The sequence below is a fragment of the Sphingopyxis sp. 22461 genome, from assembly GCF_052044915.1.
In the GTDB taxonomy this organism is placed as follows: domain Bacteria; phylum Pseudomonadota; class Alphaproteobacteria; order Sphingomonadales; family Sphingomonadaceae; genus Sphingopyxis.
On record NZ_JBQENY010000010.1, the window covers coordinates 112,395 to 169,898 of the forward strand.

Sequence of the window (57,504 nt, forward strand, 5' to 3'; positions counted from 1 at the left end):
CCGCTGGCCGTTACCGAGCACGCCAAGAGCTTCCCCTAAAATAAAAGGCTTAGCTGTTATGGATGCGATGACGTTTGAACTCGATTTAAGCGTCCGGGACCCGCGCCACGATCGTCAGGTCGGGATACTGCCTACCTAATCGGACTTAAGTCTTCCGGGAACAGGCAGCGCTGCGCTTCCGTGCGCGCCGGCACCTCTTCGCTGAGGAAATCAAAACTGCGCAGGCGCCCGACCAGGCGGCGGGGCTGTTCCCCCAGTCTTGAACGTCATGGCGCGGAATGGAGCCATCATGAAGGCGTCGTTCTCGATCCTCGGATTTGCCAGCAAACTCTTGTCCCGAACACCCACAGCGCAATAGGAGGTGAGGGCTATGAACGTATCCGCGACTCACAAGACATCCCGCGTCATCCTGGCGACGCCGCGCGCGATCTTTCGCACGTTGCTCGATCCAGAGACGATCCCGGCTTGGCGGGCACCAAAGGGCATGAGCGCACGGATCGAGCATTTCGACCCCCGTCCCGGCGGCACCTACCGCATGGCGCTCCATCCCTCTGCAGGCGGAACGGAGAGCAAGTCCGGCGATGATACCAACATCGATGTCGAGTTTGTCGAGATCCTTGCCGAAGAGAGGATCATCGAGCGTGTCCGCTTCGATACCGCGGACCCTCGCTTACAGGGAACAATGACGCTCACGACCTTGCTCGAACCCGTCAAGGACGGGACCAAGGTTACGCTGACGGCGGACGATGTCCCGCAAGGTTTCAGCGAAGCCGATCATGAGGAAGGCATGGCCCTGACGCTGAGGAACCTGGCCAACTTCGTCGAATAAGCCTTGCGGGCAAAAGGACACCCGCCGGGCCGGGGCCAGGCGGGTGTCGAGATGAAGATCTCTGTCTCCGTTGCCGGAGGAGAGCTCCTCTGGGTCGCGGCGCCCCGTTAGGTGGGCGGTGCGATGCGGTATTGTATGGAAACGCCAAAACGTATCGACGCGCAATATTCATGCCTCATTTGTGAGGCCGTTCGATCGCGAACTCGCTGAGTTCCAGCTTCTGTCCGACCTGTTCGATGATGACCGGCGCGGCGGTGAGGGCCAGCCGATCCTTAACCCGTTCTTCGAGGATGAACAGCGGCCGCCCGACCTTTTTGCCGAGCGCGATCGGGTCGGATGCAGCCTTCTCCCCGCCGGCCAGCAATATCCAGTCGATCGGCCGCGCTTTGGCGATCGCCCAACCCAGATCGCGTGGATGAACGACGATCAGTCGCTGCGGGAGCGACACATAGGTTAGCGGGTTGAACGTATAGCCCCTGGGGTAGAGCAATTTGCCGTCTGGCAGCCGAATCTCGAAGTCGAGCGTGTGGAAGGGTACAACTGTTCGGCGCCGGTCGGTCCGCGCTATCCCGAGCGTGGCTGATTGCATGGCGCTCCAGCCTTCGCGCGGTCCGAACCGCTCGGCGATATTCGCGGGCTGCCGCGCCGCGCGCGCCTCGATCTCGGCCAGGGCATCGGGCTCGGCGATCGGCCATGTTCGCCCGATCGTCGCGGTCTGACCATGAGCTGACGCAGCGATGCAGACTGACGCCAACACTAGCGCCATCGACATTCCGAACTGCCAAGCGGCGAGATATAGGCGCTCCGTGTCATGCACGGCGTTTCCTCCATCTGTCATGCGGATCGCCGCGACTTTCGCCAATGATCGCGCCGATGAGCGAGCCGAAGGCCAGCAGGCCGAGGATGAGGAGGAGCGAGCGCGGCGCGGTCGTCCCTTCAGGAGCGGCCAGCAGGATCGCCGACTGGATGCACCCGAACAATAATCCGGCAACGACGAGCCGGATGACGCGGGGCGAGGGCGTGGCAGAGAAGAGGCCGTTCATCGCCGCGGCCCGCTGCGCAATCGCGCCATCAGCCCGCTGGCGACGCTCGAAAGCCAGATCAGCAGGAGTCCGCTCGCAAAGCAGGCAATCGCGACGGTGATCGCGGCCCGGACGACTATTGCTGTGGGTTGATCGATCAGGAGGCCTGCAACCAGCACAAGGCTGGCCATCATTACCGTCTCGATCGCGACCAGCCGGAACCGCCAGTAAAAGGCCCGCCGCTCAGCCTCGACCGTGATTGCCGCCTCGAACCGTGCGCGGTCGGCGGGGAGCATGGCGTCGAGTTCGAGCTGCAGCTGATCCGGACTCACTATACGCCGCGTCACGACACGGTCTCCGTGCGGCCTGCGGGCAATCGGTCGCCGAGAATCTCGCGCGGATCGACACCCGCCAACTCGCACACCGCTTCGAGCGGTGAGCGTCCTGCGCGGATCAGGGCTTCGAACGCGGCGACCTCGCTCGGCGCGCTCGTGTTGATCCAGTAGCTGAACGGATCGACCACGAGCCTGGCGATGCCGAGCCCGAGCGGAGAATCGATGAACACCTCGCTATAGTTGGGCTTATTGTTGCGGACCGACTTCAGGAGTTCGAGGACGAACCCCGAATAATCGAGGATCTTGTTCTCGACCGCCCGGTCATAGGTCGAGCCCTGGAGCAGGAAGCGCGTCGCGGCATTTTCGAGGATCACCTGTCCGGTGCCGCCGAACAGGGTGAGGTCGTTCATCGACTGGAGGACGATGCCGAAACTGCCCTGATATTTGCGCGCGCGGCGGTAGCCTTGCGCGAACGCCTCGGCGAGCCGCGACAGATCCTGTCCGTCGCTCTTGGTCATGAATTGCGCCGCTTCGTCGCACAGCACGAAGCGCGGGCGATCGCGCGCCGAGAGATAGAGTTCCTGCGTGACCGCGTTCACCACCACCATCACGATGACGTTGAACAGGTCGGGCATGGATTTCAGGCGCTCGAGTTCGAGGACGACGAACTCGTCGTTCGAGATGTCGAAGGTTGATGGGCCGTTGAAGAAATGCCCGTAAGCCCCGTCCGACCCGAAATCGCGGAGGTTGAAGGCAAGCTCGCGCGCGACGGGCTTCAGATGGTCGACGCGGTCGAGATCATGCGCGGCAAATTGCGGATAGGCGCCGAGCCAGGCGCGGACCGAGTCGATGCCTTCGTCGGCATGGCCTTCGTCGATCGTCCACTGGACGGCCGATTTGAGCAGGTTCCATTCCGATGTCGAGACGCCCTTGCGCGTTGCGGCATTGGCCATCTCGGCGACGATCGCGACCGCCATGGCAATGGCGGACTGCTTGTCCTCGCCGTCGAGCGCGAGCCCGAGGTCGAACGGGTTGAGCACGAGCCGTTCCTCGCCGATGTCGATATAGCGCCCCGAGCAGAGCGTGCAGAGCTTCCTGTACGAGCCGCCGATATCGATGATGCGGATCAGCGCGTTCTGCGCGTAATATTGGCGGCAGAGATCGTTGAGCAGGAAGCTCTTGCCCGCGCCGCTTTCGGCCGCGACGATGAAATTATAATTGTTGATGCGCGGGTCGAAGAGGTCGAGTGTGATGAGCTGGCCCTTGCGCCCGGCATAGAGAAGGGCAGGGCGGCCGCCGCCCCGGAAATCGGTTTGGATCGGTGCCATCAGCGCGGTCGCCTTCACCGGCATCTTGAAATCGCGCTCGAGCATCCTGATCGTGCGGCGCTCGGGGTAGAGCCCGAAGGGCAGGCTCGCGGTGAGCAGGACCGGGTTGAGGTAGGACTCTTCCTGCACCATCCAAGGGAGCGGTTCGCTTTCCCAGAGGCGCTTGGCGCGCGCCGCCATCTCGCGCGCCTGATGGCTGTCGCGGCCGAACACCCAGACCATCGGCATCACGGTGACGAAGCGGCTGTTGCCCGCTTCGTCGAGCACCCAGCCGATCTCCTCGATCTGCTTGCCGACCTCGACGGCGAAGCTGCCTGCCGCCTTCTGCGCTGAGAGGATTTGCGCGCGCTTGTGGATCTCGAACTGCGAATGGTCGAACAAGACGTTCAGGCAATAGAGGAACGGACCGCCAATCTGGTCGCTGTCCTCAGCGCTTCCGCGCATCCCGCCCATCAAGCGATTGGCGCGCTCGGCCGTCACCCGCCGCGCCGGCGCCTTGGGCGTGAGGCAGCGCCCCACCTGGTTGCCGAGGAAGACTTCGGCGCCATCGAATGTCAACGCGGGACCCGCATCGACGATCTGCTTGCGGAGGGGTGGGGCGGGCTGTCCGGGCGCGCCGCTGGTGAACACGCCGGGGGCGTCGTCGAAGACGCCGTTGAAGATACGGCGGTAGAAAGTGACCATCTCAGCGGATTCGACGCGTCGGATGCCGAGCTTGGCGAGTTGTTCCTCGATCTGGCGCTTGAGGTCGCTGTGCATCGGCTGGCGCGTCTTCACCGCGAGGAACGTCCGGAAATCCCGAACCGGAATGCCGTGAAGCGCGCCAAGCCCGGCGCGGCCGTTGTTGAGATAGGCATGCGTTCGTTGCGCCGAGGCCTGGATTAGCGGATCGGCCCGCGTCTTGAGGTCAAGATACTGGTCGAGCGTCGGCGCGATCAGCGGATCGGCGAAGCTGATGAGCTGCAACACGCTGTTCTCGGGGAATTGGATGTTGAAGAGACCGAGCAGCGCCTGGTGGACGTGCGCGAACATATAGGCGGCGGGCGTCAGCTCCCAAGCATAGCCCCAGCCATCGTCGATGCAGAGGAAGGCCTCCTCCTCTTCCACCCAGGTTACGAGCGGCAGGAAATCTGAATAGCGGTCGCGCGCAACGCTGCGATGGAGATCGGCGAATGTGAGCCCGCCGCCGGTCCGTGTTCCGAGAGCTTTCACGGACGAGACTCCGCCGGGCGCGTTATCGTTGGGGCTTGCTCGCCACCAGGCACTTCGCGCACCTGTTCCAGTACTGGCACGCGCGATGCAGTCGATGTCGGCGGAACGAGATAGTCCCCGACCACCCACGATGGTGTTTCGAGCACCGAATAGACGAACCTTGGCATGTAGAGCCGGTCAGGTCGGTTGCGGTCGGCATAGGGAAGGATTAGCGTGCGGACCGCCAGCGCAGGGCGCAATATAGGGGTCTCGGGCTTTTCGATCAGTCCCTTGAGTTCGCGATAAACGCTGTCTCGATAGCTGCCGTAAGCGTCCGGTACGGCTGCTTTTCCGTGTTTAGCGTTATGGACGCGCTGCTGCTTAAGGAGCTTCTTGTCGCGCGTCATCGCAGGATCGGACTGCGATCTTTTGCCTTGACTCGCGTCCTCATAGGCCTTCTCGGGATGGATGCAGTGGCCATGGTCGCTGTTCTTGCAGCTGAACGTCTCGCTATAGGGCGACATCGCCGATCCGAGCGACGCGCAGCCCGCAACGAGCAACGGGAGAATGCATAAAGCTCCCAACCCTCCTTGCCGGAGGATGCGGGCGTTGGACATGCCTTGGGTCATCGTTCCTCCATCCCACGGCAGCGCAGGAGCAATAGCTGCGCAAAGCGCAGGAAAATGGGATTCAACCGCTCTCGAAGCCGGGGCGGTGACTTGGACATGGGACTATCGCCGGCGCGTGGGCAAGGCGGGGGGTACGAACCTTCCGCTCGGAGGCATGCGCCTGCCTATGCACGGGTTTCGTTATCTCGTTCAGGCTACGCCAGCAGGCGTCAACTGCTGACCGCTCTATAAGAAACGCCATCCATCACTGATCGCAATTGAAAAAAATCTTTCGTTCGCATTTGCTGCATAAGCGGGAGATTCCCGTATCTTTTCTGCCTTTTAGGCATCCTCTCCCAAACTTTAGGGGGCCAGCGCAAGCTGACCCTTCTTTTATGGAATATCGGGGATCGCTCCATCAGACTGCTTTGCGCCTCTGCACGACCACCCCCCCTTTCGCGGGACTGGAGCCAAAACTGAGGTATCGGAAGATACACGGACATTGAGCAAGACCGCGCGGTAGGTCGATCATGGAGCTGCTTCAACGAAGAGCATGCCATGACTATTGTTACGACCGACGCCCCTGTCACCCCTTTCCGCCAGCGCATGCAGCATGATATGATGATGCGCGGCTTGGGTGTAAGCGTGGTCAGGAAACCGCCATCGATTAGCTGTCGCGGGATTTAGCGCCGGCGTAGGCGGCTATTCCCTGCGCCCGTCGCTTGGCGAGCTTCGCCGTGCGTGCGTTGATCTCGTCGAGGCTGATATCGGTAGGATCGAAGACGCTGCCATACCATTGCACCATGGACGCGCGCTCGGGATGGCGCGGCTTGGCCATGGCATTGAGGAACTCTTCGAACCCCGGGGTTCCGCCGACGTCTTCGGGTGGGGCACGGCGTTCGCCATCGACAAACCGCGGGTAATCGATGCCGGGAATTGCGGGCGTGATCTCTTCGATCTCGATGCGATGGCGCCAGTCGTCCCCGAAATCATAGGTGTAGGTGAAGCTGGTTATGCCGCGCTCGATGAGCTTGCCGATGCGCATATTGGCGGCGTCGCGGGTGCGGATCATGAAAGCATCGTCATCGTCGAAGCGGATGCCATACGGCGAAGGCTCGGTACCGGGGACGAGGCGGATCGCAGGTTCGTGCGGGTCCTCTCGGCGGTGCTCACCGATGGCCTGGAACCGGTTGAGGCTGCCGTGCGCGAAGCGCTGGCAAGCGGCACGGCCAGCGACGAGCTGATCCTCAACATCCTCTCCCGGCGCCGCGAGCCGGCGATGCCCCACAGCATCGTTACCTCGGAAGACCGGATGCTGCGGCATCCTCCGCTTGCCGACTGCGCGCGCTATGATCTGCTGCGAGGCTATGATGCAGCGGCATGATATGATCGGCACGATGCGCGGCCTCGGGCTCAAGGGCATGGCGGCTGCGTTCGACGAGGCCGTCACCACCGGCCTCCAGCGCAAGCGCACCACCATGGAGATACTGACCGATCTGCTTCGCGCCGAGGCGACCCACCGGGATGCCGCTTCCATCCGTTATCGCATGACGGCCGCCAGGCTGCCCGTGGTGAAGGACCTGGAGCGGTTCAGCTTCGAGGGCACGCCGATCAATGAGGAGCTGATCCGCTCCCTTCATGACGGTTCCTTCCTCCCGCCTCGCCGCAATATCGTGCTGGTCGGCGGCACGGGGACAGGAAAGACCCACCTCGCCATCGCGATCACCGCCAATGTCGTGCGAAGGGGCGCTCGCGCCCGCTACTTCAACACCGTCGATCTGGTGACACGCCTCGAAGAGGAGACCCGGATCGGCAAGGGCGGGACCCTGGCGGCGCAGCTGTCGCGGCTCGACCTGATCGTGCTCGACGAGCTCGGTTATCTGCCGTTCGCCCGCTCCGGAGGGCAGTTGCTGTTCCACCTCATCAGCAAGCTTTATGAGCGCACCAGCGTCATCATCACTACCAACCTCGCCTTCGGCGAGTGGCCCACCGTCTTCGGTGATCCCAAGATGACTACGGCGCTGCTCGACCGCGTCACCCACCACTGCGATATCATCGAGACGGGCAACGACAGCTGGTGCTTCAAAAACCGCAGCTGACCGCCACCTTCGGCGCCTTCAAAAATCTATCTTGCGCTGCGCGCGCCTCCGGTCGGGCTACGCCCGCCCTCCGCCGCACGCAGCGCAAGGCGACCCTCAACTAACCAGCATCATATCCGAAAAAGGGGTCCCTCTTCGACGCCGATCGGGGGTCCCTTTTGAACACGATGACGTAATTGCTGCCGTTGTTCCCATTGGGGCGCGACAGCTGCAGGGTACGAGAAATCATCGTAACGGAGGAGCATCGCCATGAAGCACTATGTCGGACTGGACGTGTCGCAAAAGGAAACGTCGATTTGCATCGTCGATGAGGCAGGACGGCCCATTCACCAGGGCCGGGTGAAATCCGATCCGGGCGTGCTGGCGGCGGTCATCTCCAGGAAAGCTCCCAATGCCGAACGCGTCGGTCTTGAAACTGGCGCCATGTCGAGCTGGCTCTGGCATGAACTCAAGCGCACCGGTTTGCCCGTGGTCTGCATCGATGCGCGTCACGCCCATGCGGCCCTGTCCGTTCGCATGAACAAGAGCGACGAGAATGATGCTCGAGGCCTGGCGGAACTCGTCCGAGTCGGCTGGTATCGAGAGGTTGCCGTCAAGAGCGAGGAAAGCCAGACTGCGCGATCCATCCTCGTGTGTCGATCCCGATTGGTGCGAGTCCGACGCGATCTGGAAAATCAGATGCGCTCTATGCTTAAGGAATGCGGCTTGCTCTTTCCACGCGCAGCCGGCGGGCAGTTCCAACGGCGGGTCAACGACCTCATCGCCGATGGCCATGCTCTCGGCTCCATTCTTCGCCCGCTGCTATCCGTGCACAAGCAAACCTGCGGCGAGCTGGAAAGGATCGATCGAACCATTCGCCAGCTTGCGCGTGAGGATGAAACGACGCGGCGGCTGATGACCGTGCCAGGCATTGGCGTCGTCACGGCCCTGACATATCGTCACACGATCGACGACCCGACGCGCTTCCAGAATGCGGCAAAGGTCGGCGCTTATCTCGGGCTCACGCCCCGCCGAAAGCAATCGGGTGAAATGGACGTAACGGGAAAAGTCTCGCGCTGGGGCGACCGGCTGTTGCGCACCTATTTGTTCGAGGCGGCCAGCGTGCTGCTTCATCGAACCAAGCGGTGGTGCTCGCTTAAGGCGTGGGGGCTGCGGCTTGCAAAGCGAAGTGGCATGAAGAAAGCGCAGGTCGCCGTTGCCCGAAAACTCGCTATCATCCTTCATTGCATCTGGGTGGATGGAACCGAGTTCGAATGGGGGAAACGGCCTGCCTGACCGTCATACCTACCCTGAAATTGCAGGACTGACGCCAGACCTGTGATGATCCACCGGGACGGTGGTTGCGGTGACCTCGTTCAAACGGCTGCGGACTTCCAGGACCGCGTTGCGCACGTTGAGGCACCCGACCCGGACATCATCATGAGGCCATGACCTCGAAAAGGACCATGACCCCGGTTCGGATCAATACACAGGCTTGACAGAAACCCGCAATTAAAGGGCCGTTTGACATCGCTGGCTTTCCTCCCCGGTCCTGACGAGATCGCGCGGTCGAGCAGCGCCGTAGTCATCTTGGGATCACCGAAGATGATGGGCCAGTCTGCTAACGCGGGGTTTGTAGTGATGTGCACACTGAAGCGCTCATAGGCCTTGCTGATCAGAGGGAGCAGCGCCCTCCCTTCGTCTGAAGGGCGGATATCCAAGCTTATCGAGCAGCATCAGGTCGAGCCGTAACAACTGCTTTGCCAAGGTCCCGATCTTGCCGGCCCAGGTCCCTCTTAGCGGCGTGTCGCCATTTCTGATGTGGCGGATGCTGCGTTTCCGGCGCGGACAAGTCTGCCGGCAAATCAGGATCGAGCGCTTTGCGGGGTTGCGATCAAACTTCATTTTCCGATCAATCAGCCCAACTCAAGGGGCGAATTGAAAAGCAAACTTGGCGAAAACGTTATTATATTGACAATTATGACCACTTGGGGGATTTATGCCTGAATGCTGGCGCAGACCAGTTGAAACTATGCGGGTTTCGGGGCTGGCTTGAGCTAGTCGACGGGAGGATGGAAGATCATATATTTTTGAAGATTTTAGCCGTGTGTGCGGCGCCTACCGCTTAGCCGCTGGGCACGCTGCATGTCTGCGCCTCAAAGATCACAGCCCGCAAAAATAAGGATGCGCGCCGAGACGCGCGAATGGGAAGGGAGAGACTGAAGTGATTAATCGATCAAACCAGCTTGCCACAGTGTCCGCGTTGGCAATGGCGGGCATCATGCTCGGTGTATCGACGTCTGCCAGCGCGGCTGACACTACCGAGGGAAGCGAGGCGCCAGCAAGCCGTGATGCCTCGGCCAACACCGATGGAAGTTCGACGGGGCTAAACGAAATTATTGTGACAGCTCAGAAGCGGTCCCAGAATCTCCAAGATGTTCCTGCAGTAATTAACGCGCTCGACGCGGGCATGATCGAGGATCGCCAGATTGGCGGTCTTGAAGAGCTTCAGGGGGCGGTTGCGGGCCTCAAGTTCGACCCTGTTTCCGGCAACTCCAACATTTCCATTCGCGGCGTCGGCACCACCTTCACGACCGGCGCGGGCGAAAATTCGGTCTCCTTGCATCTCGACGGCGTCTATCTTTCGAGCCCTCAGGGCGCTGGCCTCGGCCAGTTCGACCTTGGCGGGATCGAAGTGCTGCGTGGCCCGCAAGGGACACTTTACGGCAAGAATTCCACGGCGGGTATCGTCAACTTCATATCGGCGGCGCCTACCCGCGAGTTCGAAGCGGGCGTTACGGCGGGCTACGGGAATTATGACGACCTCAAAGGCTCGGCTTATGTCAGCGGCCCGCTTAGCGACGGAGTGCGCGCGCGGCTCTACATCGAAGGTGGCCAACGCGATGGCTATGTCAAGAATCTCCAGACCGGCCAGGATCTCGACGATCTGCGCTACATCGGTGGCCGTTTCGGTATCGACGCCGACGTGTCGCCCGGGTGGGATATGGAAGCGCGCCTGACCTACCGGCGCGAAGCCAGCAACGGCCCGGTGCGTCAGCCCTATGACCTCAACCGCCTGTCCTTGCCGATCCAGGATACGATCGTCACCCCTCGCCGGTTGAACTCACCGCTCATTTTTGACGGCAATCGGTCCATCGCGCTGGCATCGCTGAAAAACACGTTCGATCTCGGCGGCAACGTAAATCTTGTCTCGATCACCGGCGCTTCTCGCCTGCGCGTCAATTACAATTCGCTGGACTCGTTGGCGCAAGGAAATCCGAATGACCCGATCTTTGCAAATCTGACCATTCCGATCGCCCAGGGTGTCCGGGTTTCGACCTTCTCACAGGAATTCAACCTCAAGGGCGACAGTGGGCCGGTGGACTGGCTGGTGGGGGCCTTTTACTATAATGAAATCAACCGAACGACCGGCTCAGTTACCCTCGACGGACGGCTGCTTGGCAGCCCGTCCGCACTCATCCGTTTGTCCAACGGCCGCTCGAAGCGCGAAAGCGCCTCCATATTCGCAGATGCCACGATCAGCGTGAGCGACGCTACCCGGCTGTTTGGTGGCGTCCGGGGTCTTTACGAGCGGTCGCAAAATGATCTGTTGGTGACGTTCCAGCTTCCCGGCGGCACGGTCGTTCAGACCGATTGCAGTCCGGGCGCACCGCTTCAGCGCGTGACCGACTGGTCGGCTACGGGACGCATAGGCCTGCAGCATGATCTGTCGGACGATGTCATGGCCTATGGGCAGTTGTCGCGTGGGTACAAGTCCGGCGGCTTTTCCAACAGTACCTGCGGCAATCAGTATAAACCGGAAACGGTCAACGCCATCGAGACGGGACTCAAGACGCGGTTTCTTGACAGGCGTGCGACGCTTAACCTCTCGGCCTTCTACTATGATTACAAGAATATCTCGGTCGAGCAGTCGACGATATTCGGGACCAATGTCGTAGGCGCTCCGAAAAGCGAGATCTACGGGCTGGACATCGACGGGCGGCTGCAGGTCAATGATATGCTGAGCTTCGATGGCAACGCGAGCTTCGTACACAGCGAATATAAGCGCTTCCTGTCGACGGGTGGCGCGATCTTTGGCGAGCCCGATGGTACCGATTTGGCGGGACGGGCTCTCAACAAGGCTCCGGGTGCGTCCGGTACGATCGGCACGCAACTCGAATTTCCCGTCGGCTCGGGCAAGATCACGCTTCGCGGCGAGGCCTATTTCACAAGCGGATACCGCCTCCGCGAATATAATGATCCCTCGCTGCGGCAGAATGCATATGAACTGTATAATGCATTCGTGACGTACGAACCCAATGATTTGGTCACCGTGCGTGGCTTTGTCCGGAACATCACCAAGACAAATTATATCCAGGGGACTGTGGTGCAGCTCAATGGGGTCACGGGGGTCTATAATCCGCCACGCACCTATGGTGTGGAACTGGCACTGAAAATCCGCTGAGGCACCAGGGCCGGCCTGCGGGCCGGCCCGTCGCCGAAGAATATTGAACACGGAAAGTTGATTTGAAATGAGTGCGGAAACTGAAGAATTGCAGGGGTTCTACGACAAGTCGGTCGCGGCTGCGAAGTCGGGCTACCCGGAAATTGACGCAGATCGGCTGGCAGCCTTCATTGCTGCGCAGCCCGGCATCGAAGGCCCCGTCACGCTCAGCAATTTCATTGTCCCGCAATCATCCGGTGCCAGCAACGGCATTCTGTTGTTCACGGCCGAGTTCGGGCGGAGCGGCGAGCGTCGCCGGGAAGACATGGTCGCGCGTTACGCACCTGGCACGACCATGATCAAGCAGAAGAGCTTTTCTGACGAGTTCCTGACTCTCGTCGCGGCATACAAGCGCGGTCTGCCCGTGCCCGAGCCGCTATGGCTTGACGCGGACGGTTCGGCTGTCGGCTATCCGTCCTTCGTCATGGCGCGGATCGAGGGCACGCCTCCCGCGTCCGCAATGTACTCCAAGGGGCCGCTCGCCGACGTCAGTCCGGAAGCGCGCAAGGCGATGATGCTTGAAGCCGCTGGCTTTCATGGTCGCCTGCGCCGCGAGGCGATCGGTCGCGAGGAACTGCCGCATCTGCTCGCGCGCGGCAGCGGTGAAACCGATATCGAACGCGAACTCAACTGGTTCCTCGCGGAAGCAAAACTAAGCTCCGAGCCGGACGATCCGAAGCTCGACCCCATCGTCGAGGCTCACCGCTGGATGGTCGCGCACCAGCCAGCCGTTCGCGAGGGAACGCTTGTACAGGGCGATTCCCAGATCGCGAATGTGATGTTTCGCGACGGGCGGCTTGCGGCTGTGCTCGATTGGGAACTCGCCTATCTCGGCCATAATGAGGCCGACCTTGCGCTCATCGTCTTCCTCACCGAGACGATGAAACAGCTCGACAAGCATGTCGACGGGACACCGACCGAGGCAGAATATCTTGCTCGGTTCGAGGAAGAGGCCGGCGCTCCGGCGGAACATTATGACTTTTTCAAACTGTTTCCTCTCTTCAAGACGCAGTGCATCCTGCTATCGGGGCGGAGCTTCCAGCCAGCCTTCGAACAGGTCTGGACCTATTATCTCGCCCACCTTCATGCCGAACTCGCCAACGCGAAACGCATATACGGCGATTGACGCCGCGGATCGGGGCATGGCGGACAGCACCCGGCCCGAGAAGCAACACAATGGACAGGGGCCGCGCAGCTTGCCAGCTGCGCGGCCCCTCTATCATTAGCATCGGGTCCGGCACTTTCGCGCATTCTCAAACGCGATTGCCGGCTGGGCGTCGCCGTGCCGGCGCCTTTTCCGGGCGCCGGCAACCCACGTCGATTCAAATAATATAATCCTCGGCCTTGCTGAGCCCCTCGGCAATCGCAAGAAAACTGACGTCCGCCTGGTTCGGGATATATGAACCCCGGCCAGGATTCGTACACATTTCGAGATCGACGAACCCTGTTTTCCCGCCATATTCAAAGGTCGAGATATTGTCCTGCGAGAATGTGCCCATCGCCGGCAGAGGTGTGAGGAACCCCTGAACGACCTTGGATTCGATCCTGAGCTGCTCGCCGGACTCAAGCGTCATGATGCCGATGCTCCCGAGCGGGGTCAGGCCATCATAATCAAAGGTCACGGCAACCCGCAGGTTGGTGATCGCCTCCTGCTTGCCGTTGCGATCGACGAAGCCCATTGTCATCGGGGTCGTTTCGTTGAAATCGAGAAAGAAGCCCGCGAAGCTGAGTTCGGAACCACAGGTGCCGGTGTACATGCGATATCGGTGCATCATGGGCGCGCTGTCGCTTCGCTTCCCCCATGACCGGTCGCGATGGGCAAAAGCGTCAATTTCATATTCATTGTCGCCAATTCGGACTTTCCCGCGAATGCGGCCGCCGCATTCGAGGTGACCATCGGAATTGGTAGCTTCTTCGAAATGCTCTGTATTCTTGCCCGACGGCCAGTTGCGCGGTGTATAGAAGCTCTCGTAGAATTCGATATCAGCCGAAGACTCAGGCTCGTCCCAAGTGTAGCGCATCCTGCCGTCGCCGAGAGCCTCGGCCGTGTGGCTGCCAACGACCTGCTTGCGGGACTGGCGCGCGTCCGCACCCAATTGTACCTCGTTGCGCGGGGCGCTGTTGAGGACAAATCGTTCACCGCCCGTCTTGAAGACGAACAGCATCAGCTGGCCGGTGCCCTTGTTCGGCTTCTGGCCGATGCGATGGAAGCCTCCCACGCCCAATTTGACATCATAGAACCAGTAGCAATCGCTCTCCTGCCAGCTAGGTTCGTCGCTGAACTGGTGCGGGCAATCCCAATGATCCGAGAACACGGCTTCCATTACCTCAATCCCTTCTTTTCTGTTTGTAATGACTAAAGATCACGCCCCCGCACCGGCCATGCCATTGACCATCGCCATGAAACCTTCGCCCGGCGATGCGTCCGGCATACCGAGTTTGCGCGCCATCAGCATCGTCGCGGGATTGTTTGTCAGCACGTCCGTCCCCGCTGGCATCCGCCCTTCGCCGACGAGGCGATCCGAGAAGCGAATTCCCACGATGTTCATGCGGAACCAGGCGAGCATCGAATAATAGTCCAGATCGGCAACCGGCCGACCGCGTTCGGCTTCGTAATGGGCGATGATCTCGGCGCGGCTTGGCAGACCCTCGAGCCGCGCTACCCCCGACAGCGTCGAGAAATTTTCCTCGGCCTCGAGCCACCACGCGAGATCTGCTTCGCCGGGACCGAGGGAAGCCATTTCGAAGTCGATCAGGGCTGCTACGCTGAGGTCGGGTCCGAACATCATATTGGCAGGTGTCGGATCGCCCCAAAGGACGCTGACATCGGTGTCCCGCGGCTTGTTTGCCATGAGATAGTCGAGGGCGGCGTCGGCAACTTCGAGCCGGCGACCAGCTTTGGCCCAGATATACCAGTCTCTGGTCCAGGCAAGGAACTGATCGATGCCGGGTTCGCCCCGCTGGCGGTCGTCCAGAAAGGAAAAGCCTTGCCGCCAGTCGATCCGGTGGAGCCGCGCCAGCGTTCCGATCGCTCGCAGCCATATCTCGCGTCGCTGTTCGATCGGCAAATCGGCGAGCCACCCTTCGACGTTATAATTCGGCACCTGGTCAACGACCCGTCCTTCGATCGCCTCCATCACGAGGAAGGGGCTCCCGATCGGCGCCGGGTTGGGTTCGACACCGAGCGCGCGCGGGGCAGGAATATGGGGGTGGAGCGCGAGCGCCTCCATCATCCGGTGCGGCAGCCTGATATCGGCGTCAAGGAAAAGGTCCGTCCCGGCGAGTTGTCGCCTGATGACGAGTGCGCGTTCACGATGTTCGCCATCGGCTTCATAAGCCATGGTAGCGAACATCGTTTCAGCGGAGTTACCCGTGCCGCTGGGAAAACGCAGGGGCGACAAGGTCAGGTCGCCCAGTTCGGCGAATTTCTGCCGCAGCCAGGCCTGAAGGCCTGTCCGCATCGCCTCGCGGTCGATCGTCTGCGCGCCGCTCATGGATGATTCAACCCGGCCCGACTGCGGTAAAGACCGTTGTCGAGTCTGCCGCTCGCCACGAAGGTCGGACGATCGGTTCCATTGCGTGGGTTCAAGATCGTGTCGATGAGGCCACCGCCCGTGCGATTGCCGCAACGTATTGTGCATGGCATCGCCATCTCGAAATGCTTCTGACCAAGTTCAAGCCAGACATTGCCATATCCTTCGGCCTCGAACGTCAGCCGGCCAAATTTTTCCGAAACGGCCACGACGGTTCCGCCCCGATTGGATAGCCCGTCAAATGCCATCAGCACGGACGCATCCTCGATCACGGCGGTGTCCACTTCGCCATCCTTTACGATATAGCCGAAAAGACTTTCGAGCCCGGAGCGCATGCGCCCGCCGCCGAAGCCAAAAGAAAAATCCTCACCAAGCGAGCCCACGAGCCACCAGGCGGCATACATGTCGGCATTGGGGTTATCCATGTGCCGTGGGCCCCAGCTATGGTCGCGATAGGTAAAGCCCGAAATGGCGCGCTCGGGCTCATCGCCGATTCGAACGGACCCCGAAAAAGTGCCGCCGGCCTGGAGATGATTGGCTGCCATCACGCGGCTCGTTTCGTTCCGCATGCCAGTGAGGTCCCAGAAATCATAGGGTGCGTGCACATCGCGGACCTGGATATCGAGATCGACATTCTCGTCGCTGGCACGCCACCGGCTTGAGCGGACGCCGAATGTGGCGGACTGGAAACCATCGGCATGGAACGTGTCGACGGTCCGGTCGGCTTCGCGAAGAGGAAGCCCTTCAGCTGTGCGGGAATAGTTGAGCCCGTTACGCGAGGTCACGCCAAAGCAGGACCGGGTAAGGCCGAGGATCGGTTGATGGCCGATCCGGATGAAGCCGCCGATTTCCTGGGAGGGATCGGCCCAGCCAAGGACAATGCTTTCCTGCCATTGCGGATCTTCCCCAGGATCGTGCGGAAGCTCGACATCATCCGGCAGCGGTGACAGTTTCGAAATTTCCATGGCCTCGTCCCTTCATTGCGCATTGCGCGCGATTCCTCGAAACCCGGGAATCGTTCGTTCATTAATTATGCAGCTAATTATATTTTCTTTCCGCCGTCAACAGGGCTGCTGCTGCGGCGGGTTTAACGGTGCGTTGCGGCGGAGGAGCGGGCAGCGGGCACGCGCCACGAATTTTTTAGGTATTCAATTAATTATCCGTTGACTTTCGCTGCTCAATCGGCCCGATGGTGCTTCGCCCTCGTTGCGGGAGCGTCGTCTGCGGTCACGAAACATGGCACAATCGTTCGAGCACCGCGGATGATCGCCCGAGGATCCCGCCTGGGCGATGGGCGCCAACCTGCGGTCGAGAGCCGGCCGCGCGGCAGAACAGAAACGGGAGAGTCATGTCGGAACTCGATGTCGATCAGATTGGCGCAGCTATCGTCAAGCATCAGCGTGGTGCGCGGTTCGCCGAAACCACTCCCGATCAATGGGGCGACCGGCTCATGCAGTTTATCGGCGCGCAGGCGGGAGTCTCGGACGTCCGAGTCGCCAACGTGCGCGAAGTCGGCACAGCTGCGGGTGGTTCGAACGGAACTCTTCTGTTCGAGGCAAGCTGGACCGAAGACGGCGAGCCGCGCTCGTCGGGTCTCGTCTTGCGTTTCATGCCGACGCGCGGCCTGTTCCACGCCTATGACGTCACCGCGCAGTTCAACCTGCAGCGCGCGCTTGAAGCCACCGATGTGCCGGTTCCGCCACAGATCTGGCTCGATCCGGACGGCAACCTTCTCGGTCGCCCGGGCTATGTGATGGGAATGGTCGAGGGGGCGAGCGCGCCGATGACCTGGATGACTTCGGGCATCATCGCCGACGCTGAGCCGGCAGCGCGGCGCGAGATGCAACTGGGCTATCTCGAAGCGCTCGCGCGCGTGCATGCGCTGGACTGGCGGGCGCTCGGGCTCGAATGGCTGGAAAAGCGCGCGGCGGGTGCGCGTCCGATCGAGCGCGAGGTAAATTGGTATTGGGATTCGCTCGAATATGCCGACTGCAAGCCCTATCTCGAAGCGCTGCGACCGCTCCGGGATTGGCTCGTCGCAAATGAGCCGGCCGACATTGATACGGTCCTGTGTCATGGCGACGCGAACTTCGGCAATTATCTCTATCTCGGGACTGCGGTGTCGGCCGTGGTCGATTGGGAGATGAGCTTTCTCGGGACGCCCGAATGCGATGTCTGTTTCACGCATATGGGCGACCAGATCATCCAGAATGATGTCCCGGCTCTGGAAGGGACGCTGAGTTATCAGCAGCGGATTGCAGAATATGAGCGACTGTCGGGGCGCAAGCTTCGCAACATGCCCTATTTCGAGCTGTTTACGGCCTATCGGCTGGCGGTCATCAACGTGCTGACGTTCCGGCATTTCCCGGAGCCCATATTGCGCCAGTTGTTGCCAGTCATCGAACGCGGGCCGAAGATCGCCGCGGATTTGGCCGCCAGGGTCGGACTGGAGATTTTGCTGCCGCCGTCGGGCACGATCGACTGAAATTTAGGGTCCACTTGTTCGCTCGACCCCGAGCGTCCTCTCCGCACTGCGACGCTCGCGAGATCGCGAGTCCTTGCGGCTGCGGCGACCGCAGCAGTTACATATGCGGTCGCCTGCCTTTTTTAGCGGAGCCAGGAGGGGTCAAATCCCCGCTGGGAAATTCCGTCGTTCGTGTTGGCGAGAAAGAGGTGCGACACCGCCTGATTGCCGCGATGGGCATTATCGATCATGTTGAAATCGCACACGCCCTCCAGGCCTTGCCACCTGGGGATAGACAGAACTTCGATCCCTGCCGGAGAAGAGTTCGGACCGCCATTGTTGAGGTCTGTGGAAGTCACGACGCCATCGACAGCTTCGACGTCGATACGAAGGGTCTGGCCGTTCTCGAGCTGCGCCACAGTCCAGCCGCCGATCGACGAGAGGCCGTCGCCCAGCGTGCAATTGACGGTATGGAAATCCCGGATAGGCTCGCGCTTTCCATCGAGCATCACATAGCCCATCTTGGCGAAGGCGCCATCCTCGGCCTGCATCGTGAGCAGCGAGTAGCTCAGCTTCTCGCCCACCGTGCCGGCATGCCAGCGCGCCGAGCGAAACATCGGTAGCGGGCGCGGTCCGTAGCCATGATCGCGGTAGCCGATGCCATTCTCGATCGTGACCACCCGGTCGCCGATCCGGACGCGGCCTTCCACCCGGCCGGCGCTTTCCGGGTGGCCATGATCGTCGCCTCCCGAAGTCAATGTTCCATGACCCGGTCCTCCGACCACCTCCCATTCCTGCGAAGGATACCAATCATAGATGCGCAGGTCCGCTTCCGCATCGTCGTCGAACGCCTCGAAGCGACAATATTCCATATCGGGAATCGTGAATCGCATCGTTCCGGAACTGGCCATGACATCGGTTCGATCGCCTGCCTCCAGAGGACGGTCGAGCAGGTGGCGACGGAAGCGGGTTCCGTCGGGGAATGCCATCCCCCAATGCGTCTGCGTGGTCTTCTGATTCACATAGGATCCCGTGCGCAGGAAGCCGACGAGGCCAGTGTCCGGATCACGAAACACCAATACCCAGGATTCCTGCCAGAACGGATGATTTCCAGGGTGATGGGGCAAATCAATCGCAGAATACAGGCTCATCGGTCTCTCCACTATTTTTGACCTTCAACATCTCGAGGCCTCAGGATTCGGGATCAAAACCCGATCTTCGCAGGATCGAGCCGGCCGCGGTCCGAGCCTAGAATTACTCGATTAATTAAATGATGACAAGTTTGCATCTCGGCGGTGCGGTCATTCCGCGCGCCAAGGGCTCCAGGTGGGCAATCTTGCGATGTGGCGCAAAGCGAGGACGGAGCGGCTCGGGGAACCGCTGATACAGAGCATGAGATGTTTTTATCGCCTCAAGCCATTTTCGAGCCTGGTCTACCTGCGAGACTGCGCCGCGGTCTCCAAGTGCAATACTGGCATCGCCGCGCGGCCCAGGCGGTCGCTATGCCATTGTTAAAGCCGGTGCGGCTGGTATGCTTGAGTCCTGTCGGCACGACAGGACCGAATTCAGGAAGCGCTGGGGAGATCGATGAGGGCGCCTGCGATGAAACCAAGAGGCCGACGGGCCAAGACAGCCGAGCCGGAAACCCCGCCGCGCGATCGGCTGGTTGAGGCAACGGCCAATCTCATGGTTGAGCGAGGATCAATTGATGTTTCGCTCGCCGATATTGCACGGCGGGCCGATCTCAATTCTGCTCTGATCAGCTACTATTTCGGCAACAAGGCGGGGCTGATGATGGAGTTGCTTCGCTCGGTTCTGGGCGGCGACATATCAAAGCTCGATGCCTTCTCGCAGCGACAATTGTCGCCTGAAGAGAAGCTGTCGGGCTTCGTTCGCGGGATGATCGACAGCTATTTCACTTACCCGTTCATCAACCCGCTGACCCACCAACTCGTCACCGAAGAGCCCGAAACCTACGGTCCGCTGATCGCGGAGGAGTTCAGCAAGCGGGCGGCAACGATTCTCCGGAACATCCTCGCCGAAGGGCAGGCCTCGGGAGTTTTCGCAAAGGTCGATCCGCTTCATCTTTATTTTCACATCGTCGGTGCCTGCGATCAATTCTTCCATGGCCGTTATCAAATGCAGCATATCTTCGGCATCGGCGCGATCGACGAGCCCATGAAGCAAGGATATTCGAATTATCTCGCCAACGCCGTGGTGAAGAGCCTGCGTCCCGCAACTTAGCCGACTGCCGGTCAGCACTGGCCCGATCGATATCGAAGGCGTCGGCCGTGCCGTACGTCTCCTTTTGCCATTCCCGGAACAGCAAGGCGCAGGAACGCGCCGCGGGAGAAGCTTGCCCCAACCCCTGATGGCGCTCTAAGGTCGAATTATAACTATATGGACGATCGTATATATATTTTGCGTTGACATTAATCCTAATGATGCCACCACTATGAAGCTCGCGAACCTTCGGGGTCGCGAATGCACGGAGGCAATCTCCGGCGGTCAATGGGAGGAGGCTGACAATGCGCTACGGCAAGAGACCGGATGGGCAGATGCATCGATCGGCGCGCGCTATCGCGGATGGCCTCATCCCCTCATCATCGCGTCTCAGGCTCCATCGACGCGGCAGCAGCGCTGCCGACGGCGAGCCGCGAGACGGCTTCCTGGAGGGAATTGGAATGCGGAGCAAGGCACTGGCACTTTGTGCGTCGATCGGCGTGTTGGCATGGGCTGGGGCAGCGCGGGCCCAAACGGCGCCCGAAGCGCCTGCGGCCGACGAACCGTCGCAGCTGGGCGAAATCATCGTCACGGCCCAGAAGCGAAGCGAGTCGCTCCAGCGCACGCCCGTTGCGGTCAGCGCCTTCACATCCGAGACGCTGGAGCAGCAGCAGATCAACGGCGTTCAGCAGTTGCAGTACAATGTTCCGTCGCTGGTGTTCGCCCAGCTTACCGGCTACTCGCAACTTTCGATGCGCGGCATCGGCTCCGACCTGACGGTTACGGCCGGCGAGCCGACGGTCGCGACGTTCCAGGACGGCGTCTACATGGGTCAGCTCTTTGCCCAGAGCGTCCCCAGCTTCGACCTCGAGCGCATCGAAGTTCTGCGTGGCCCGCAAGGTACCCTGTACGGTCGCAATTCGACCGGCGGGACGATCAATTACATCACCAAGCCGCCGTCCTACGACACGGCTGCCAATCTTGCCTTCACTTATGGAAATTACGATCGCGTCGCGGTGGAAGCCGGGGCAACCGGTGCGATCGTGCCGGACAAGGTGGCAGCACGGGTCTCGGTGAAATATGACCGGAGAGACGGCTACCGCTTCAATGTCTTCGACGGCAAGCGGTACGATGCCAACGACCATCTGAGCGGCCAGGCTGCGCTGCTTATCGAGCCGTCGAGCGACATCAAGCTGACCTTGCGCGGCGACATGTCACGGCAGGTTACGTCCGCGGTACAGCAGTTCATCGATGCGCTCCCGACGCCGTCGAGCATCTCACCCGAAACGCCGACCGGAATTTTCTCCCTTCCGGGAACCGCGCTCGCCGGAATTCCCGGCCTCCTGTCGCCCTCGGACCTCGCGCTGCTGGGGAATCGAAGCATCTCCGACCTGTTTGGCCTCTCGGAGCCCGGGCTGCGCGGAGGCGATCCCACCAAATCGACCCGCATTGCCAATGACTTTCCGTCGCGGACCGAAGTCAATCTTCGCGGGGCCAGTGCGACACTCGACTGGGACATCGGGAATGTATCGCTGAAGTCGATCACGGCTTATCGGTTCAGCAAATTGTTCATCCAGACCGACAATGACGGCAGCAGTGCGGCCATTCTCTACGAGGATCCGATCCAGCAAACCTCGAAGCAGTTCACGCAGGAAGTGAATATCTCGGGGAAGGCGTTCGACGACCGGCTGGACTGGCTCGCAGGAGTCTTTTACCTGCACGATCGCGCAAGTCTGAAAGCGGACATCTATCTGCCCTCGCTCGGCGATCTCATCATTGCCTCCGCCAGCCTGGGCACCGCGGCACCGCCACCGGTCTTCGACCTGTCGCAGCCTCTCATCCCCAATCTCCTCCTCCTCGGGTCCGATCCGCTGCTCGGCAATACCCTTTATGGCGGGCAACCGACGCCCGTCGCCTTTCTGGGCTTCGGTGCCGAGCAGAAAAGCTCCTCGCTGGCGGGCTTCGGTCAAGTCACCTACCGGATCGCGGATCGGTTGCGGGTGACCGCGGGCCTTCGCTACACGCGCGATGAAAAGGACGTCTTCCGGCGGCTCCACTCCAACTTCGTACCGACTGCGGCCTTGTGCGAAACCCAGTCGAAGAAGAGCTGGACCGCGTGGACCGGAACGGCCGGGGTGGATTTCGACCTCTCGGATCGCGCGATGCTCTACGGAAAGGTGTCGCGGGGCTACAAGGCCGGGGGGTTCAATCCGGCGGAATGCACGGGGAGTTTCAACCCCGAAATCCTCTGGTCCTACGAAGCCGGGCTCAAGTCGACGCTCGCCGACAATCAGCTGCGCGTCAATTTGGCGGGCTTCTATTATGATTTCAGCGACATCCAGTTCACGACCTATCTCAACAATTCCTCGACGATCAGGAATGCCGCCGATGCGACGCTTTACGGCATCGAGGCCGAGTATATGCTCGCGCCGCGCGGCCTTGCCGGATTCTCGCTCGATGGGTCCGGTTCGTGGATCCACAGCGAATATGGCAGCCAGCTTCTCCAGGACCCGCTCGGCCTTGCGACGCTCGACATCAAAGGGAACCGCCTTATCCGGGCCCCCGAATGGAAGCTCAACTTCGGAGCGCAGCAGCGGATAGAGACCGCGAACGCCGGCGCCTTCACCCTCCGGGGCGAAGCGGCCTACACCAGCCAAATCTTCCATGATGTGTTCAATGGGAAGGCGCCCTTCCAATCGCAAACCCGCGAAGCGCCATATTGGATCTTGAATGCCCGCCTGAGCTGGTCGTCGCCGGGCGATCGGTTCCAGGCGCAATTGTTCGCCGAGAATATCACGAACAAGCTTTATGCCTACAGCCGCGTCGCAGCGGCAACGGGGGCCTATGTGTCCGGACAATTCTCGCCGCCACGGACCTATGGCATCCGCCTGTCGATGAAGCTCGGCGCGAACTGAGGCGCGCGATGGCGGAGACACCGAAACCGGACGTTATCGCGAGCGTGATGCGGGCGACCAAGCCGGACTTTACCGACATAGACCCGGCGGACATTGCCCGCTTCCTGGCACAGCAGCCGGACATCGCGGGGCCGGTGGAAATCGCCAATGTTCGCGGTGGCGGCGCCAATGCGGGCGCGTCGAGCGGTGTTGTCGTGTTCGATGCAATATTGGAGGGCAAGGTCGAGCCGCTCGTGCTGCGCTATGCACCGCTCCGCAACGAGGGCCGCATATTCTTCGACTATGGCATCAGGCAGCAATATGAACTGCAGGCGCGTCTGGCGGATGCCGGCCTCGCGGTTCCGCGCGCGCGCTGGATCGATCCCGACGGCGCCGTGCTCGGGCTGCCGGGCTTCATCATGGAGAAGGTCGAAGGCGATGTCGCGCACGCGTCGCCCTTCAGCGCCGGGCTGATCGGCGACGCGGCGCCCGATGTGCGCGAGCGGCGGATCGCATCGATTTTCCGGGCCCTGGGCAGCGTGCATGGCGCCGACTGGCAGAGCAGCGCGGTCGCGTCCTGCGTTCGCCAGGCTGCGGGCCGGACCCATTTCGAACGCTATATCAACTGGTATTGGGAAACCGTCAAGTGGGTGCAGCCGCCGCATCGCGAGCGGCTCGAGCGGTTGCGGTCCTGGCTGTTTGCGAACCAGCCCGATATTCATCATGATGACCTGGCGCTGATCCATGGCGATCCAAGTCTCGGCAATTACATGCTCGAAGGCGACGAGGTACGCGCGATCATCGACTGGGAACTCGCGGGTATCGTTGCTCCGGCTTACGACATTGCCATGCAATGTATGGCAAATTCCTATTATCGAGCCGTGTCGGCGCCCGAAGTCGCCGCCAGGATTCCCGATGACGCGAGCTGGGTGGCCCATTATGAAAGCGTGACGGGTCGCAGGGTCGAGCATTTCGAGTTTTTCCGCAGGGCGGTGACGCTGCCGCTTCTGGTCGTCCAACTGTCGATGTCGCGCAATTTTCCCGATGGTCTGCGCGATGAATTCCTCGCTGGTATGGAAGCGATTTGGGCGGTTGGGGAGGGCCGTTAAGCCGGAGCCGCCCAAGTCCGTGCTCGGCTCCGGGAATTGCGAGCAAACTTCCGGGCTGGCGTGCTGCGCTGACAACCGATACGGAGACGCGGCCGGCATCCGCCGGAGCGGGCTAACTGGAAACGGGCGATATCCATGAGCAGCGACATCCTCGACGATCTCAATCGGGCGATCATTGCCGCGCTTCAGGAAAATCCGAGCAGAACGAACAAGGACATCGGGGAAACACTCGGCGTTTCCGAACCTACTGTGGCGAACCGGATCCGGGCGCTCGAAGATGCCAATATCCTGCGCGTCATGATGCAGCGCGATATGCGCGCTCTGGGTTATTCGGTGTTCGCTTTGGTCGATCTCAATGTTGAAGGCCGCACGCCCGAAAATGTCGCTGAAGACCTCGCCAAGCTCGATGCATGCACCAGTGTTTCGGTGGCGATGAGCAGCCCGGACATCTTCGCCAATATAAATGCGCCCGATGGCGCTGCGCTCCAGCGGATCGTCGACGAGCAGATTGCGAAGATCGAAGGCATCGCCTCCTACGAGGTCAATACGGCGCTGGAGATCGTGAAACTGGATCCCCGCTTTGGCAAGCTGGGATCCGAATGATGCGCCTCGATGATCTGGACCAGCGTATCATTGGCCTCCTCGCCGAAGATGCGCGCATCAGTAACCGCGAAGCGGCGCGCCTGTTGGGTATCTCGGACACTGCGGTCCGTAAACGCCTGAAGAAGCTGTCCGATTCGGGCGCTGCGAAGATCACGGCGGTGGCTGATTCAGCCGCGTTGGGAATGACCACCGCTGTTCTGGTGCGGGTTCAGACATCTCCCGAAACGGCGCGCGACGTGGTCGAGGCGATGGCCAGTTTCGACGAAGTGAGTTTTGCTGCCTTGATGACAGGACGCTTCAATATCGTTCTGCTCGTGGCGGCGCAAAGTCGTCAGGCCGTGGCAGATATTATTCACATGCATTTACGGCGGCGATCCGGCGTACACCGGGTAGAAACGGTCGAGATCGTCTCGGTCGCCAAGCACAACCTCGAAATCGCCCTGGTCTCCAGAAAACGCTGACCCCACCCGGCCGAGGTGCCGGGACTCGGGCTCACGGGCTCCGCACTAGCGACCCAGTGGAAGGGGACGGCCTGCGCCCCCTTCCGGAGAATCATTATCATTCTGCGGCGATCGCCATTGGATGCATCAGCTGCTCATCCATGTCGGCGCCGCCCGACCCGACCAGTCGGCCCGGTGTCGCACCAGTGCACTCGGTGCCATTGACGAAGGTCGTCTCGCCATTCACCATCACCCGCTCGATGCCCTGGGGCTTGCAGACGCGCCGCCAGTCGCCATCGGGAAGATCATGGGCGATCTCATATTTGAGCCGCGGATAGTCGAGCGCCTCATAGTCATAGATGAAAAGATCGGCCGCTTGCCCCGCTGCCAGCGTGCCCCGATTGTGGAGTCCGAGCACTTCTGCCGGAACCGCGCTGAGCTTGTAGTGCATTTCCTCAAGCGTCATCAACCCGGTCTCGCGAACCATCCAGATGATCGCGTCCGTCGAATATTGACCGCCAGCCCAGAATTTCACATGCGCTCCGCCGTCCGAGGTTCCCGGAATGGTGAACGGATGTTTGAGAACCTGTGCGACTTTCTCGTCGTCAAAGCTCATGCCTTCGGCCACGAGGAAATCGCTGTCGGCATTGGTATCGACCACGATATCCATAAACACGTCGATCGTGGGCCGATTGCCAACGGCGGCCGCGATTTCGCCGACCGACTTGCCTTCATACTGGTTCCATGGGGCGACGCCGCAAGCGTCGTTCAGGACATAATGCTCGAGCGGTCCGCCGGCCGGTGCGAGCAGTTCAGGCCTGTACACGTTGCGCAAGCGCGTGCGATAATCCTCGTCCGCCGCTTTTGCGACTTTTGCCGCGCGATCGCCCGCGAAGGTGAATTCGCGGAACTCGGGAATGATGTTCCAGATATCCCAGTCCATCGGTTTGAATTCGTTCCAGCCGCGCGTGGTCAGGGTCTGGGTGAAGATTTCCAGCCCCTCTTCCCGCGCCTTGTCGATCAGAGCGAGGACTTCCTCATGATAAGTGGGCAGAAAGTCGTTGACGATGACGACATTGTGAAGGACGGGCCGGCCCGACACCCGTGCAACCTCTAGCGCGATCTCACCGAAGCGCGCACCCGGGGTATCGACGAGGGCCTGGATCGAGCCTTCGCCGCGCTCGCGAAGCACTTCCGCGAGCGCCAGAATGTCCTCGCGGCTCATCGTGTCGCTCGGCATCGGGGTGCCGTCACAGTCGATGTGGGTGTTATGCTCGCCCTGGTAGGAAAAGCCGAAGCCGATTGCGCCCGCGTCCATGGCGGCGTGCAGTTCCTGCTTCATGCGCTCCCGCTCTTCCGCAGTTGCCGGACGGCTTTTCGCTGCTTCGAGGCCCATCACATAGATTAGGAGCGGATTGAGGGGAACATAGCTGGCGACGTTGACCCCCTTGGGCACCCGCTTGAGATGCTCGATCCATTCGGGGAAGCTGACCCAGTCCCAGCCGAGCGCTGTCCGCATCGCATTTACGGGAACCTGTTCGGTGGTCTCCATCATCTGCATGTAGCGCTCCCGGTCCTGCGGATGGCAGGGGGCAAAGCCAAAACCGCAATTTCCCACGCCGATTGTCGTGGTGCCATGCCAGCCAGAGTTTGTGGCATAGGGATCCCAGTGCAGTTGAGCGTCATAATGCGTATGGGCGTCGATCACCCCCGGCGCGACGATCTTCCCGGTGCCGTCGATGACATCGCTCGCGTCGCCGCTGATCCCGGCGCCAATGTCCGTTATGATCCCGTCCTTGATTCCGATATCGCCCACGAACCGCGGCGAGCCCGTGCCATCGACGATCGTGCCGCCTTTGATGAGCGTGTCAAACTTAGGCATCCCATTCTCCCATCTCTCTGTGTTGCTCGACATTATGGTCGGCATTTGGTTCTCAAATTCGATAAAAATGATGCGCGTATCTATATTATGCGATCCACACTTGAGTCAAATATAATGGGAAATGATGTCATGGCCGGTCTGGACTGTCTTGATGGCGTTTCGACCCTCCCTTTGCGCGAAAGGGGCAGGCCGATGCGCCGACGGGATGCTCAAACCGCGGTGTAGCCACCATCGACGATGAACTCGGAACCCGTGATGTAGCGTGCGCCGTCGCTTGCCAAGAACGCGACCAACGGCGCGATGTCATCGACATTGCCCATCCGGCCCACGGGAATCTTGCTGTTCCATGCGGCAACAACCTGCTCCACCGACGCTGGTTCGCCGTTCGCGGCGGTAGGTCTCTCGTGATGGGCGCCGAGCCTGGTTGCCGTCGGACCCGGCAACACCGTATTCACTCTTACGGCACGCTCGGCCAGTTCGACCGCGACAGCCTTGCTCAACATACGGATTGCGCCCTTGCTCGCGCTATAAGCGGCATAACGGTCCCCTGCCACCGTCCCATAGATTGATGAGATATTGACGATGGCGGCGGTTGACGTGCCGTCCGCCTGACGACGCATCGACAAAAGCGGCAGTGCCATCTGCATCCCCATGAACGGACCCTCGACATTGATCCGATATTGCCTTCTCAGATCGTCGAGAGGAGCGGTCGCAAAAGGCGTGTCGAGCATGATGCCGGCGTTGTTCACGAGAATGTCGAGCCGGCCGAGCTTTTCGGCGAAGCCGATCGCCGTCTTCCAATCGGCTTCGCTTGTCACGTCATGCCTGCAGGCGTGCGTTCCCTTGGTGCCATCGCACCACTCAAGGCGAGAGGCATCGATATCGGTCGCAAGTACCTCGGCGCCGGCGGCAAGCAATTGCTTTGCCACGGCAAGGCCTATCCCGCTTCCCGCGCCCGTCACGATCGCAACGCGGCCCTCCAATTCGATCGAATTCACCATCACCTCCATGATCGAAAACTGAGAAGCGCCATCGAGCCAATCGACGGCGTCGCGCAAATTGCGCGCGCGCTTCCGTGCTTCGCCGCCATTCGCGCCTCCGGATTGGCATTGACATGCGCGGCCGTCAAATGCGATTATACAAGCAATTAATTAAATATCGGAGGGCGCGGTGGAGGGTGTCGATCTTGTTTCGCTCGATCGCTGGATGGAAGCCCGGAGCCTTGGAAGTGGCTCGATTTCCGGCGTCCGGCTTCTGGCTGGCGGAACCCAGAATATTCTCCTCCGCTTCCATCGCGGGCCGTCCGAATTTGTTCTCCGCCGGCCGCCGCCGGTCCTGCGCGCGGGATCCAATGAGACGATGCGCCGCGAAATGCGCGTCCTCGAGGCACTGCGCGGTAGCGATGTTCCTCACCCTGGCTTCATCGCCGGATCTAGCGACGAGACGATCCTTGGCGCTGCTTTCTATCTCATGCAGCCGGTCGATGGCTTCAACCCGATGTCCGGGCTCCCCGCCTTGCACGCTCGCGAGCCGCTGCTGCGCCGCCGCATGGGCCTCGCCGTGGTCGAGGCGATCGCCGCACTCGGCGCGCTCGATTATCGGGCGGTCGGCCTCGCGGATTTTGGAAAGCCCGAGAATTTCCTGGAACGCCAGGTGGGGCGTTGGCGCCGCCAGCTTGAAAGCTATGCCGATCTAGCCGGGTGGCCGGGGCCTGGCGCCATCCCGGGGGTGGACGCGGTGGCGGCCTGGCTCGATCGCCATCGCCCAAGCTCATTTCAACCGGGGATCATCCACGGAGATGCGCATCTTGCAAATGTGATGATCCGGCCGGACAGCGGGGAACTCGCAGCCCTCGTTGATTGGGAATTGAGCACGATTGGCGACCCCCTGCTCGACCTCGGCTGGCTGATCGCGACATGGCCGACCGATGGCTCATCCTTCGCCACGGACGCCATGGCAAATCAGCTCACCGATCTTGCATCTCCTGCCGACCTCGCGGCGCATTACGCAGCGTCAAGCGGCCGGGATCTCGCGGCTCTCGACTGGTACATCGTGCTCGCCTGCTACAAGTTGGGCATCATTCTGGAAGGGAGCTTTGCGCGGGCCTGTGCCGGAAAGGCGCCGCGCGAAACCGGCGAACGGCTTCACGCGCACACGCTCGCTCTGTTCGAGCGCGCCCTCAGCATCATTCGTTGAAAAGGAAAGATGATGATCGACGATACCGATTTTAGCGGACGCAATATTCTCGTCGTCGGCGGATCGAGCGGGATCGGCAACGGCATAGCCCAAGGGTTTCGCGCCCGCGGCGCCAATGTTCATATCTGGGGGACGCGCGCCTCTGCGTCCGACTACAGCGCCGATGAAGGGTCCGACCTTGAAGGACTGGGCTATCATTGCGTCGATGTCGGGACGCCCGAGGCTATCGAGACGGCGGAGATTCCCTTCGACACGCTGGACTCCCTCATTTTGTCGCAGGGAACCGTATTATATCGGCGCCAGGAGTTCGAGCGCGAAGGGTGGGATCGTGTCATGGCGGTCAATATCGACAGCCTGATGCATTGCGCGCGCAAGTTCCGGCCACTGCTTTCGGCGTCCGGCGGGTCGATTATTATCGTGAGCTCGACGTCCGGCTTGCGCGGCAATATCGGAAACCCGGCTTATGCCGCGTCCAAAGCGGCCGCGATCAGTCTGACCAAAACGCTGGGCCAGGCTTTTGCCGGTGACGGGATTCGGGTGAATGGTCTCGCTCCGGGGCTCGTCGATACCAAATTGACACGGATCACGACCCAGAATTCCGCTCGTCTCGACGGCGCGCTCGCCACGATCGCGCAGCGACGCATGGGGACGCCCGCCGATATGGCGGGTGCCGCCATATTCCTCGCATCCCCGCTCGCTTCCTACGTCACCGGCCACACGCTGGTCGTCGATGGTGGCCTGACGCTCTGATTTGCCATTCTGACAGGAGATACACATGCAGTTCGAACATAGCGAAAAGGTCCGTGACCTCCTGCAGAGGGTCGAAACGTTCATGGATGCGCATATCTACCCCAATGAGGAAGAGTATTACCACTTCATCCACGACCAGAGGAATCTGTGGCAGGAGTAGCCTGGAATGCCCGCCCTCAAGGCCGAGGCGCGTGCTCAGGGCTTGTGGAACCTCTTCCTCCCACACGAATATGGCCGCTTCTCGCCCGGGCTCAGCAATCTTGAATATGCTCCACTGGCCGAGGTGATGGGCCGATCGCCGTGGTCGAGCCAGGTGTTCAATTGCTCCGCGCCCGACACGGGCAATATGGAAGTGCTCGCGAAATTCGGGACCCCCGATCAGCAGCAGCAGTGGCTTCAGCCCCTGCTCGACGGGGAGATTCGCTCGGCCTATGTGATGACCGAGCCGCAGGTCGCCTCATCCGATGCCACCAATCTTGAGCTGTCCATCAAGCCCGACGGCGACGACTATGTCATCAACGGCCGGAAGTGGTGGATTTCGAATGCGATGCACCCCGATTGCGCGATCTTCATCGTGATGGGAAAGACCGACTTCGATGCTCCCCGCCATGCCCAACATTCGCAGATCCTCGTGCCGCGAGATACGGCAGGGATCACGGTCGTGCGCAACCAGACCGTCTTCGGATCGATGAACTCGCCGGGCGGCGAGTGCGAACTGCGCTTCGACAATGTACGCGTACCGAAGGAAAATCTCATTCTTGGTGAGGGGCGGGGGTTCGAGATCGCGCAAGGGCGTCTCGGGCCGGGACGTATTCACCACTGCATGCGTTCGATCGGCCAGGCGCAGCGCGCGCTCGAGATCATGGCGCGCCGCGCGGACAGCCGCGTCGCTTTTGGAAAGAAGCTCGCCGATCAAAGTAGCATCCGCCAGGACGTCGCACGCAGCTTCTGTGAAATCGAGATGTCGCGCCTGCTCACGCTCAAGGCTGCCGACGCCATGGACCGCTATGGCAACAAGGTTGCCAAGGATCTGATCGCGGCCATCAAGGTGATCGCTCCGCAAATGGCGCAAACCGTCGCGGATCGGGCCATCCAGGTTCATGGCGGAATGGGCGTAAGCGACGACACCCCGATCGCCTACTTCTTCACCCTCAATCGCTATCTGCGCATCGCGGACGGTCCCGACGAGGTGCACATGTCGCAGCTCGGGAAGCAGAAGATCGCCGAATATTCGGCGATGGCGAAGTAGGAGGCCGGCATGAAGGCGCTGCTTTATCACGGGGCAGGGGATATCCGCTACGAAAGCATGGCCGATCCGATGCCGGTCGAGGCGGGCGACGCCATCGTTCGGGTCACCGCCTGCTCGATCTGCGGAAGCGACCTCCACATTTATCATGGTCACGGATTTTCCGAGGATCGGGGCTTTTGTGTCGGTCACGAAGCGGTCGGCGAAGTGGTCGAAACCGGACGCGCCGTCTCGCGGCTCCGCGTCGGTGACCGGGTCATGATCCCCGCAGCAGCGGGCTGCGGCGCCTGCCGACCCTGCCTGTCGGGCAATGTGATCGGGTGCGAGAATGGCGCAGCGGCCTGCTACGGGTTGTCCGCCGCGCTTCAAGGTTCGCAGGCCGAGGCCGTTCGCGTCCCCAGCGCGGACGCCAATGCGGTGCTGATCCCGGAAGGGATATCGGAAGAGCAGGCGCTGCTGATGACAGACGCCCTTTCGACCGCCTGGTTCGGTGCGCGCAGCGCCGATATCGCCCCGGGGAGCAGCGTCGCCGTAATTGGTTTGGGGCCGATCGGCCTCATGACGGTCGACTCCGCCTTCGTGCTGGGCGCCCATATCGTATATGCCATCGATCCCGTTCCAGAAAGGCGCGCGCTGGCGGCAGCGGCGGGCGCCGTCGCTCTGCACCCTGACGAAGCCGTCGCCGTGATCCGGGAGGCGACGAAAGGACGTAAACTCGATTCCGTCGTCGAGGTGGTCGGGAGCGACGCGACGGTCGATATGGCATTACGCTTGGTAAGGGCGCGCGGTACCGTCTCGGTAATCGGTGTGCAGCAATCGCGCCGTTTCGCCTTTCCGCTTGAACGCGCGTTCGCGGCAGGGCTCACATTCCGGGTCGGGACCTGCTCGGTCCCCGAAGAATTGCCGACCCTTTTTCCACTTGTCCAGGCGGGGCGTCTCAAGCCGGAAACCTATGTCTCCAATCGGCTGCCGCTGCGAGACGGCGCCGAAGCCTATGCGATGTTCGACCGCCGGGAGGCGGGAACCCTGAAGATCATCCTCGAGCCCTGAAGACGCGACTGGCTGGATCTGAGTCCGGCGCGCCCCTGCTGACCGCACGCGGAAAGGGGGGGGGGGGGGCGACACGGCAAAAAATGCGCGCCTCTGCTTGCGGCGCTTCGCCGGCAAAACCGTTCGCATTGACCGCAGAGCTATGCAGTTGATCGGGCGAACGCATTTGTGTATCTAATAATCGAGCAATTAATTAATTGTCGAATCGCTCGCGGAGAGGACGCCATGGCATCGGGATTGTCGGTAGAGTTGCGGGTCGACGGGCCAACCGCACATATCATCCTCAACCGTGAGGACCGGCTCAACGCGATCAACAACGACATGTTTCGGCGGCTTGAAGATCATGTCGCGCGGCTCGCGGGCGAGGCCGAAACTGTTCGCAGCGTCATCGTGCGTGGCGCGGGAAAATGTTTTTCTGCGGGGCATGATCTGCAGGACATCGCGTCTGGCGATGCAGCGCATGATGTCTCTTTTCAATCTTCGGTGCTCGAGCGTCTCGCGAATCTGCCCCAGGCGGTTATCGCGGCGGTGCACGGTCATCGTTACACCGGCGCGCTCGAGTTGGCGCTGGCCAGTGATTTCATTCTCGCCGCCCGGAGCGCGCGGTTCGCGGACACGCACGCCAAATGGGCGCTCACGCCTGTGTGGGGAATGAGCCAGCGGCTGCCCCGTCTGGTGGGCCAGGCCAAGGCGCGCGAGATGATGTTCACCGCGCGCACGATCGATGGCCGGGAGGCGGCGGAGATCGGACTGGCGGCGTCCTGCTTCGAGGATACTGAGTTTCTGGAGCGGGTCGATGCGATCGCGTCGATGATCGCTGAAAATTCGGCTTTCAGCATTGCCGCCTATAAGCGACTGCTCGCTGAAACGGACAATGACCCGCTGCATCTCGGCCTCGCACACGAAGTCCGCAACAGCGCAGGCGTCGGACCCGACATGGGCGAACGTATCGCGGCCTTTTCAAAACGCAAAGCATGACCGCGCCATCTGGAGCGCTGGTCGATCGGGAGTGAGTGACGATGAGCAATGAAACCCAAGACCTGGCCGCGCCAGCCGAAATGGCGGCCCGGCTTGTGAACCCGGCGTCGTTCGGCGACCCCGCGACCCTGCACGCCGACCTTGCCTGGCTTCGTGGCCACCAGCCCGTTTCGCTTGTCGATACCGCCGGTGTCGATCCCTTCTGGCTCGTGAGCCGACATGGCGACATCATGGACATAGAGCGCCAGCCCGACATTTTCCGCAACGGCGATCTTTCGACGGTTCTCATCGGAAGTCCGATGCTCAAGGCGGTGGAGAATGCGACCGGCTGTCCGCACCTCACCCGTAACATGGTCAACATGGACGGAGCAGAGCATCGTGCCTATCGATCGCTGGTCCAATCCTGGTTCATGCCAGGCAATGTCAAGAAGCTCACGGACGACATTCGCGAGATCGCGCGCGCGCATGTCGACCGGATGATGGGGCTCAGCGGCGAATGCGACTTTGTCGCCGATGTGGCCCTGCATTATCCGCTGCATGTCATCATGAGCATCCTCGGCGTTCCCGAAGAGGACGAACAGCGCATGCTGATGCTGACCCAGCAACTTTTCGGCGCCCGCGATCCGGAACTCAGTCGAAAAGCCGATGCCATGGCCGATCCGGATACCGCCATAAAGGTGTTCGGGGCCGTCGTGGCGGACTTCCACGCCTATTTCTCCAATATTACGGCGAGCCGCCGCGCCGAGCCGCGCGACGACCTTGCGACCATCATCGCGAACGCCATGATCGACGGCAAGCCGATCGACGAGCGCGCTGCCAACGACTTTTACATCCTGGTCGCGACCGCCGGGCACGACACCACCTCCGCCTCGACGGCCGGTGCGATCTGGGCCCTCGCGGAGCGGCCCGCCCTGCTCGCCGAGGTGAAGGCCAATCCCGACCTGATCCCGGCTCTTGTCGATGAAGCGATTCGCTGGGTCACGCCGGTGAAGCATTTCATGCGCGCCGTTGCCCGGGATCATGAGGTGAATGGCCACCATTATAAGGCCGGGGACTGGGTCATGCTGTCCTATATGTCGGCAAACCGTGACGAGGCGGTGTTCGACGATCCGTTCGAGTTCCGGCTCGACCGCCCGGCAAACAAGCAGATCGCATTCGGTTACGGGCCCCATCTATGTGTCGGCCAGCATCTCGCGCGCCTCGAGATGAAGACCCTGTTCGAGGAACTTCTGCCCCGGATCGAATCGCTCGAAATCGCCGGCGAACCGGCCTGGACCCAGGCGACGCTGGTCAGCGGGCCGAAACGCCTTCCGATCCGCTTCACTCAGAGTTGATCGGCGGGTCGACGCGCGGCGGCGTTGGCAGAGAGACGACAGCATATTCGCAGGACGGATACGGGAATGGGAATCAGAACACGCATAACCGACTTGCTCGGGATCGAGCATCCGATCGTCCAGGGCGGCATGATGTGGGTGGGAACCGCGGAGATGGCTGCGGCGGTTTCCAATGCCGGTGGCCTCGGAATCATCACCGCGCTCACCCAGCCGTCTCCCGATGCGCTGCGCGCCGAGATCGAGAAATGCCGGGAGCTTACCGACAAGCCATTCGGCGTCAATTTGACGATCCTGCCGTCGATTAACCCCCCGCCCTATGCCGACTATCGCAAGGCGATCATCGACAGCGGCATCAGGATCGTCGAAACCGCAGGCTACAAGCCGCAAGAGCATGTCGACGATTTCAAGGCGCATGGCATCATCGTGCTCCATAAGTGCACGGCTGTCCGGCACGCCCTCTCCGCCGAACGCATGGGCGTCGATGCCATTTCGATTGATGGCTTCGAATGCGCCGGGCATCCGGGCGAGGATGATATTCCCGGGCTCATCCTGATTCCCGCCGCTGCCGACAAGATCAAGGTTCCTATGCTCGCATCGGGCGGATTCGGCGATGGGCGCGGGCTGGTGGCAGCCTTGGCGCTCGGCGCTGACGGTATCAACATGGGGACGCGCTTCTGTGCGACCAAGGAAGCCCCCATCCACGACGATATCAAGCGCGCCATGGTCGATAACGACGAGCGGGGGACCGAACTGATCTTCCGCAGCTATCGCAACACCGCGCGCGTCGCAAAGAACAGCGTTTCAGCCGAAGTCATTGCGGCCGAACGGGAAGGAAAGCCCTTCGAAGCGATCGCGCATCTCGTCAAGGGCGCGCGCGGGAAGGAAGGGCTGGACCGCGGCGATCCCGATCATGGGATATGGACGGCTGGCATGGTTCAGGGTCTCATCCATGATATCCCGACGTGTCACGAACTCATCGACCGGATCATGGGCGAGGCCGAGTCGATCATCACGAAGCGGCTGGCGGCGATGATGCCTGGAGCGCTCACGTCATGAACGTCGATTTCGATCCATCGCTCGAAGCGTTTCGCGAGGAAGTCTGCGCGTTTCTCGATACGGCACCCACCGACGCGATCCGCGAGGCGGGGCGGAAGACCACAAGCGTTTTCGCGCCGTTCGAGGCGACAATGGAATGGCACCGCCTTCTATATGCGCGCGGCTGGGCCGCCCCGGCCTGGCCCGTCGAATATGGCGGGACCGGTTGGTCGCTCGAGCAACGCTATATTTTCTCCGAGGAGCATTGGAAGCGCGATCTGCCGCCGCTCCTGCCCAACGGCCTGATCATGGTCGGCCCCCTGCTCATGGAGCTTGGCACGCCCGAACAAAAGCGCCAGCATCTCCCCGGGATCCTTTCGGGCAAGGATTACTGGACCCAGGGCTATTCCGAACCGAGTGCCGGTTCTGATCTTGCCGCCCTGTCATGCTCGGCCCTGGCCGACGGTGACGATTATATCATCAACGGCCAGAAGACATGGACGACCCTCGCCCACAAGGCCAACAAGATGTTCATGCTCGTGCGCACGAACCGGGACGGCAAGAAGCAGCAGGGCATTACCTTTCTCCTCCTCGACCGGACCGACTATCCCGGCATGCACATCCGTCCCATCATCGGCCTCGATGGTGTGGCCGAGCAATGCGAAGTATTTTTCGATAACGTCCGCGTCCCCCAGGCGGGCCGCGTGGGCGCCGAGAATGAAGGCTGGAGCGTCGCCAAGGCGCTGCTCAAGCATGAGCGGGGCGGCGCTGCGCATAGCCCGGCGATCAGGCGCAAACTCGATGCGATCCGGGCCGCGGCGAGGGATGCAACGGCGTCCTTTGGCGGACCCCTCAGCGAGGATCCGGTATTCCAGCGCGACCTTGGGGAACTCGAAGCCGAAGTCGCGTCCTTCGAGCATGTCGAGAAGCTGGTGCTAAGCGGCCACGCCCTCGCCGACGATCCCGCGATGCCGTCGCTCAACAAGGTGATGAGTTCGGAACTCTCGCAGCTGCTGTCGATCATGATGACGCGTGTTGCCGGGATCGACGCGCTGCCGTTGCAATTGGAAGCCCTTGAGGTCGGGTCCGGCGTTCAACCCCTGGGCGATCCCTTCAGCCTCGTGGCGATGCCCTATTATCTGAATACCCGGGCCGCTTCCATCTATGCCGGCAGCAACGAGGTCCAGCGGGACCTCATCTCCCGCAATCTCCAGACCCTTCGCGCCTGAAGCAGAGCCCATGAATTTCGAATTCTCCGATGAGCAGGTCATGCTCCGCGACAGCCTCTCCCGGCTGCTCGATCAGCGTTACGCCTTTGAATTGCGCCGACGCATCATGGCTGGTCAGGCGGAAACCGGAATCTGGAGCGAACTCGTCGATATGGGGATTGTCGCGATGCCGCTTCCCGAAGCCTGCGGGGGACTGGGCGGTTCGGCCTCCGACATTGTGGCGATATCGGAGCTCTTCGGTCGCCATCTGGTCATCGAGCCTTTGCTTCCCTCGGTGATCCTCACGGGCCGGGCGCTCGCTCGCTTCGATCCCGCGGGACCGGTGCCGCAATGGATTGCCGATATTGGCACCGGAGCTTTGCGCGGCGCCTTCGCCCATGAGGAAGGTAGCGGCACCGGCGCCTCTTCGACGCTGTCGACCAAACTCTATGAAGGTGAGGCCGGTCCGCGCATCCGGGGTAGCAAGAAGCTCGTTCTTGGAGGCGGAGAAGCAGGGGTGCTGCTCATCTCGGCGCTCTCGGAGACGAAGGCGGTCTGCCTGGCCGCAGTGCCCGCCGATGCCGAAGGCATCGAAGTGCGGCGATATCGCGCGCTCGATGGCAGGCCCGTTGCGGATATCCTGCTCCATGACGTCGCGGTCGACAGGGCTGCCATCATGGCGGGCGCCGATGCGGCGCTGGAGGCCTTGCTCGCGGATGCCCGACTCGCACTCGCAGCCGAAGCCGTCGGGGCCATGGCCGTCCTGATGGCAACCACCGCAGACTTCGCGGGCACGCGCGAGCAATTCGGTCGGCCGATCGGAAGCTTTCAAGCGATCGCGCACCGGCTCGCCGATATGAAAATTGCCTATGTCAAGGCGCGAGCGTCGCTTCTCTATATCGCGGCGCTGGCCGACAGCGGACGGGCAACGAGCCGGGATATTTCGGTATTGAAGGCGCAGGTTGGCAGGCTGGGGCGCGAGATCGCGCAGGGGGCCGTACAAATCCACGGCGGCATCGGCATGACCGACGAGCTTCCGGTCGGTCATTACCTCAAACATATTCTCACGATCGACGGTCTGTTCGGCAACACGGACTATCATCTGCGTGAAATCGGCAGGGTAGTCGCCGCTGCGTGAACAGGGGGGAAGCGTCAGCTTCCTGTTTCAGAAGCTATGGAAGGTACGAAAAATGACCAAGAGCTTACGCGCTGACACGATGGCTACCGATAGCGCTGCTCTCGAGCAGATGCTGCAGCGCCAGCGCAAGGCCCATATTGCAGACGGTCAGGCGAGCGCGGAGTTGCGTATTGACCGGCTCGATCGCTGTGCTGCCTTGCTTCGCGACTATTCCGCGCGGTTCGAAGAGGCAATCAATGCCGATTTCGGCAACCGGTCGCGCCATGCATCGGCTATCACCGACATCATGAGTCCGCTTGGCGCGCTGCGCGACTGTCGGGCCAATCTGCGTAAATGGATGCGCAGCGAACGACGGCCGGTCGAACCGAGGTTGCTCGGCCTCTTCGGCGCCCGGTCGGAAATCCGGTTCCAGCCCAAAGGCGTGATCGGCATCATTGCGCCGTGGAACTTTCCGGTGGGTCTCGTCTTCTCTCCGCTTGCCGGCGTTCTGGCCGCCGGGAACCGGGCGCTGATCAAGCCGTCGGAATTCACGCCGCGAACGTCGGATCTGCTCCAGCAATCGATCGCCGAATATTTCGCGCCCGACGAGGTCGCGGTCGTGACAGGCGGTGCCGATGTGGGGGCCGCCTTCGCGGCGTTGCCCTTCGATCACCTGATATTCACCGGCGCCGGCTCGGTCGCAAAGCATGTGATGCGCGCTGCGGCGGAGAATCTCGTGCCCCTGACGCTCGAGCTTGGCGGGAAGAGCCCTGTGATCCTCGGTGCGAGCGTGGACATGCCCGTCGCCGCAGCGCGGATCATGGCCGGAAAAACCCTGAACGCCGGTCAAATATGCCTGGCGCCTGATCATATATTCGTGCCTCGTGGGCTACGCGACAGCTTTGTCACCGAGGCACGGCAGGCGACCGAGGCGATGTTCGGCTCCCTCAAGGATAATCCTGACTACACGGCCATGATATCGGACAGGCACTTCGAGCGCGTGCGCGGCTATGTCGCGGACGCGCGTGAGAAGGGTGCCACGATCGTCGAGATCAACGCCGCTGGCGAGACGTTCGAACAGCAGGAGCATCGCCGGATACCTCCGACACTCATTCTCGATGCGACCCGCGACATGGCGGTGATGCAGGACGAGATATTCGGGCCGCTTCTGCCGGTCGTTGCATATGACAGCGCCGAGGAGGTTGTGGCGGAGATCAATGCGCACGACCGGCCGCTTGCGCTTTACTATTTTGGATCGGAAGCGGGCGAACGCGATCGCATCATCGATGCCACGACCTCGGGCGGTGTGTGCGTCAATGACGTGATCATGCATTGCGCGCAGGAAAATCTGCCTTTCGGCGGCATCGGGCCTTCGGGTATGGGTGCCTATCACGGGATCGACGGCTTTCGCGAATTCAGCCATCGCAAGGCGATCCACACTCAGCTCGGCAGGGATCTGGGGCCGATGAAGCTTTTCAGGCCGCCCTATGGCGCCAAGCTTCGCGCCTTCGTCGACAAGCAGATCGGAGCGGGCGCCCGGTAGAAGGAGCTAGCCGTCGAATTTGAACACGCTGTCCGCGCGCGCCAGACCAATCGACTGATCGGGGACGCATTGGTACATGAGATATTCGACGGCTCTCCCGTCCCCCCGACCCTCGGCGACCGCCATCACATGGTTCAGCCAGGAATAGCGCGCGTGGCTGGTTTCGAAGCGGGGCTGCGTCGCAAAATAGGTCTCGCCGAAATCGACCGTCTCGCCGGCCTTGTATTTGGCCGCAGCCTGCGGCGTCGTGTTGGCGACCCCGAAATATTGGACGAAGATGTTCGCCATGTCGTGGGTGACGATGACGAGCCGAACGTCGATGTGAAAGACGCCCTCCTGGTCGATCAACTCGAACTCGCCTCCGACAGGCGCGACCGTGCCCTTGATACGTGGGCCTTCGACGGTGCCGCCGCCCAGCTGCCACACGTTGCGGCGACCCTTTGGTATCGGTCCGATCGGATAGCGGTTGCCCAGATCGACGCGCATGCGCAGCAGGGGTTCAAGGTGCATGCTCTTCTCCATCAAGTTGGAATGCTCGGCTGCTACGGGCTGTCGTTTGGAAGCGGGCAGCGTCGCATCCTAAGACGGGCCGCGATAATAATCAATTGACCAATTAACTTGCCACCTGACGTCTGCTTGCCTATCGATCGGTTTTAGGAAGACGCTGCGCGCGCAAGTGGCGAGCCGGTCGTATAAGGATGGGAGACAGCTGAGATGAAAGGGACAGCAGCAGCGCAGACGCCCGTGATCATCGCCGTCGGCGAGATTGTGGACCGCCCGGATGACCCGGGCAAGGCGCTCGAACCTGTGGCGCTGATGGCAGAAGCGCTGCGCCGCGCGGCGGCGGAAACGCCGGCCGTTCTCGGCGCGCTGGACTCGATCGATCTCGTCGGACAGGTCACCTGGCGCTACCGCGACCCCGTAGCTCTTCTTTGCGAGAAGCTCTCGATCGGCCCCGCCCGTGCCCAAAATGCCAGCATGGGCGGCGAAACGCCTATTCGCCTCCTGCACGAGGCAGCACTCCGTATCGCGCGGGGTGACAGCGCCGTTGCCGCGATCGTCGGCGGTGAGGCCGTCAATGCGATGGGCAAGGCGCGCAAGGCCAAGGCGAAGCTCGACTGGACCCCGCTCGCTCCCAAAGAGGAAACCGTCGCGGTCGACTTCGCCTCGCTTCCGATGCGCAAGGCCTCGAAAAAGCTCGGAATGACTGCGCCCGTTCATATCTACCCGCTCTATGAGAACGCCTTCCAAGCCGCCCGCGGGCAGACCCCGGCCGAGGGCCGCGCCGCTGCCGCCGAACTCTGGGCGGACTATGCCAAGGTAGCCGCGTCCAATGAAACCGCATGGTTGCGTTCCGCGCCGGGAGCGGCAGAGATCGGCACGCCTTCGGAGAGCAACCGGCTGGTGGCCTTTCCCTATCCCAAGCTGATGGTCGCGAACCCTTCGGTCAACCAAGCGGCCGCGATCGTCGTGGCAAGCCTCGAATGGGCCCTCGCCAACGGGATTCCCGAAGAGCGGCTGATCTATATCTGGGATGGCGCGGCAGCGCAGGAGCCCGGGGATTATCTGGAACGCGACCGCTATGACCAGTCGACCGCGCAGCGCGTGGTTCTGGAGCAGGCAGTCGAGATCGCTGGCGGCGATGCCTCCGCGATCGATCTGGCGGAAATGTACAGCTGCTTTCCGATTGTGCCCAAGATGGCGCTCGAGACGCTGAAGCTGCGGCCGGACGTCAAGCCGACGGTGACCGGCGGGCTGACCTTCTTTGGCGGCCCGATGAACAATTATATGAGCCACGGCGTCTGCGCGATGGTCCGGGAGATGCGGGCCGGAAAGGGAACCACAGGCCTTCTCTACGGCCAGGGTGGCGTCGTATCCAAACATCATGCGCTGTTGATCTCGACGCGGCCACCGGAGAAGACTTTGAGGCCGGACTATTCGGTTCAGGCCAGGGCGGACGCGTTGCGCGGCTCCGTGCCCGAATTTACAGAGACCTATGAGGGCGCTGCCACCGTCGAAACGCACACGATCATTTATACGCCGAAGGGCGAGGTCCTCCACGGCGTCGTGATCGCGCGCACCGCAGATGGCCAGCGAACGATCGCGAAGGTACGGCGTGACGATGATCGATCGATCTTGGTCCTCTCCTCGCTCGACGCCAATCCCATCGGCACGTCCGGCCATATTCGCATCGATGCCTTTGGCGCCCGAATTTGGGAGGTAGGCGAGAAGCGCGACCGGCGCGCGGCGCCGCACCGCTTCTGTCTCGTCGAACGCGACGGGCCGATCACTCTGGTCACGATCAATCGCCCCGACGCGATGAACGCGTTGACGCCATATGCGAACGAGGAGCTGGCCGAGGTTTTCGACGACTTCCAGGCTGATCCCGATCAGTGGGTGGCCATCCTGACGGGGGCCGGCGACAAAGCCTTTTCGTCGGGCAATGACCTCAAGTTCACCGCGCAGTCGATGGCTGCGGGGTTGCCGCTCGAGACACCGACCAAGGGATTTGCCGGCCTCACCGCGCGCTGGGACAACAACAAGCCCGTGATCGCCGCGGTAAATGGTATTGCCATGGGTGGCGGCTTCGAGATTGCATTGGCCTGCGACCTCATCATCGCGGCCGAAGGCGCCGTTTTCGCTCTTCCCGAGCCCAAGGTTGGCCTCGCCGCTCTTGCGGGGGGGCTCCACCGTCTGCCGCGGCAGATCGGCCTCAAGCAGGCCATGGGCATGATCCTCACCGCCCGCCGCGTATCGGCCGCTGAAGGTCTGTCGCTTGGCTTCGTCAATGAAGTGGTGCCGCAAGACGAACTGCTCGCAGCGGCGCGGCGTTGGGCCGATGACATCGCCGCGTGCAGCCCGATGTCGATCCGGGCTTCCAAGGAGGCCGTCATGAAAGGCCTGGACGAAAGCGACCTCGCGGCCGCCTATGGGAACCAGACGCGATATCCGGCGATCGGAGCGCTCTTCCGGTCGGACGATGTGCGCGAGGGGCCGCTCGCGTTCGCCCAGAAGCGGCCACCGGTCTGGAAGGGCCGATAGGTTTTCTCGGGGTCTGCCGGGAAGGAGAGGGGGAATGGGTGTGGCGACAGCTTTTGATCTGACCGGGCGCGTGGCGCTCGTGACCGGCGCTTCGTCCGGACTTGGCGCGGGCTTTGCGCGCGTGCTCGCTGAGGCCGGCGCTAAGGTGGTCCTTGCGGCGCGGCGTGTCGACCGGCTCGAGGCAGAGGTCGATGCGATCAGGGGGCAGGGCGGCGAGGCGCTCGCCGTGGCCCTCGATGTCACGGACGAAGCCTCGACAATAGCGGCCTATGATGCAGCCGAGGCAGCTTTCGGAACTGTCGACACGATTGTCGCCAATGCGGGTATCGCGAGCGACAACGCCGCCCTGCACCTCACCGCCTCGCATGTCGACGATCTGCTCGCTGTCAACGTCCGGGGCGCCTTCCTGACCGCCACCGAAGGAGCGCGGCGGCTCGTGGCAGCGGGAAGCCGCGAGCGCGAGCATGGCCGAGTCGTCATCATCGGCTCTATCACGGCCGAGCGGGCGCTGCCCGCGGCGTCCGTTTACGGCGCGACCAAGGCCGCTGCGCGCCATATGGCCAAGGCATTTGCGCGCGAATGGGCGCGGCGCGGCATCAATGTGAATGTCATCCAGCCTGGCTATTTCGAGTCCGAGATGACGGCGGAGATGGTCGGAAGTGAAGCGGGGCAGGCCTATATCGCTTCCTTTCCGCGCGCCCGCTTGCGCCCGGCGAGCGATCTCCACGCGCCGCTGCTGTTTCTCTGCTCGGACGCATCGCTCGGGATAACCGGTACGGTCATCACCGTCGATGATGGACAATCGCTATAAGACATCCTTGCGACTTGCCTCTCCCGCTTTGGCTCCGGAGGGGGCGTTAGCCTCCGGTCAGCGCAGAAACTGGCCGTCGTCGACCTTGAGGATCGTCCCGGTGACCGCTTCCGAGGCGGGCGACACCAAATAGAGCAAGCTTGAATCAAGTTGCTCCGGCAAACCCAGCCGCTTGCGCGGAAAGGTGCCGATAAAGGCGTCGCCGGTCCGTGACCGCATCCCGTCCATCATCTCGGAATCGAACGAGCCCGGGGCAATGCAATTGACGTTGATATGAAAGCGCGCCCATTCGATCGCCAGGGCTTCGCTCATCCGCACGACCGCAGCCTTGCTCGTCGCATAAAGGGCGGCACCCTGCCTGGGCGCCACAAAGGCCGCTATCGAGGCTATATTGACGATCCGCCCATGTTGCCTGGCCTCGATGAGCCGCGTTGCAACCTCGCGCGCGAAGAGGAAGGGCGCACGCACGTTCACGTCGAGCACGCGATCGATGAGATCGAGCGGCATGCGCGTTGCGAGCTGCGCATCGGGAATGCCGGCGTTGTTGATGAGGATCCCGGTTGTTCCGAAAGCCGCCTGCGCCTTATCGACAGCCTCGACGATTTGCCCCGGGTCAGCGACATCGGCTGCGACGGCGGTCGCTCTGCCGCCCGCCGCCTCTATCTCGGCGACCAGCGCTTCGAGGCGTTCGATACGTCGGCCGACGACCGTAACGGCGGCACCCGCCGCTGCGAGCGTTTTGGCAAAGCGGTGGCCGAGCCCCGACGAGGCCCCGGTGACGATCGCAGACTGGCCCGCGAGAAGCGAGGCATCCTTCGGCGCGGCGGTCATCGCGATGTGGCTCCGGCAGATTTGTCCCTGGCCCAATATTCGTCGCGGATGAGGCGTTTGTAGAGCTTGCCGGTGTCGAGCCGGGGGAGCGCTTTCGAGAAGTCGATCTGACGAGGTGCCTTGACGTGACTGAGCTTCTCGCGCGCGAGCGCGGTAAGTTCAGCCGCAAGCGCGTCACCGGCGTCGGACCAGTGGACGGGCTGAACGACCGCGATCACGCGCTCGCCCATCTCTTCGTCCGGTCCGCCGATCACGGCGACGTCCGCGACCTTTGGATGTGTCACCAGCAGATTCTCGATCTCCTGCGGATAGATGTTCACCCCACCCGAGATGATCATGAAGCTCTTGCGGTCGGTGAGATAGAGATAGCCTTCCTCGTCGACCCAGCCGATGTCGCCGAGCGTCGTCCATCCCTCCGCATGCCGCGACTCGTCGGTCTTGGCAGCGTCGTTGTGATACTCGAACCGCGGCCCGCCGCTGAAATAGATCGTGCCTTCCTGCCGAGGCGGAAGCTCCTGTCCTTCTTCGTCGCAAATGTGGAGCTTCGTCGTCAGGGGCCTGCCGACCGAGCCCTTGTGAGCGAGCCACTCCTGAGGCCCGATGAAGGTCCCGCCATTGCCTTCGGATCCACTGTAATATTCATGAATGATCGGACCGAACCAGTCCATCATCGCTTCCTTGACCGGGACCGGGCAGGGGGCGGCGGCGTGGACCACGGTGCTCAGCGACGAGACGTCATGGGCGGCGCGCTCGCCCTCCGGCATCTTGAGCATGCGGATGAAATGAGTCGGCACGAATTGCGCGATCGTCACCTTGTATCGCGCGATGGCGGCGAGCGCCGTCTCGGGGGCAAAGCGCTCCATGAGAACGACGGTGGCGCCAAGGCGCATCATCGCCATCGTCCAGCGGAGCGGTGCCGCATGATAAATGGGGGCAGGGCAGAGATAGATGCTGTCCGCCGACGCGCCGTAGAGTTGCGTCGCCACCATGACGACCGAGTCCGGCTTGTCGATGGGCTCGCCGCAGATCGGGCTCGGCTTGATGCCTTTCGGCCGTCCCGTCGTGCCCGACGAATAGAGCATGTCATAGCCCGCCTGTTCGTCGGCGACCGGGACTGGGGGCATTGCGCTGCGTTCGGACTCGAAATCGAGATAGCCCGCGATCCGGCCGCCTGTTGCGAACAGGTCGATATCGAGGTCGCGCCGCGCGATTTCCGCCGCGACCTCGCCTTGCGCGGCCGAAATGATGAAGATCCGGGCGCCGCTGTCGCGCAATATATATTCGACTTCGTCAGCCTGGAGCTTGTTGGAGATGGTGACGAAGTAGAGGCCTGCACGCTGGGCAGCCCAGGCGATCTCGTAAAAGGCGGGCGAATTGGGAAGGCACATCGCGATCGTCGAGCCGGGAGCCAGTCCGAGGGCTCTAAATAGCTGCGCGCCCTGGTTCGAGCGGCGGTCGAGATCGGAATAGCGCAGCGTCTCGCCCGTTTCGGCCATGATCAGGGCGGGCTTGTGGGGCGTCGAGCGGGCATGGATCGAGGGATGCATAGTGTCCGTCCTCTCAGGGGATCATCACGGCCTTCACGCACCGTCCGGCGTGCTGGTCGGCAATGGCTTCGTTGATCTGCGATAGCGGATATCTGCGAACGAGACGGTCGAAAGGCAGCTTTCCCGCCTTGTAGAGCTCGATCATGCGGGGAATGAACGCATCGGGTAGGCTGTCGCCTTCGATGATGCCCATCACGATATGACCCGCACCGACCAGCTGGTTGATCGAAAGACCCAGCCGATCGTCGGCGGGGCTTGCGATTCCGACAAGTCCGAAGGTCGCGCGCGGCGCCAATGCGGTCATCGCGGATTCGATGACCTCTCGCCGGCCTGTCGTGTCGAACGCATAATCGACCCCGACCGGGACGATTTCGCGGATTGCCGTCGCAAAGTCGGCGGAGGCCGGATCGATGACGTGCGTCGCGCCAAGTTCGAGCGCCAGGGCCCGGCGTTCCTCCCGCGGCTCGACAACGAGGATGGTGGCACATTCCTGGACCTTGGCGCCGAGGACCGCACTCAGCCCCACCGCGCCGGCGCCGATCACAAGAAGCGACGAGCCTTTGGGGCAGGCGAGCGAGTTCATCACCGCGCCCACGCCCGTCTGGACACCGCAACCCAGCGGGCCAAGCAATTCGATCGGGAGCGCTGGGTCGACGCGGACGGTGTTGCGTTCATTCGCAAGTGCATAGGATGCGAATGACGACTGGCCGAAGAAGTTCGCACTTGCGGGTTCTTCGCCGACACAGAGCGTCCGGCTTCCGTCCACTCGGCAGCCGCCATAGTTCATTTGCGCGAAGCGAACACAATAGGCCGGCCGGCCCTCATCGCACCGGGGGCATTCGCCGCAGCTGTTGAAGGTCAGTACGACATGATCGCCAGGGCGCACCTTCGACACCCCCTCGCCGACGCGCTCGACGATACCCGACCCTTCATGGCCAAGCACCGCCGGCGCCTTCATGATCTGGAGACTTCCGCCAAAGGCAAGGTCGGTATGGCAGAGGCCGACGCCCGCGATGCGGACCAATATCTCGCCCGGCCGCGGATCTTCGAGCATGATATCCTCGATATCCCAACGGCCTCCCGGGGTGCGGGCTACCGCGGCGATTGCTTGCTTGGCCATGCTCCATCTCCCATGCGCCGCCGCCGTTCGTCCATTGTCGAAAGGGGCGGCGGCAATCCTTGTCGCGTGGAACTATCAATTGGCAAAAAAATAATCAATCAACTAATGAAATTCTCTGATGCTCGTGATGGGGCGCTGAGGCGAAGAGTGTGAGGGAGAGTGACGGTGGCCGGCGACGCGTTTCGTGAGGACATTTTCAAGAACAGGACATTGTTCGTCGCCGGAGGGTCAGGCGGCATCAATCTCGCGATTGCCGAGCGATTCGCCGAACTCGGGGCGAACATAAGCCTCATAAGCCGCGATACCGAGCGGGTGAGTGCAGCCGCCAGGAGCATTGACCCGGGTGGCGCGCGCGCAATAGGGTTCGCCGCAGATGTTCGCGATTTCGAGGCGGTGGACGCAGCCTTCGCGGCGACGGTCGAACGGTTCGGGGAGATCGACTTCGTCGTTTCCGGTGCTGCTGGAAATTTTCTGGCACCGGTGATTGGCATGTCCGCAAACGCGTTCAAGACGGTCATAGACATCGACCTTCTGGGCACTTTCAACGTGATGCGCGCCGCATTCGACCATTTGCGCAAACCTGGCGCGTCGCTCATCTCGATTACGGCGGGACAAGCCGTTCGCCCGACGATGTTCCAGGCGCATGCCGGCGCGGCAAAGGCAGGGATCAACAATCTGACCCAGACGCTCGCGATGGAGTGGGGACCAGCCGGCGTTCGCGTAAACGCCATCGCTCCGGGGCCGATCGGCGATACCGAAGGCATGCGCAGGCTGACCCCATCGGAGGCTGCGACCGCGGCGTTGAAGAAACGGATTCCGCTGCGCGACTATGGCGTCAAGCGCGACATCGCCGATCTCGCGGTATTTCTTTGCACCCCCAATGCAAAATATATCACCGGGGCAATTCTCGATTGTGACGGAGGTTCTGTGCTCGGTGACGCGTCGGCAGACGCCCTCACTGTCCCGCCGCGATAGGCAAGGACCGGTCAGACTTCGAGGAGGTTGTCCTGTAGCCGGCCAAGATCGCTATCCGAGAGGCCGAGGACGTCCTTCGCGAAGCTGTATATCGAGCCATGCCGCCACTCCAGTTCGCGAAAGGCAGCCTCGATATAGCTGCGATCGGCGCGCATAAGGATTTCGAGCGCATCGGGCGCCAGGCGTTCCATCCACTTTCCTTGCATGCCCGCCGCCGCCGCACTCGCGGTCAGGCGTTTCCAGTCGAGCAGTTCGGCCGTCTTGCAATAGTCCGCGATGATATATTCCCGGCGAATTCCGATAAGATCGAGCAATAATGCGACGGCGATGCCGGTGCGGTCCTTCCCGGCCGAGCAGTGGATGAGCACCGGCAGGCTGCCCGCGGCGATGTGGCGATACAGGCTGGCAAGATGCGTCGCGTGCCTGTCGGCCAGGCTTCGGTAGAAATGCCGCACTGCTTCGGCATAATCATCGGGCTCGAGGTCGCGCGCAAACAGCCGCTGATCGCCTGAAAGATCGATATCGCCCTCGTCCCAGACCAAGGTAGTGCGCTTTTCCGCAAAAGCCGGAACGGTCGGATGGAGCGCGCGCTCACTGGCCAGGCGCAGGTCTGCGATCGTGGAAATCGCGTCGAGCGATTCGTTACGGATATCGTCGCTCGTCAACTCGTCCAGCCGGGCGGACCGCCATATCAGCCGTCGCTTCAAAACCCTGCCATCGCGGGCCGGATAGCCGCCGACCTCCCGAAAGTTCTGGCCGCCGGCAAGTGCGACCAGCCGGTCCTCTTCGATCACGACAGTCTCGGTCATATGATATCCCACAAAAAGGTGCGCCCGTGCGCCGCGTTTATCAAACAGTCCCGGGTTGCCAATATGTGACGCCATCCCCTTCGACTTTGGCGTCATCGCCCGGTGCCCGGGCTCCATCCCCGCTCATGCCAGACCGGAAGAACCCGCCCCAGCCTTATTATGTGATTGATTAATTGATTGTGCAACCCGGTCGGGGGATGCTAGCTCACCGGATCAGCAATGGAAAAGGTCCGCGGATGACAGGCAAGCCGCTTCGCGTTCAGGTCGAAAGCGCCGAAAACGTAGCCGTCGTGCGCTTCGCCAATCCGCCGCACGGCACCATCTCGAACGGCGGTGCGGCGGACCTTGTCGCGGCGATCAGGCCCCTCCTCGCGGCGGCCGAAACACGAGCGATCATTCTCACTGGCGGTCAGGACGGCATCTTCATCCGCCACGCCGACGTCCGGCAAATTGCAACTTCGCTTGAACGCGTAGGCATGGGAAGCGTCGATCCGCAAGCCTTTGCGACCAGCGCATTCGCCGAACTCGGCGCGATGCTCGACGCCGCCGAAAAGCCGGTGATCGCCGCGATCGACGGCCTGTGCATGGGCGGCGGCTTCGAAATTGCACTTGCCTGCACCATGCGGATCGCATCGCCCGCCGCCACCGCGATCGGCCTTCCCGAAATTCGCCTCGACATCTTCCCCGGCGGAGGGGGAACGCAGCGGCTGTCGCGACTGATTGGACGCCATCGGGCCCGCCTGCTCATGCTCCGCGGCGACGTCATGACGGCCAGCCAGGCGCTGGCGGCCGGCCTTGTCGATGAAGTGGTCCCGTGTGCGCTTGATCGTGCCCTCGAATTGGCCGGCATGTTCGCCGGCCGTTCGACCGCCGCGGTGTCCGCGATCCTGCGCCTGACGGCCACTGACGAAGACCGGGAGAGGCTGGCCGCGGAAGCTTGCCGGTTTGGCGAGCTTGGCCTCACCGGCGAGGCGCTGCCGGAGGCGCTCTTCCAGTTCGCTGAAGGCGATGTCGGACTTGAAGCGATGCGATGAAGGGGCTGTGCGCAGCGTCAGGCGTCAGGCGTCAGGGCTCCGGCGAAACCCGGACGACGAGCTTTCCGTCGTTGCCCCCTGTAAACAGCAGGTCGAGCGCGGCCACCGCCTCCTCGAGCCCGTCGACGACATGATCCTTCCAGGCAAGCCGGCCCTCGGCAATCCACGACGAGAGGTCGGCGAATGCTCCAGGCGCCTGGCGAAGATAATCGATCACGATGAAGCCTCGAACGGTCAGGCGCTGCATGAGAATTCGCCCGAAGTCGCGCGGCCCCGGCATTGGTCCTTCCTCATTGTAGGCGGAGATCATTCCGCACAGCGCCATGCGGCCATCCTTGCGGAGACGCGAGAAAACGGCATCCATGATCGGGCCGCCGACATTTTCAAAATTCATGTCGATGCCTGTCGGGTACAGCCGGTCGAGCGCGACACCGACATCCTCGTTGCGATAGTCGATCGCCGAATCAAACCCCAGCGTCTCGGTAAGCCAGCCGCATTTTTCCGGGCCGCCGGCAATCCCGACCACTTGCGCGCCCTTGATGCGGCCGATCTGACCGACGATCGAGCCGACGGCACCCGCCGCCGCGGACACCGCCAGGACTTCGCCTTCCCGAGGCTGGCAGATGTCCAACAGCCCGAAATAGGCCGTCAGTCCCGTCGCCCCGAGGACCGACAAATAGGCCGTCAGCGGAACGCCAGCCTGCGGCGCGATACGACGCGATCCGCGCTCATTCGCTATCGAGTAAAGCTCCCAACCGCCGGTCGATGGCAGGACGAGGTCCCCGACGCGAAAGCGGTCCGAGCGCGAAGCCTCGACGACGCCGATCGTGCCGCCGCGCATGACGTCGCCCACACCGACCGGAGGCAGATATTGGTCGCGATCGCTCATCCAGAGCCGGTTCGTCGGATCGAGCGAAAGATAGAGGTTGCGAACCAATATCTCTCCGTCCGCGAGCGGGCCTATGGGCGTTTCCCGCAGTTCCAGGTCCGCGGCGCCAGGCGCGCCTTGCGGACGGCGCTTCAATATCCATTGGCGGTTCTTCATATCCTATCTCCTTAAGCGCGGGACAGCGACCAGAGCCAATTCCCATCCGGGGCGCGCGGCGACCCTTTCACAAGAAAGTCTGACCATGATTGCCATCAAATTCTGCCTGCGGCGGTTGCCCGCTCTCACGTTGTCCGAATTTCAGGACTATTGGCTCAATCAACATGCACCGCTTGTTCGCAGCGTTGCCGAGACGCTTGGTATCCGCCGCTATGTCCAGTCGCACGCCCTTGACGACGACGGGCTCACCCGTGCTTTGGCTGGCCGCGGCTGCGAGCTTCCGCCCTACGACGGTATTGCCGAGCTTTGGTACGATAGCGCGGCTGCCGTGCGAGCGGCGGGTATGACCGAAGCAGGACGCGCCGCAGGCAGGCTGCTGCTCGCCGACGAGAAAAGGTTCATCGACCTTCCCAACTCGCCCATCTTCTGGGTTCAGGGGCACGACATCATCAGCAATGGATAGCGGCGGGCGAACGCGCCGCCCGCCGCTATTTGTCATCGGCTCCAATCCGTCAGCCAAAGCATCGACGTCAAAGCCTTTCGATGATGATCGCCGGCGCCATGCCGCCCGCGGCGCACATGGTGACCAGGCCATAGCGGCCGCCCGAACGCTCGAGTTCGTCGAGCGCGGTGCCGATCAGGATCGAGCCGGTCGCGCCGATCGGGTGACCGAGCGCCATCGCGCCGCCGTTGATGTTCACCTTTTCGCGGTCGAGGTCGAGGTCGCGGATAAACTTTTCGGCAACGACGGCGAAGGCTTCGTTGATTTCCCAGACGTCGATATCGTCCTTGGTCAGTCCGGCCTTTTCCAGCACCTTTTTCGCTGCCGGAACCGGGGCATTGAGCATCAGCGTCGGGTCGTCGCCCTGGTTGGCATAGGCGACGATACGCGCGCGCGGCTTAAGGCCGTGTTTGTCGGCATATTCCTTCGATGCCAGCAGAATGGCGGCGGCACCGTCGACGACGCCCGACGAATTTCCGGCGTGGTGGAAATGCTGAATCTCAAGGTCGGGGTAGCGGCGATTGATCTGGCCGCGGAAGGTGACGCCGCCGCCCAGGTCGAAATCCGACAGGCCCGCAAAGCTTGGCTTCAGCGCGGCCAAGCCTTCGGCGGTCGTTTCGGGGCGCGGGAACTCCTCGCGCTCGAGCGCGACGCTGCCGTCGGTGTTCAGCACCGGAACGACCGACTTGCTGAAACGGCCTTCCTTGATCGCCTTGTCGGCGCGCTGCTGGCTGACGAGCGCGAGCGCATCGAGAGCCTCGCGGCTGATGCCTTCCATCGTCGCGATCGCGTCGCCGCAAATTCCCTGGTGCGATTGCGGGTGGAGCGTGTCGAGCGCTTCATGACCCGATCCCATCATTTGGGGGGCAAGGCCGGCGTTGGCCTGCTCAGCGGCGTGGCTGGCGGTAAAGCTCATCATTTCGGTGCCGCCGGCGATCACGCAATCTTCCATACCCGACATCACCGACGCCGCCGCGAAATTCACCGAACTGATGCCGCCGCCGCAGAAGCGGTCGAGCGTCGTGCCGCTCGCCTTGATGTCATAGCCCGCCGAGAGCGCCGCCATGCGGCCGAGATCACCGCCCTGCTTGCCGACCTGGCTCGACGTCGACCAGATGATGTCGTCGACCGTTGATGTGTCGAGATTATTGCGGTCGCGGATCGCAGCGAGCACCGTCGCGGCAAGATGCTGCGGGTGAAGGTGCGAAAGCGCGCCCTTGCCGGGCTTGCCGATCCCGCGCGGGGTGCGGACGGCGTCGATGATATAGGCTTCAGTCATGAAAGCATCCTTGCAAGAGATTGGTCCGACCCAGAATTAGTCGAGCGATTAATTTAATCCCTCGCTTCGATCAAGCGAATTGGTCGACGCGGCAGGAATGCTCGGGAGCCCGGCCGGCGGCGAGCCCGCATGCAAAAAACGCTTGCCTCGTCGCATAATCAATTGAATGATTAAATAGAGCCAATTGTTTGCGGCCACCTGATGGGAGAAAATCCGGATGAGCTTTTTCGACAGCTTCACGATGACGATCGGCGGCAAGGCCGTCTCGTCGAGCGAGACGATCGATGTCATCAATCCGGCAACCGAGGAGATCGTTGCCAAGGCTCCCGACTGCTCGGAAAAGCAGTTGGACGACGCCGTGGCCGCCGCCCGCGCGGCCTTTCCCGGCTGGCGTGCTACACCGATCGAGGAGCGGCGGCGCGCGGTGGCCAGGATTGGCGAGGTTCTGACCGAGCACCAGGCCGACTTCGCCCGTCTGTTTACGCTTGAGCAGGGACGCCCGCTCGACGGCGCGGCGCAGGAGATCGCCTTCGCCGCCTATTGGGCCAATGAGGTATCGAAGCAGGACATTCCGGTTACCGTCACCGAGGATAGCGCTTCAAAACGGTCCGAAACGCGCCACGTCCCGCTCGGGGTGGTCGCGGGCATCGTACCCTGGAACTTCCCGGTCAATCTCGCCGTATGGAAGATCGCACCGGCGCTGCTTACCGGCAATACCCTGGTGCTCAAGCCTTCGCCCTTTACACCGCTCACGATGCTCAAGTTGGCCGAGCTTCTTCGCGAGCATCTTCCGCCAGGCGTGTTCAACGTGATCAGCGGCGGCGATCGCCTTGGCCCTTGGCTGACCGCGCATGAGGGCATCGACAAGATCAGTTTCACAGGCTCGACCGCGACTGGCAAGCGCGTCATGGAAACCGCGTCCAAAGGCCTCAAGCGGGTAACCCTTGAGCTCGGGGGCAATGATGCGGCAATTGTCATGCCCGATGTGGCGCTGGATGAGGTGGCCGACAAGCTCTTCTTCTCGGCCTTCGCGAACAGCGGCCAGATCTGCATCGCGACGAAGCGGATGTATGTGCACGAAGATGTGTATGACAAGGTGGCGGATGCACTTGTCGCGCGCGCGCGCGGCGCGAAGGTCGGCGACGGGCTCGACCAGGGAAGCAATTTCGGACCGATCCAGAACCGCCCCCAGTTCGAACGTGTCAAGAATCTCATCGAGGACGCCAGGCAGCAGGGGCTGCGCTTCCTTGCCGGCGGCGACGTTCCCGAAGGAACTGGCTTCTTCGTGCCACTCGCGATCGTCGACAACCCACCCGAGGATAGCCGCGTGGTGCAGGAGGAGGCTTTTGGCCCGGTCCTCCCGCTGTTGAAGTTCCGCGACATCGACGAGGTGGTCGCTCGTGCCAACGCCTGCGAATATGGCCTCGGCGGCTCGATCTGGTCAGCCGACACGGAGGCCGCAGCGGACATCGCGTCGCGTCTCGAGACGGGAACCGTGTGGATCAACGACACGCTCTACATCATGCCCTGGACGCCCTTCGCGGGTCACAAGCAATCGGGGATCGGCGTCGAGAACGGCAAGGAGGGACTGCTCGAGTTCACGGTGCCCCAGACGATTACGATCGCCAAATAGGTCCAGCGGAGCTTGGCGTCGGTCTCGGCGCGAGGGGACGGAATCGTGCGGCTGCGGCTGGAGGCGCCAAGTCTGCGCCGCGGCGCCTTGCGTCTTTCCCGCGCTGCTCAACCGGGGCGGCGCGTCGTCAGTTCGCGCGCGCTTCGGCCGAGATTCCCCTGATAAGGTTGTTGCAGAGCTCCGATACGTAGCGGCGTTTGAGATCGTCGTTGATCTCCTCAAGGCCGAACACATGTCGCGCCTGGTGGCGAGAATGGAACAGCTGGTCGCAGGCCCCGACGATCATGAAATAGAAGACCAGAGGATCGACCTCGCGGAAGATGCCCTTGGCCCGGCCTTCTTCCAGAATCGCGCGCTGCGCCTTCGCGACCGGCAGGCTGATTTCCTCGGCGATCTGCTTGCCATAATCGCCCGACGGCTCGTTGGCCAGCTCGTGCATCAGCCGGTTGACATAGGGATATTGATAATAGGTGTTGACCATGCCGCTGATGTGGATGCGCAACTTGTCCTGCGGCGAAATATCCATTTTCAGCAGCTGCTGCAGGTCCGCCATTCCCTGACCCAGGCGGCGGCGAAGCAGCGCCATCAGCATGCCCGCCTTGTTGCCGAAATAATATTTGACCAGCGCGGAATTGACCCTGCTCCGCGCTGCAATTTCGCTCAACGAAATATCGGTCGTACCCCGCTCGGCCATCAATTGTCCCGCCGCTTCCAGCAGTCGCTCGCGAGACTCCGCTGTCGACGAACTTCCTTCCGCCTCGATCTGCACCTTCATTCGTCACTCCCTGTGGTCGTCCCGGCACGACCATCCCCTGCAATCGGCGCGCCGCAGCTTGCGGCTATCCGTTCGGATATGGCGTAAATTAATTGATTGAACAATATATTCCCACGCCCTGTGGCGGCGGCGCTGGTCCTATTGGCCAGCCCGTCCAGATGATAAACTCCACGGCGTTCGCCAGATATGGATGGCCTGCGCGACGCTTGCCTGAAATTATCTATGCGATTAATTGCTGGAGCACCGCAATTGAAAAAGTGAGGAGAGTGAGGCCATGGACCTGCAGTTCAGCCGCGCCGACAGGGCGTTCCAGGCCGAGGTTCGCCGCTTCTTCGAAACCGAGTTCCCGCCTTCTGTCCTGAACAAGGTTCGCACCGGTCAATTTCTCGGACGTCAGGATTATGAAGCCGCACAGCAGGCGCTCCAGGCCCGTGGCTGGTTGGCTGCCAGCTGGCCCCGCGAGTTCGGAGGCACGGGATGGACGCCGGTCGAACGCTATCTGTTCGAAGAGGAAATGGAGCTGGCGGGCGCGCCGAACCTGGTTCCGATGGGCCTCATCTATATCGGGCCGATCATCTGTGCGTTCGGCACGCCCGAACAACAGCAGCGCTGGCTGCCCGACATTCTCTCGTCGCGCTCCTTCTGGGCGCAAGGCTATTCGGAACCCGACGCGGGGTCTGACCTCGCCAGTCTCGCCTTTTCGGCGGTACGCGATGGCGACGATTATATTCTGAATGGCTCCAAGATCTGGACAAGCGGCGCCCACATCGCCGACTGGATATTCTGCCTTTGCCGTACCTCGCACGAAGAAAGAAAGCAGGACGGCATATCGCTCATCTGCGCCCCGATGAATTGCGAAGGCATCAGCGTGCGGCCGATCGTTTCGATCGATGGCGCGCATGAGCTGAACCAGGTCTTCTTTACCGACGTCCGTGTTCCCGCCGCAAACCGCATCGGGGAGGAGGGGCGCGCCTGGCATTATGCAAACGTCCTTCTCAAGAACGAGCGCCTCTCTTACGCGCATGTTGGCCGCAAGAAGCGCGACCTTGCGACCCTCCGCACGATGGTCGCGGGCGACCGCGCCTTCGCCCGGCGGCTTGCCGATGCAGAATTTACGGTGATGGTGCTCGAACAGCAGGTTCTGAAGGCACTTGTGCATGGAAGCGATGCCGCCACCGTCGCAAGTCTGAAGATCGGTTGCACGCAGGCCGCGCAGTTGATCACCGAGCTGTATATCGACCGGGCAGGGGAGTATGCGGCGCCCTTTTTCGATCGCTCTCGTTCCGACTGGCATGAGGCGACGCCGCTCATTCCCGAGTTTGCCGCGGTCGCCACGGCCTCCTATTTCTTCGAGCGCGCGCAAACGATCTACGGGGGGACCACGGAAATTCAGAAGAATCTGGTCTGGCGCGCCATCGGATCCGCGCGCTGAGCGTCGGTCGCGCTCCGTGCCGTCATGTTTCGGCGCATGTCACGCCGGGAGGCGCGACGGTTCAGCTTGATCGCGCATCATTAATTGGGTAATTAAAATGCTGTGGCTTACGGTAAGGCAGCGAGAATAGCATATGATGGGAATGGCGGACGGCAAGGCGATGCTTACGGGCTTGAAGGTCGTCGATCTCACGACCGTCGTCTTCGGACCCTATTGCACCCATATTCTCGCTGAACTCGGCGCCGACGTCATCAAGGTCGAAGTGCCTGGAAGCGGGGACTCTTTTCGCTGGTCGGGCAAGGCGGCCGCGACCCATGGCATGGCGCCTGCTTTCATGGCAATCAACGGCAGCAAGCAATCGATCGCCCTCGATCTCAAGACCGCCGCCGACCTCGAGACGATGAAGAAGCTTCTGTCGGATGCGGATGTGTTCGTTCTCAATGTCAGGGGCAAAGCCGCCGAACGTCTCGGCCTGGACTATGAAGCGGTAAAGGCGATCAAGCCCGATATCATTTATGCGCATTGCGTCGGCTTCGGTCAGGATGGCCCCTATGCCGATCTACAGGCCTATGACGACGTCATCCAGGCAGCGTCGGGGACGGCAACGCTTCTCCCCCGCGTCGATGGCGATCCGCGCGCGCGCTATCTGCCCTCGCTGATCGCCGACAAGGTCGCCGGTCTTCATGGGGCGCACGCGGTGCTCGCCGCCATTATCCATCACATGCGGACTGGCGAGGGTCAGCTCGTTGAAATTCCGATGTTCGAGGTCTTCACCAATTTCATGCTGCTTGAGCATCTCGGCGGCCTGGCCTTCGACCCTCCCAATGCTCCGGTTGGCTATTTTCGCCAGATCGATCCCGATCGCCAGCCTTTCCCGACCTCCGACGGCTACGTGAGCATCGTCGCTTACACCGACGAAAGCTGGTCGCGGATATTCGAACTGCTTGGCAATCCGGGCTTCCTCGATCAGGACGCGTTCGCAACCCGCAAGGCGCGGGGGCGCAATCTCCCGCTCCTTTACCGCGAAATAGCAAGGTTGACGCCAGGCTTCACGACCGCCGACCTCGTTGCGCGCTGCCATGCCGCGCAAATCCCGGCTCAGCCTGTCCGTGACCTCGCCGACATCATGAATGATCCGCATCTTGCCGCCACCGGCTTCTTCGAAGCCT

Annotated in this window: 49 protein-coding genes and 4 pseudogenes (1 of these 53 cut by a window edge); 30 read left to right on the plus strand and 23 right to left on the minus strand. The window is 61.9% G+C overall.

Going from position 1 to position 57,504, the window contains the following annotated elements; all coding sequences use genetic code 11:
• Positions 1-370: 370 nt before the first annotated feature.
• Complete coding sequence (locus ACTJI5_RS17205; RefSeq protein ID WP_440861191.1) at positions 371-829, plus strand: SRPBCC domain-containing protein; 459 nt, start codon at positions 371-373, stop codon at positions 827-829.
• A 175-nt stretch (positions 830-1,004) separates the two neighbouring features.
• Here ACTJI5_RS17205 and ACTJI5_RS17210 read toward each other — a convergent pair whose 3' ends face one another.
• The 6 genes from ACTJI5_RS17210 to ACTJI5_RS17235 all read right to left on the minus strand — a co-directional run bounded on the left by ACTJI5_RS17210 (position 1,005) and on the right by ACTJI5_RS17235 (position 6,385).
• Positions 1,005-1,601: a conjugal transfer protein TraW gene (locus ACTJI5_RS17210; RefSeq protein WP_440861252.1), complete on the minus strand. Its 597-nt coding sequence runs from the start codon at positions 1,599-1,601 to the stop codon at positions 1,005-1,007.
• 37 nt (positions 1,602-1,638) lie between these two features.
• The gene (locus ACTJI5_RS17215) at positions 1,639-1,872 is read right to left on the minus strand and encodes a hypothetical protein (protein WP_440861192.1); all 234 of its coding nucleotides are present in this window, start codon (positions 1,870-1,872) and stop codon (positions 1,639-1,641) included.
• The gene (locus ACTJI5_RS17220; protein WP_440861193.1) at positions 1,869-2,198 is read right to left on the minus strand and encodes a hypothetical protein; all 330 of its coding nucleotides are present in this window, start codon (positions 2,196-2,198) and stop codon (positions 1,869-1,871) included. Before ACTJI5_RS17220 ends, ACTJI5_RS17215 begins: the two co-directional genes overlap by 4 nt.
• Entirely contained in the window at positions 2,195-4,726 is a 2,532-nt protein-coding gene (locus tag ACTJI5_RS17225) for a TraC family protein (RefSeq protein ID WP_440861194.1), read from the minus strand. The genes ACTJI5_RS17220 and ACTJI5_RS17225 overlap by 4 nt, the downstream gene beginning before the upstream one ends.
• A complete protein-coding gene (locus ACTJI5_RS17230) occupies positions 4,723-5,334 on the minus strand; it encodes a TraV family lipoprotein (RefSeq protein WP_440861195.1) in 612 nt (203 codons plus the stop codon). Before ACTJI5_RS17230 ends, ACTJI5_RS17225 begins: the two co-directional genes overlap by 4 nt.
• Before the next feature lie 646 nt (positions 5,335-5,980).
• Positions 5,981-6,385, minus strand: a complete 405-nt coding sequence (locus ACTJI5_RS17235) for a plasmid pRiA4b ORF-3 family protein (protein WP_058799894.1) — start codon at positions 6,383-6,385, stop codon at positions 5,981-5,983.
• 30 nt (positions 6,386-6,415) lie between these two features.
• Between ACTJI5_RS17235 and ACTJI5_RS17240 the strand changes: the two are divergent.
• The 3 genes and pseudogenes from ACTJI5_RS17240 to ACTJI5_RS17250 form a co-directional block, all read left to right on the plus strand.
• A pseudogene (locus ACTJI5_RS17240) lies at positions 6,416-6,697 on the plus strand (IS21 family transposase); the annotation flags it as partial.
• A complete protein-coding gene (gene istB, locus ACTJI5_RS17245; protein ID WP_440861196.1) occupies positions 6,684-7,412 on the plus strand; it encodes an IS21-like element helper ATPase IstB in 729 nt (242 codons plus the stop codon). The pseudogene ACTJI5_RS17240 and the gene istB, both read left to right, overlap by 14 nt.
• 249 nt (positions 7,413-7,661) lie before the next feature.
• Positions 7,662-8,687 carry an IS110 family transposase gene (locus ACTJI5_RS17250; RefSeq protein ID WP_058537102.1) on the plus strand — a complete coding sequence of 342 codons (1,026 nt, stop codon included), beginning with the start codon at positions 7,662-7,664 and terminating at the stop codon, positions 8,685-8,687.
• Positions 8,688-8,956: 269 nt separating this feature from the next.
• Here ACTJI5_RS17250 and ACTJI5_RS17255 read toward each other — a convergent pair.
• A pseudogene (locus tag ACTJI5_RS17255) lies at positions 8,957-9,173 on the minus strand (ATP-binding protein); the annotation flags it as partial.
• A 442-nt stretch (positions 9,174-9,615) separates the two neighbouring features.
• Between ACTJI5_RS17255 and ACTJI5_RS17260 the strand changes: the two are divergent.
• Together ACTJI5_RS17260 and ACTJI5_RS17265 are read left to right on the plus strand one after the other, a co-directional pair.
• Positions 9,616-11,856: a TonB-dependent receptor gene (locus tag ACTJI5_RS17260; protein WP_440861197.1), complete on the plus strand. Its 2,241-nt coding sequence runs from the start codon at positions 9,616-9,618 to the stop codon at positions 11,854-11,856.
• Between the two features lie 67 nt (positions 11,857-11,923).
• On the plus strand, positions 11,924-13,021 hold the full coding sequence (locus ACTJI5_RS17265) for a phosphotransferase family protein (protein ID WP_105998676.1): 1,098 nt from the start codon (positions 11,924-11,926) through the stop codon (positions 13,019-13,021).
• Between the two features lie 196 nt (positions 13,022-13,217).
• Here the strand turns inward: ACTJI5_RS17265 and ACTJI5_RS17270 are convergent, their stop codons facing one another.
• From ACTJI5_RS17270 to ACTJI5_RS17280, 3 genes are read right to left on the minus strand one after another with little or no spacing between them, the layout of a single operon-like run.
• Positions 13,218-14,219: a DUF7064 domain-containing protein gene (locus ACTJI5_RS17270; protein ID WP_058537100.1), complete on the minus strand. Its 1,002-nt coding sequence runs from the start codon at positions 14,217-14,219 to the stop codon at positions 13,218-13,220.
• Positions 14,220-14,258: 39 nt separating this feature from the next.
• On the minus strand, positions 14,259-15,389 hold the full coding sequence (locus ACTJI5_RS17275) for a phosphotransferase family protein (protein ID WP_411341036.1): 1,131 nt from the start codon (positions 15,387-15,389) through the stop codon (positions 14,259-14,261).
• On the minus strand, positions 15,386-16,393 hold the full coding sequence (locus ACTJI5_RS17280; protein WP_242446151.1) for a DUF7065 domain-containing protein: 1,008 nt from the start codon (positions 16,391-16,393) through the stop codon (positions 15,386-15,388). The genes ACTJI5_RS17275 and ACTJI5_RS17280 overlap by 4 nt, the downstream gene beginning before the upstream one ends.
• Before the next feature lie 383 nt (positions 16,394-16,776).
• Between ACTJI5_RS17280 and ACTJI5_RS17285 the strand changes: the two genes are divergently transcribed.
• Complete coding sequence (locus ACTJI5_RS17285) at positions 16,777-17,913, plus strand: phosphotransferase family protein (RefSeq protein ID WP_054586672.1); 1,137 nt, start codon at positions 16,777-16,779, stop codon at positions 17,911-17,913.
• A 122-nt stretch (positions 17,914-18,035) separates the two neighbouring features.
• On the opposite strand, the gene ACTJI5_RS17290 is transcribed toward ACTJI5_RS17285, so the two are convergent.
• Positions 18,036-19,043, minus strand: coding sequence for a DUF7064 domain-containing protein (locus ACTJI5_RS17290; RefSeq protein WP_058801215.1), 1,008 nt, complete (start codon positions 19,041-19,043; stop codon positions 18,036-18,038).
• A 451-nt stretch (positions 19,044-19,494) separates the two neighbouring features.
• Here ACTJI5_RS17290 and ACTJI5_RS17295 point away from each other — a divergent pair, with 451 nt between their 5' ends.
• The 5 genes from ACTJI5_RS17295 to ACTJI5_RS17315 all read left to right on the plus strand — a co-directional run bounded on the left by ACTJI5_RS17295 (position 19,495) and on the right by ACTJI5_RS17315 (position 25,182).
• Entirely contained in the window at positions 19,495-20,136 is a 642-nt protein-coding gene (locus ACTJI5_RS17295; protein WP_158213701.1) for a TetR family transcriptional regulator, read from the plus strand.
• Between the two features lie 440 nt (positions 20,137-20,576).
• Positions 20,577-23,030, plus strand: a complete 2,454-nt coding sequence (locus ACTJI5_RS17300) for a TonB-dependent receptor (protein WP_058537096.1) — start codon at positions 20,577-20,579, stop codon at positions 23,028-23,030.
• A gap of 8 nt (positions 23,031-23,038) precedes the next feature.
• Complete coding sequence (locus ACTJI5_RS17305) at positions 23,039-24,118, plus strand: phosphotransferase family protein (RefSeq protein ID WP_058537095.1); 1,080 nt, start codon at positions 23,039-23,041, stop codon at positions 24,116-24,118.
• A 135-nt stretch (positions 24,119-24,253) separates the two neighbouring features.
• Positions 24,254-24,721, plus strand: a complete 468-nt coding sequence (locus ACTJI5_RS17310; protein WP_054586677.1) for an Lrp/AsnC family transcriptional regulator — start codon at positions 24,254-24,256, stop codon at positions 24,719-24,721.
• Positions 24,718-25,182, plus strand: coding sequence for an Lrp/AsnC family transcriptional regulator (locus ACTJI5_RS17315; protein ID WP_058537094.1), 465 nt, complete (start codon positions 24,718-24,720; stop codon positions 25,180-25,182). Before ACTJI5_RS17310 ends, ACTJI5_RS17315 begins: the two co-directional genes overlap by 4 nt.
• Positions 25,183-25,279: 97 nt before the next feature.
• On the opposite strand, the gene ACTJI5_RS17320 is transcribed toward ACTJI5_RS17315, so the two are convergent.
• Both ACTJI5_RS17320 and ACTJI5_RS17325 read right to left on the minus strand, forming a co-directional pair.
• Complete coding sequence (locus ACTJI5_RS17320; protein WP_058537093.1) at positions 25,280-27,043, minus strand: N-acyl-D-amino-acid deacylase family protein; 1,764 nt, start codon at positions 27,041-27,043, stop codon at positions 25,280-25,282.
• 209 nt (positions 27,044-27,252) lie between these two features.
• On the minus strand, positions 27,253-28,101 hold the full coding sequence (locus ACTJI5_RS17325) for an SDR family NAD(P)-dependent oxidoreductase (protein WP_411341037.1): 849 nt from the start codon (positions 28,099-28,101) through the stop codon (positions 27,253-27,255).
• A gap of 112 nt (positions 28,102-28,213) precedes the next feature.
• Between ACTJI5_RS17325 and ACTJI5_RS17330 the strand changes: the two genes are divergently transcribed.
• From ACTJI5_RS17330 to ACTJI5_RS17375, 10 genes and pseudogenes are all read left to right on the plus strand, one after another.
• Positions 28,214-29,239 (plus strand): phosphotransferase family protein, encoded by a 1,026-nt coding sequence (locus tag ACTJI5_RS17330; RefSeq protein ID WP_231732605.1) that lies wholly within the window; start codon positions 28,214-28,216, stop codon positions 29,237-29,239.
• A gap of 12 nt (positions 29,240-29,251) precedes the next feature.
• Entirely contained in the window at positions 29,252-29,989 is a 738-nt protein-coding gene (locus ACTJI5_RS17335; RefSeq protein WP_054590045.1) for an SDR family NAD(P)-dependent oxidoreductase, read from the plus strand.
• Positions 29,990-30,014: 25 nt separating this feature from the next.
• Positions 30,015-31,238, plus strand: a pseudogene (locus ACTJI5_RS17340) (acyl-CoA dehydrogenase family protein).
• 9 nt (positions 31,239-31,247) lie between these two features.
• Complete coding sequence (locus ACTJI5_RS17345) at positions 31,248-32,285, plus strand: alcohol dehydrogenase family protein (RefSeq protein ID WP_054586682.1); 1,038 nt, start codon at positions 31,248-31,250, stop codon at positions 32,283-32,285.
• Positions 32,286-32,510: 225 nt separating this feature from the next.
• Positions 32,511-33,263, plus strand: coding sequence for an enoyl-CoA hydratase/isomerase family protein (locus tag ACTJI5_RS17350; RefSeq protein ID WP_411341039.1), 753 nt, complete (start codon positions 32,511-32,513; stop codon positions 33,261-33,263).
• A gap of 41 nt (positions 33,264-33,304) precedes the next feature.
• Positions 33,305-34,597, plus strand: coding sequence for a cytochrome P450 (locus ACTJI5_RS17355; RefSeq protein ID WP_440861198.1), 1,293 nt, complete (start codon positions 33,305-33,307; stop codon positions 34,595-34,597).
• A gap of 66 nt (positions 34,598-34,663) precedes the next feature.
• Positions 34,664-35,653, plus strand: a complete 990-nt coding sequence (locus ACTJI5_RS17360; RefSeq protein ID WP_440861199.1) for an NAD(P)H-dependent flavin oxidoreductase — start codon at positions 34,664-34,666, stop codon at positions 35,651-35,653.
• Entirely contained in the window at positions 35,650-36,861 is a 1,212-nt protein-coding gene (locus tag ACTJI5_RS17365; RefSeq protein ID WP_105998668.1) for an acyl-CoA dehydrogenase family protein, read from the plus strand. The genes ACTJI5_RS17360 and ACTJI5_RS17365 overlap by 4 nt, the downstream gene beginning before the upstream one ends.
• A complete protein-coding gene (locus ACTJI5_RS17370) occupies positions 36,797-37,978 on the plus strand; it encodes an acyl-CoA dehydrogenase family protein (RefSeq protein ID WP_082639776.1) in 1,182 nt (393 codons plus the stop codon). Before ACTJI5_RS17365 ends, ACTJI5_RS17370 begins: the two co-directional genes overlap by 65 nt.
• A gap of 52 nt (positions 37,979-38,030) precedes the next feature.
• Positions 38,031-39,500 (plus strand): coniferyl aldehyde dehydrogenase, encoded by a 1,470-nt coding sequence (locus ACTJI5_RS17375; RefSeq protein ID WP_440861200.1) that lies wholly within the window; start codon positions 38,031-38,033, stop codon positions 39,498-39,500.
• Between the two features lie 6 nt (positions 39,501-39,506).
• On the opposite strand, the gene ACTJI5_RS17380 is transcribed toward ACTJI5_RS17375, so the two are convergent.
• The gene (locus ACTJI5_RS17380) at positions 39,507-40,010 is read right to left on the minus strand and encodes a DUF3237 domain-containing protein (protein ID WP_054586689.1); all 504 of its coding nucleotides are present in this window, start codon (positions 40,008-40,010) and stop codon (positions 39,507-39,509) included.
• Positions 40,011-40,244: 234 nt separating this feature from the next.
• Between ACTJI5_RS17380 and ACTJI5_RS17385 the strand changes: the two genes are divergently transcribed.
• The gene (locus ACTJI5_RS17385) at positions 40,245-42,542 is read left to right on the plus strand and encodes an enoyl-CoA hydratase-related protein (RefSeq protein WP_440861201.1); all 2,298 of its coding nucleotides are present in this window, start codon (positions 40,245-40,247) and stop codon (positions 42,540-42,542) included.
• Between the two features lie 34 nt (positions 42,543-42,576).
• A complete protein-coding gene (locus ACTJI5_RS17390; RefSeq protein WP_054586691.1) occupies positions 42,577-43,353 on the plus strand; it encodes an SDR family NAD(P)-dependent oxidoreductase in 777 nt (258 codons plus the stop codon).
• 57 nt (positions 43,354-43,410) lie between these two features.
• On the opposite strand, the gene ACTJI5_RS17395 is transcribed toward ACTJI5_RS17390, so the two are convergent.
• From ACTJI5_RS17395 to ACTJI5_RS17405, 3 genes are read right to left on the minus strand one after another with little or no spacing between them, the layout of a single operon-like run.
• A complete protein-coding gene (locus ACTJI5_RS17395) occupies positions 43,411-44,184 on the minus strand; it encodes an SDR family NAD(P)-dependent oxidoreductase (RefSeq protein WP_054586692.1) in 774 nt (257 codons plus the stop codon).
• Positions 44,181-45,731, minus strand: coding sequence for an acyl-CoA synthetase (locus tag ACTJI5_RS17400; RefSeq protein ID WP_440861202.1), 1,551 nt, complete (start codon positions 45,729-45,731; stop codon positions 44,181-44,183). Before ACTJI5_RS17400 ends, ACTJI5_RS17395 begins: the two co-directional genes overlap by 4 nt.
• Before the next feature lie 13 nt (positions 45,732-45,744).
• Positions 45,745-46,851 (minus strand): NAD(P)-dependent alcohol dehydrogenase, encoded by a 1,107-nt coding sequence (locus ACTJI5_RS17405; RefSeq protein WP_411341042.1) that lies wholly within the window; start codon positions 46,849-46,851, stop codon positions 45,745-45,747.
• 165 nt (positions 46,852-47,016) lie between these two features.
• On the opposite strand from ACTJI5_RS17405, the gene ACTJI5_RS17410 reads away from it, so the two are divergent.
• Positions 47,017-47,826 (plus strand): SDR family oxidoreductase, encoded by an 810-nt coding sequence (locus ACTJI5_RS17410; protein ID WP_411341043.1) that lies wholly within the window; start codon positions 47,017-47,019, stop codon positions 47,824-47,826.
• A gap of 11 nt (positions 47,827-47,837) precedes the next feature.
• Here ACTJI5_RS17410 and ACTJI5_RS17415 read toward each other — a convergent pair whose 3' ends face one another.
• The gene (locus ACTJI5_RS17415; RefSeq protein WP_440861203.1) at positions 47,838-48,635 is read right to left on the minus strand and encodes a tyrosine-protein phosphatase; all 798 of its coding nucleotides are present in this window, start codon (positions 48,633-48,635) and stop codon (positions 47,838-47,840) included.
• 236 nt (positions 48,636-48,871) lie between these two features.
• On the opposite strand from ACTJI5_RS17415, the gene ACTJI5_RS17420 reads away from it, so the two are divergent.
• Positions 48,872-49,669 (plus strand): enoyl-CoA hydratase/isomerase family protein, encoded by a 798-nt coding sequence (locus tag ACTJI5_RS17420; RefSeq protein ID WP_411341045.1) that lies wholly within the window; start codon positions 48,872-48,874, stop codon positions 49,667-49,669.
• A 31-nt stretch (positions 49,670-49,700) separates the two neighbouring features.
• On the opposite strand, the gene ACTJI5_RS17425 is transcribed toward ACTJI5_RS17420, so the two are convergent.
• Entirely contained in the window at positions 49,701-50,714 is a 1,014-nt protein-coding gene (locus ACTJI5_RS17425; RefSeq protein ID WP_440861204.1) for an NADP-dependent oxidoreductase, read from the minus strand.
• Between the two features lie 85 nt (positions 50,715-50,799).
• Here ACTJI5_RS17425 and ACTJI5_RS17430 point away from each other — a divergent pair, with 85 nt between their 5' ends.
• Complete coding sequence (locus tag ACTJI5_RS17430; RefSeq protein ID WP_054586699.1) at positions 50,800-51,177, plus strand: EthD domain-containing protein; 378 nt, start codon at positions 50,800-50,802, stop codon at positions 51,175-51,177.
• Positions 51,178-51,244: 67 nt separating this feature from the next.
• Here ACTJI5_RS17430 and ACTJI5_RS17435 read toward each other — a convergent pair whose 3' ends face one another.
• Together ACTJI5_RS17435 and ACTJI5_RS17440 are read right to left on the minus strand one after the other, a co-directional pair.
• On the minus strand, positions 51,245-52,495 hold the full coding sequence (locus ACTJI5_RS17435) for an acetyl-CoA C-acetyltransferase (RefSeq protein WP_411341047.1): 1,251 nt from the start codon (positions 52,493-52,495) through the stop codon (positions 51,245-51,247).
• A gap of 48 nt (positions 52,496-52,543) precedes the next feature.
• Entirely contained in the window at positions 52,544-52,753 is a 210-nt protein-coding gene (locus ACTJI5_RS17440) for a hypothetical protein (protein WP_440861256.1), read from the minus strand.
• Here ACTJI5_RS17440 and ACTJI5_RS17445 point away from each other — a divergent pair.
• Positions 52,713-54,128, plus strand: coding sequence for an aldehyde dehydrogenase family protein (locus ACTJI5_RS17445; protein ID WP_411341048.1), 1,416 nt, complete (start codon positions 52,713-52,715; stop codon positions 54,126-54,128). The two genes, ACTJI5_RS17440 and ACTJI5_RS17445, sit on opposite strands and share 41 nt — an antisense overlap.
• 127 nt (positions 54,129-54,255) lie before the next feature.
• On the opposite strand, the gene ACTJI5_RS17450 is transcribed toward ACTJI5_RS17445, so the two are convergent.
• Positions 54,256-54,720 carry a hypothetical protein gene (locus tag ACTJI5_RS17450; RefSeq protein WP_411342303.1) on the minus strand — a complete coding sequence of 155 codons (465 nt, stop codon included), beginning with the start codon at positions 54,718-54,720 and terminating at the stop codon, positions 54,256-54,258.
• Positions 54,721-54,903, minus strand: a pseudogene (locus tag ACTJI5_RS17455) (TetR/AcrR family transcriptional regulator); the annotation flags it as partial.
• A gap of 274 nt (positions 54,904-55,177) precedes the next feature.
• Here ACTJI5_RS17455 and ACTJI5_RS17460 point away from each other — a divergent pair.
• The gene (locus ACTJI5_RS17460) at positions 55,178-56,335 is read left to right on the plus strand and encodes an acyl-CoA dehydrogenase family protein (RefSeq protein ID WP_411341049.1); all 1,158 of its coding nucleotides are present in this window, start codon (positions 55,178-55,180) and stop codon (positions 56,333-56,335) included.
• Positions 56,336-56,468: 133 nt separating this feature from the next.
• Positions 56,469-57,504, plus strand: the 5' portion of a protein-coding gene (locus ACTJI5_RS17465) for a CaiB/BaiF CoA transferase family protein (RefSeq protein WP_231732804.1). It continues 137 nt past the right edge of the window; 1,036 of the gene's 1,173 nt are visible here — the first part of the coding sequence; it begins with the start codon at positions 56,469-56,471; its stop codon lies beyond the right edge, outside the window.

Coding starts and splice junctions, on each gene's coding strand:
- ACTJI5_RS17205 (WP_440861191.1), top strand. CDS start 371: ATGAACGTATCCGCGACTCACAAGACATCCCGCGTCATCCTGGCGACG.
- ACTJI5_RS17210 (WP_440861252.1), bottom strand. CDS start 1,601: ATGTCGATGGCGCTAGTGTTGGCGTCAGTCTGCATCGCTGCGTCAGCT.
- ACTJI5_RS17215 (WP_440861192.1), bottom strand. CDS start 1,872: ATGAACGGCCTCTTCTCTGCCACGCCCTCGCCCCGCGTCATCCGGCTC.
- ACTJI5_RS17230 (WP_440861195.1), bottom strand. CDS start 5,334: ATGACCCAAGGCATGTCCAACGCCCGCATCCTCCGGCAAGGAGGGTTG.
- ACTJI5_RS17235 (WP_058799894.1), bottom strand. CDS start 6,385: ATGATCCGCACCCGCGACGCCGCCAATATGCGCATCGGCAAGCTCATC.
- istB (WP_440861196.1), top strand. CDS start 6,684: ATGCAGCGGCATGATATGATCGGCACGATGCGCGGCCTCGGGCTCAAG.
- ACTJI5_RS17250 (WP_058537102.1), top strand. CDS start 7,662: ATGAAGCACTATGTCGGACTGGACGTGTCGCAAAAGGAAACGTCGATT.
- ACTJI5_RS17265 (WP_105998676.1), top strand. CDS start 11,924: ATGAGTGCGGAAACTGAAGAATTGCAGGGGTTCTACGACAAGTCGGTC.
- ACTJI5_RS17270 (WP_058537100.1), bottom strand. CDS start 14,219: ATGGAAGCCGTGTTCTCGGATCATTGGGATTGCCCGCACCAGTTCAGC.
- ACTJI5_RS17275 (WP_411341036.1), bottom strand. CDS start 15,389: ATGAGCGGCGCGCAGACGATCGACCGCGAGGCGATGCGGACAGGCCTT.
- ACTJI5_RS17280 (WP_242446151.1), bottom strand. CDS start 16,393: ATGGAAATTTCGAAACTGTCACCGCTGCCGGATGATGTCGAGCTTCCG.
- ACTJI5_RS17285 (WP_054586672.1), top strand. CDS start 16,777: ATGTCGGAACTCGATGTCGATCAGATTGGCGCAGCTATCGTCAAGCAT.
- ACTJI5_RS17290 (WP_058801215.1), bottom strand. CDS start 19,043: ATGAGCCTGTATTCTGCGATTGATTTGCCCCATCACCCTGGAAATCAT.
- ACTJI5_RS17295 (WP_158213701.1), top strand. CDS start 19,495: ATGAAACCAAGAGGCCGACGGGCCAAGACAGCCGAGCCGGAAACCCCG.
- ACTJI5_RS17300 (WP_058537096.1), top strand. CDS start 20,577: ATGCGGAGCAAGGCACTGGCACTTTGTGCGTCGATCGGCGTGTTGGCA.
- ACTJI5_RS17305 (WP_058537095.1), top strand. CDS start 23,039: ATGGCGGAGACACCGAAACCGGACGTTATCGCGAGCGTGATGCGGGCG.
- ACTJI5_RS17310 (WP_054586677.1), top strand. CDS start 24,254: ATGAGCAGCGACATCCTCGACGATCTCAATCGGGCGATCATTGCCGCG.
- ACTJI5_RS17315 (WP_058537094.1), top strand. CDS start 24,718: ATGATGCGCCTCGATGATCTGGACCAGCGTATCATTGGCCTCCTCGCC.
- ACTJI5_RS17320 (WP_058537093.1), bottom strand. CDS start 27,043: ATGCCTAAGTTTGACACGCTCATCAAAGGCGGCACGATCGTCGATGGC.
- ACTJI5_RS17335 (WP_054590045.1), top strand. CDS start 29,252: ATGATCGACGATACCGATTTTAGCGGACGCAATATTCTCGTCGTCGGC.
- ACTJI5_RS17345 (WP_054586682.1), top strand. CDS start 31,248: ATGAAGGCGCTGCTTTATCACGGGGCAGGGGATATCCGCTACGAAAGC.
- ACTJI5_RS17350 (WP_411341039.1), top strand. CDS start 32,511: ATGGCATCGGGATTGTCGGTAGAGTTGCGGGTCGACGGGCCAACCGCA.
- ACTJI5_RS17355 (WP_440861198.1), top strand. CDS start 33,305: ATGAGCAATGAAACCCAAGACCTGGCCGCGCCAGCCGAAATGGCGGCC.
- ACTJI5_RS17360 (WP_440861199.1), top strand. CDS start 34,664: ATGGGAATCAGAACACGCATAACCGACTTGCTCGGGATCGAGCATCCG.
- ACTJI5_RS17365 (WP_105998668.1), top strand. CDS start 35,650: ATGAACGTCGATTTCGATCCATCGCTCGAAGCGTTTCGCGAGGAAGTC.
- ACTJI5_RS17370 (WP_082639776.1), top strand. CDS start 36,797: ATGCCGGCAGCAACGAGGTCCAGCGGGACCTCATCTCCCGCAATCTCC.
- ACTJI5_RS17375 (WP_440861200.1), top strand. CDS start 38,031: ATGACCAAGAGCTTACGCGCTGACACGATGGCTACCGATAGCGCTGCT.
- ACTJI5_RS17380 (WP_054586689.1), bottom strand. CDS start 40,010: ATGCACCTTGAACCCCTGCTGCGCATGCGCGTCGATCTGGGCAACCGC.
- ACTJI5_RS17390 (WP_054586691.1), top strand. CDS start 42,577: ATGGGTGTGGCGACAGCTTTTGATCTGACCGGGCGCGTGGCGCTCGTG.
- ACTJI5_RS17395 (WP_054586692.1), bottom strand. CDS start 44,184: ATGACCGCCGCGCCGAAGGATGCCTCGCTTCTCGCGGGCCAGTCTGCG.
- ACTJI5_RS17400 (WP_440861202.1), bottom strand. CDS start 45,731: ATGCATCCCTCGATCCATGCCCGCTCGACGCCCCACAAGCCCGCCCTG.
- ACTJI5_RS17405 (WP_411341042.1), bottom strand. CDS start 46,851: ATGGCCAAGCAAGCAATCGCCGCGGTAGCCCGCACCCCGGGAGGCCGT.
- ACTJI5_RS17415 (WP_440861203.1), bottom strand. CDS start 48,635: ATGACCGAGACTGTCGTGATCGAAGAGGACCGGCTGGTCGCACTTGCC.
- ACTJI5_RS17420 (WP_411341045.1), top strand. CDS start 48,872: ATGACAGGCAAGCCGCTTCGCGTTCAGGTCGAAAGCGCCGAAAACGTA.
- ACTJI5_RS17425 (WP_440861204.1), bottom strand. CDS start 50,714: ATGAAGAACCGCCAATGGATATTGAAGCGCCGTCCGCAAGGCGCGCCT.
- ACTJI5_RS17430 (WP_054586699.1), top strand. CDS start 50,800: ATGATTGCCATCAAATTCTGCCTGCGGCGGTTGCCCGCTCTCACGTTG.
- ACTJI5_RS17435 (WP_411341047.1), bottom strand. CDS start 52,495: ATGACTGAAGCCTATATCATCGACGCCGTCCGCACCCCGCGCGGGATC.
- ACTJI5_RS17445 (WP_411341048.1), top strand. CDS start 52,713: ATGAGCTTTTTCGACAGCTTCACGATGACGATCGGCGGCAAGGCCGTC.
- ACTJI5_RS17450 (WP_411342303.1), bottom strand. CDS start 54,720: ATGCTGATGGCGCTGCTTCGCCGCCGCCTGGGTCAGGGAATGGCGGAC.
- ACTJI5_RS17460 (WP_411341049.1), top strand. CDS start 55,178: ATGGACCTGCAGTTCAGCCGCGCCGACAGGGCGTTCCAGGCCGAGGTT.